Genomic DNA, 54,603 nt, shown 5'->3' with positions numbered 1-54,603 from the left:
CCCTGATCAGCGTCGTCGGCACCCTCATCAGCGACAACCTCACCGACAACATGGGCGTACCGCTGGAGGCCAGCACCACGGTGTTCGCGATCGTCCTGGCGGTCGTGTTCGTCGCCTGGTACCGCAGCGAGCACACCCTGTCCATCCACAGCGTCGACACCACCCGCCGGGAGTCCTTCTACTGGCTCGCGGTCCTGTTCACGTTCGCCCTCGGCACCGCCGCCGGCGACCTGGTCTCCGAGCGCATGAACCTCGGATACTGGCTCGCCGCCGTCCTCTTCGCGCTGGCCATCGCCGCAGTCGCCGTCGCCCACTTCGCACTCGGCCTCGACGCGGTGTGGAGCTTCTGGATCGCCTACATCCTCACCCGCCCGCTGGGCGCCTCGGTCGGCGACTACCTCTCCCAGCCCACCGGCGACGGCGGCCTCGGCCTGGGCACCGTCGTCACCAGCGCACTGTTCCTCACGGTCATCCTCGGCCTGGTGGTGTACCTGGCGGTCACCCGCAGGGACGTCATTGAGCCGGAGCCGCAGCACGCGCCAGCAGCGTGACCGCACGCCCACCTGCGGGCAGCACGGTAGCCCGCAGGCAGGCCGGCCAAGGAACCGTGCGCCGGGTGCGTGTCCGGCGTGGTAAGACACCCCACTCCACAGCGGAGCGGGCCAGGCGCCGCGCCAGCGGCAGCCCAGGCCCGCTCCGCCGTGTCCGTCGTCCGTGACGGCACGGCGGCCGGGCGGGAAGAGCTGTCCGACAACCGCGAATCGGCACTCCGGTCCGTCGTCGGTGACCTCGAAGCGTACGCCGTTGGCTGCCGGGCGAGCACGGACGGTGACGTTCGGCCGGGGCTGCCGCAGGGCACCGACGACCAGCGGGCTGACGACGCGTTCGATGAGGGCTCTTGGCATTACTCACAAGTCGGCTCCCCGGTCAGTTGCCGCTGCTGCCACAGCGCCGCGGATGCCCGGCAGCGCGTCCACCGAGGCGCTCGGGCCGGTTCGGCGGTGAGGTCGTGCTGCGGAAGCGTTCCTTGAAGGCGGCCCTGCACTGGGTGCGCTGGCCGGTCGTGACCCGTACGGGTCACAGCGCGCGTCCACCGCCAGCCAGGTCGGGGCACAGGTACAGGCGAGATCACCATGTCCCGGGCGAGCGGCTCCACGGGAGAGTCCGGTGCAGAACGGACGCAGTCAGCTGCGAGGCCCGAAACCGGTCAGTGGCTCTCCTCTCCCTGGGCAACCTCGACCTGGTGATGGAAGGCGAGCACACCGGTTGCCCCGGCGCAGACCGACAGGACCGCGCAGGCGGCGAGGAGAAGCGCAGTACAGCGCGTGGCGCGCGAGCCCCCCTCGGAGGGCGTGAGGAGGGCGGCGACGCGTTGGGGAACGGGACCGGTCGTCGCCGCGGGTGCGAAGTCGGGGCGGGTGGATCGGGAGGCTTGGCCGGCGAGGGCGGCCCGGGCGATGGCTGTGGCGATCAGGCGCCGATCGCCGAGGACGGTGGCGGCGGCCTCGTCGGCCGCCCGCTCGGCGGCGAGCCGGATGGTGGCCCGGATGGTGCGCAGGGCGGGGTGGCAGTGGGCGGCGAGTTCGGCGGCGGCCAGGAAGTAGTGGTGACCGGCCCGGTTGTGGGCGCGTTCGTGGGCGAAGAGGGCTTCGCGTTCGCCGGGGCCGAGGCTGCGCAGCATCGCGCTCGTGACGACGATGCGGTGGGGCCGTCCTGGCAGGGCGTACGCGTCGGGGTGGGGCGAGTCGATGACACAGAGGTCGCCGGCGGCGGTGCGGCGGTCGGCCTGCGTGCGGGCGGTACGAAACAGGCGGGCCTGGCGGAGGGCCGAGCGCGCGAGAGTCCAAGCACTGAGGGTGAGCACTCCGACGGCCGCCATGGCCGCGGGGACGACGAGGAAGTCCGACGGCGTGCGCAGGGGGTGGACGAGTTCGCCGAGTGCCGCGAAGGCGGGCAGTTTGAGCAGTCCGATCAGGACCAGGGCACCGAGAGCGGCCACGCAGGCGCCCGCCAGGGCCAGCGCAGAGGCCGTGAGGACCCACAGTGCGGTGACGGGAGTCAGACGATCGAGGGTGCGGCGGGCCAACGCCGGCGCGAGGAAGGGCAGGAGCAGCGGTACCAGCAGCAGAGCGGTCATCGCTCCTCACCCTCCAGCAGCTGGCGCAGAAGCTGCTCGTCGTCGGGGCTGAGCTGGGCGACGAAGCGCGCCAGGACCGTCTCCCGGTCGGTGTCCCGGTCGAGTTCGGTGTGCATGCGCCGGGCGGTCAGGCCGGGAGCGTCCTGCACGGGGAAGTAGGCGTAGCCGCGCCCCTGGCGTTCACGGCCGACGACGCCTTTCTCATGCAGACGGGTCAGGATCGTCGTCACGGTCGTCCGGGCCAGTTGGGAGCCGAGTTCGGTCTGCACCCGGCCTGCGGTGAGCGGAGCCCCGGCGGCCCACAGGGCAGCCATGACGGCGGCTTCGAGCTCGCCCGCCGGCCGCCTCTCGTCTTTCGCGTCGGTCATGGAACGTTCCTCACCCCACTATCGTCTACAGTCCAGTAGACCGTCTACAACATTGTAGTCGCTTGTCGGGTGCCGGACCGCTGCATCCGATGGTCCGGACGAAGGGATTCTCGACGATGACCACACCCGTGCACCTATCGTCGCAGCTCGCTGTCAACGTGCTGGATGCCCAGTCACTGCTGTCCGCTTTCGGCGTGCTCGGCGTGGGCGTGGTGCTGTTCGCCGAGACGGGCCTGCTGATCGGTTTCTTCCTCCCGGGCGACTCGCTACTGTTCACGGCCGGCCTGCTGTGCACCGGCACCGCCGACCACGGCCTGAAGCTGTCACTCGCCCCACTGCTGGTCGCCGCCGCGGTGGGGGCCCTGGCGGGCTCGCAGTGCGGATACCTCCTCGGCCGGAAAGCGGGCGGCGCCCTGCTCGCCCGCAGCAGATCGGCCCGCCTGCACGAGGGCGCGCGACGGGCGGAGGAACTGCTGGAGCGCTACGGGTATGCGAAGGCGATCGTGCTGGCCCGCTTCGTTCCGGTGGTGCGGACAGTGCTGAACCCGATGGCGGGTGCGCTGGACGTACCGGTGCGGACGTTCACCGTCTGGCAGGTGTCGGGCGGGCTGGTGTGGAGCCTGGGGCTCACTCTGGCGGGTTACGCGCTGGGCTCCTCCGTACCGAACGTGGACCGCTATCTGCTGCCGACGGTCGCCGTGATCGTGGCCCTGTCCCTCATTCCGCTCGCCTCCGAGGTGTACCGCTCGCGCCGGGACGCGAAGGCGAAGGAGGCACGCGGATGATCCTCGCCTTCGACGGCTCGTCGATCGACGGCGCCGCCTACACCGAGGTGGTGGACCTTGCCCGGCACTCCCCTGCGTGGCTGGACGACACGGTGTCGGTCTGGTCGACGTACGGGCTTGGGCTGTTCGCCGTGCTCATGGTCATCGGCTGGTGGGGTGCCCGGCGGGTGGGCGTCACGGCCTCGGTGACAGCGCTCACAGTGCCGTTCGTCGTGGTCGTGGCCTACGGGGTGAATACGGGGCTGAAGCTGCTGGTGCGCGAGGACCGGCCCTGCCAGAGCCTGCACGTGACCCCGCTGGAGGCGTGTCCGGCGCCCGGCGACTGGTCCTTCCCCAGCAACCACGCGGCCATCGCCGCCGCGGCGGCCGTCGCCCTGCTGTTCGTCTCGCGCCGGCTCGGCGCGGTCGCCGTGATAGCCGCCTGCGCGATGGCGGCCTCGCGGGTCTGGGTCGGCGCGCACTACCCCCACGACGCGGCGGCGGGGGTCGCGGTGGGCACCCTGGTGGCGCTGCTCGCGATGACCGCGCTGCGGCGGAATCCGCAGGCCCTCGCCCAACGCATCATGGCCTCCCGGTTGCGTCCGCTGCTGGTGGCCACATGAAGCGCGGCGATCTGGCCGAGCTGGCCGGCAGCACCGGGCTCGGCGCGTGGACGGCGTTCGGCGTGCTGACGATGGTCGTCGTCGGCCGCGACGGCTCGCCTCAGTTCGGGGACAGCGACCTTCTCTCCTGGTCCGTCGGCCACCAGCCGGACATGGCCGTGGCGTTCGCCCGCGGGGTGACCGCCACCGGGACGGGTGTCGTCCCGTATCTGCTGGCCGTGCTGGCCGGAATCATCGCGGGGCGCACCCTGCGGCAGCGGATGACGGCCGTCGCGCTCTGTCTGGCCTGCCTCGGCGCGGGTCAGGCGCTGCGGTACGCGGTGATGACGCTCGTCGCCCGGCCCCGCCCGCCCCACGCGGACTGGGCAGCGCACGCCTCGGGGTGGGCGTTCCCGTCCGGTCACACCACCACCGCGGCCCTCACCGCGGGACTGCTCGTCATCGCCGTCCGCGTGCGCGGCTCGCGCGGCACGACCCTGCTCACCCTGGCCATCGGCGGTTGGGGCGCGCTGGTCGGGCTGACCCGCGTCTACCTCGGAGTGCACTGGTTCACCGATGTCGTCGGCGGCTGGCTGTTCGCCCTCGGCTGGCTGGGCGCGTGCCTGTGCGCAGTGGCCTGGTGGCTGCCCGAGCGATTGATACCCGGCACGACGGACACGGCACCAGAACCGAGGGAGGACCATGCGCCACAAGATCCTGGTCGTCGAGGACGATCACGCCCTGCGTGACGTGCTGGTGCGCGGACTGCGCGACGAGGACTTCGACACGGTGCCCGCGCCCGACGGCGCCACCGCCCTGCGCCTGGCCACCGGCGACATCGCCGCCGCCGTACTCGACGTCGGACTGCCCGACGCCGACGGGCGGGACGTCTGCCAGGCCATGCGCGCCAACGGATTCCTCTCCCCCATCATCTTCCTGACGGCCCATCACCGACTTACCGACCGCCTGTCCGGGTTCTCCGCGGGGGGCGACGACTATCTGCCCAAGCCGTTCCACCTCACCGAACTCGCCGCCCGCCTACGGGCAGCGGTCAAACGGACCGCACCACGACCCGCGACCACAGCGGGGGAGGTGGTACTCGACGCCGTCCGGCACGAGGTCAGTGTCCGCGGCACCCGGATCGCGCTGACACCGACCGAGTTCCGTCTCCTCGCCGCGCTCATGGCGGCATCCGGCGGCATCGTGCGCCGCCGCGAGCTGGTCCGGGCGGGCTGGCCCGAGGGCGCCCAGGTCAGCGACAACACCCTCGACCAGTACCTGACCCGGCTGCGCCGCAAGCTGCGCGACGCGGGCAGCGACCGCACGATCGGCACGGCCCGTGGGATCGGCCACCACCTGTCATGACCCTTCTCCGCTACCGGCCACGACCTGTCATGACCGCTCTCCTGTACCGGCTGACGCCGCGCACGCTGCGCGGCCGGCTGTCCCTGGTGGCCCTCACCACGGCCACGCTGCTGATGGTCATCCTCACCGTCGCCTTCAACGCCGTGGCCCAGCAGCGCCTTCAACACCAGGCGGACGACCAGCTGCACAGCCGTGCCGCCGCCGTCGCGACGACCGTCGACACGAGCGGCACGGCGGTACGCGTTCTGGAGACACCCCACGACAACCTCCTCGACGCGAACGTATGGATCTACGCCGGCCGACGTCTGCTGGAAGCGCCGCCGGCCGCCGGCCCGGTGACACGCGTCGCTGACGGACTGGCCCGGCGCGGTGGGCGGCATTGTGTCACCGCCACCGCCCCTGGCCACCCCCTACGGCTGTGCTCCCAACCCGTGCCCGGCGTATCCGGAAACACCAGCGAAGCCACAGTGGTGACCGCGCTGGACCTCTCCCCCTACCGGAGTTCGGCCGACACCCTGCTCCTGGGATCGCTAGCCCTGGACGCCGTCATGCTCGCCTGTACCTACGCCCTGACGCGGCTGGCGGTGGGCCGCGCGCTGCGCCCTGTGCGCACGATGACCGACCAGGCCACCCAGTGGAGCGCCGTCGCCTCCGAAGAACGCTTCGGCGGCACGCGGCGCCCGGCCGAACTCGCCCGCCTCGGTACGTCACTGGACGCGCTGCTGGACCGCATCCGCACCGTCCTGCGCCACGAGCGGCAGCTCACCGGGGAACTGTCGCACGAGCTCCGTACGCCCCTGAGCCGGATCATCGCCGAACTCGACTGGTGGCACACCCGCCCCCGCACGGCCGACCAGACCCGGGCCACCCACAAGGTCATCGCGGAAGCCGCCGAGTCCATGCGCAGCATCTGTGACACCCTCCTGGACGACGCCCGCAATGGCGCACTCACCGCTCCGGGCACCGCCGAGGTCCTGCCCACGTTGCACCACCTCACCGAAGTCCTGTACCTGCCAAGCCACTTGACGGTCACCATCGGCGGCCCCGGCCTGTACGCCGGAGTCCCACCCGCCCTCCTCGAACGCATCGTCAGCCCGCTCCTCACCAACGCCTGCCGCTACGCCAAATCGAGCGTCACCGTCCGCGCGTACAGCGCAGCCGACGGCGTACGCGTCGATGTCCTCGACGATGGGCCCGGCGTACCGCCCCGGTTCGCCGGACAGCTCTTCGAGCCCGGACAACGTGCGGATCCCGGCGACGGACACAGCGGAGCCGGCCTGGGACTTCCCCTGGCACGACGCCTGGCCCGCTCCGCCGGCGGCGAGGTGACATACGACCCAGGGCACGCACCGGGCGCACGCTTCGTCGTCAGCCTCCCTGCCGGGTGACGGCGGCCGCCCGGTTCGAAAGCCATGCCCGGTCCGTGCGGCATCGCGGCATGAGGTCGTGCTGGATGTCCTTGCGCGAGACGGCCAGATAACCGACGAAACCGAGGATCGCCACCGTCCAGGACAACGTGACCGGCCCCAGACCCAGGTTCAGTCCACCTCGGCCGTGGCTGACGGCCATCCAGTCGGCCACGGAGGCGCCGAGCGGACGGGTGATGACGTACGCCGCCCAGAACGCGGCCACCGCGTTCAAGCTGCCCCAGCGGTGAGCGACGGCCGGAACGGCGATCGCCGCGGCGTACAGGGCCGCGGAGCCCAGGTAGCCGAGGCCGATCGTGGCAGTGAGATCGCCCGCGGCGGTGCCCAGCGCGAACGTGGCGAGCACGGCGGCCCAGTAGAAGCTCTCGCGGCGCCGGGTGTGGATGCTGTGGATGGACAGGGTGCGCTCGCTGCGGTACCAGAGGGCGAAGACGGCGGCCAGCGCGGCCATGAAGAACGGGGTCGAGAGCGTATAAGGCACACCGAGGCCGACGTGCAGGACGTCGGCGGCCATCGTGCCGAACACGCTGACCATGACGATCGCCGTCCAGTAGATCCAGGCCACGTACCGCCGGACGGCGAACTGCACCGCCAGAGCAGCCACCAGGGCGATACCCCCGAGACCGACAGCAGGAATCGGGCCGAGCACATGCGCCAGAAAATCGGAGGCCGTCTCGCCCATGCCGGTCGTCAGCACCTTGATGATCCAGAAGTAGACGGTCACCTCCGGCACCTTGCTCGCCGCGTGTCGTACGTGGCCCGGGGGCCGGTTGTGCGTGAGGTGATCTGTCGTCATGGCAGGCACGATGGCATGGTGCCCGGCCGTTGCCCCAGACCCCTTTGCCGGAGTTTTGGCGCTTCTGGTGCTTGAGTTGCCCAAGGCTCGTCCGAACCTGAACACAACCTGAACACGGTGGCCGATGCGCTGGTAAGCGGTGTGCGGCGGGTGGTACCGGTGGTCTCCAGCGGGCCGTTCACTCGGCTGAGCCGTTCGGCCGACTACGGCAGGCAACGGAACCGGGCTATTACGCCTCTTATGGCAAGGAACGCGTGCAACTGTCGCGCCGGGCCTTGGGGCCGTACCCGTACCCCGGGCTTCCGCCGCAACCACCGCAGGGGCGGGGGCGCCAACAGTGCCGGAGGACCGACTCCGGCATGCGCATCTCACTGAAGGCAGCAAGGATGAGCGATTACCGTAGCCGGCCTCCTTCGCGGGAGCCCTGGGGTCATTCCGAGCCCTCTCCAGGGCAGGAGGAGAGGGCGCCTGCGAGCGAGCAGCCCCGGATGACCCGAGCGGAGATGCGCCGGGCCGCCCAGACGGCGAACCGGCGCTCGTCGCGCGGGAAGTCGGCAGGGCGCGGCCCGGGCGTGCGTCCGGCCGCCCCCTCCCGGCGCGGGGCGCCCGGGAAGCGGCGGCTGATCGACTTTCCGCGGGCGGGCAGGCGCGGTGTGCGGCGCTGGCTGCCGTCCTGGAAGCAACTGTTGACCGTCTTCGTGCTGTCCTTCGGCGGCATGGCCGCCGCGATCGGCTTCGCCTACGCGTCGGTGTCGATCCCGAGCGTCAACCCGAGCGCCCAGCTGCAGAACAACGTGTACTACTGGTCGGACGGTTCGCAGATGGCCAGCGTGGGCCAGGTGAACCGGCAGAACGTGAGCCTGTCGCAGATTCCGTCCGATGTGCAGTGGGACTTCCTCGCGGCGGAGAACGCGTCCTTCTACACCGACCCGGGCGTCGACCCGCAGGGCATTCTCCGGGCGCTTTACCACATGGCTGACGGCGGCCAGGTGCAGTCCGGGTCGACCATCACGCAGCAGTTCGTGAAGAACGCCTACCTCAGCCAGGACCAGACCCTGTCACGCAAGTTCAAGGAGATCATGATCTCTTTGAAGATCGGCAACAGTCTCAGCAAGCAGCAGATCCTGCAGGGCTATCTGAACAGCAACTACTACGGCCGCGGCGCTTACGGCATCGAGGCCGCCTCCCAGGCGTACTACCACCTTCCCGTGGAGAAGCTGAACGTCAGCCAGGGAGCGTTCCTGGCCGCCACGGTGAACGAGCCGAGCGTGATGATGAACGCCGACGACCCGCAGGCCCGCTCCCAGGCCACCGCCCGCTGGAAGTACGTATTGGCGCGGATGGCCACTATCGGCAAGTTGAGCGCCACGCAGGAACAGACCTATCTGCGTAAGGGCTTCCCGGTGCCGAAACCGATGACCGCCTCCGGCTCGACGAGCGGCCAGCTCGGCTACCTGGTCCAAACCGCCCAGCAGTACGTCGAGCAGCACTCGTCCATCACCGAACAGCAGCTCAATCAGGGCGGCTACCAGATCTACACCACGTTCGACAAGAACCAGGTCGCCGAACTGAGCTCCTCCGTGGCCAAGATGCGCAAGCAGCACCTGGACCCCAAGAACCGGCCGGCGGACCGCAACGTACAGGTCGGGGCCTCCTCCGTCGACCCGGCCACCGGGGCGATCGTCGCCCTGTACGGCGGTGACGGCTGGAACAAGGGCCACTACACCGACAATGCCGACAGCTCGGGCGTGCCGGTCGGTTCCACCTTCAAGCCCTTCGACCTCGCCGCCGCCCTGGACCACGGCGCGGTCCTCTCCCCCGGGCAGCCGCCGTCGCCGATCACGCCGGAGAGCATGTTCGACGGCGACGACGGCATCGAGATCAAGAACCAGCAGGGGCAGTACCTGCCGGACGGCAGCGACCCCACCGGGCTGCTCCATCAGCAGAACGACGTCCCCACCAAGTGGGGTTACATCACCCTGCGCAAGGCCATGGAGCAGTCGGTCAACACGCCCTTCGTCCAGCTGGGCGAGTACGTCGGGTACGACAACGTGGAGAACGAGGCGCTGGCGGCCGGCCTGCTGCGCGGCAGCCTCCAGTACGACACCGCCGGCTTCTACATCGGCACCTCCACGCCGTCGGCCATCCGCATGGCCGACGCCTACGGCACCTTCGCCGACAGCGGAGTTCACCACGAGCCCTACTCGGTCACCAAGGTGCTCGACGGTGGCCGGCGGCTGCCGGGGTTCACCCCGCCCGCCGGCACGCAATCCATGCCCGCCTCGACCGCCGACACCATCACGAACGTGCTGCAGGACGTGGTCCAGCACGGCACCGGAACCAACGCCCTGGCCCTCGGACGCCCCGCCGCCGGCAAGACCGGCACAACGGACGACTACAAGTCCGCCTGGTTCATCGGCTACACCCCGCAGCTGTCCACGGCGGTCACGATGTTCAAGGAGGGCTCCGGCAACTCGGGCCTGAAGTCCATGTCGGGGGTCGGCGGCTACAGCAAGGTCTTCGGAGCGGACATGCCCACCCAAGTGTGGCTCGGCTACATGTCCGCCGCGCTCCAGGGCCAGCCAGTGAAGCCCTTCCCGCCTGCACCTTCCCTCGGCAAGGGTGCCGACGAGAACGGTGCGCCGTCCCCCACCCCCTCGACATCTCCTACCGAGAGTCCCTCAAGCGCTCCTTCACCCAGCACACCCGCACCGTCCCCATCCCTCACGCCGTGCAGCGACATCCCTGGCGGGTGCACCTCCCCCACCGCCGCCACACCTTCCCCCTCGGCGACCAGCCCCGGTCCGCCAGGCGGCCTCTTCGGCCCAGGAGGCGGCGAACAAGGCAGCGGTGGCGCCCCATCACCACACCCATGACCCTGGGGGATCGAACGCCTACACCTTCGACGACGACAGCAACCGCACCGCCCTCGCCACCTCCACCAGCGACATCGGCGCGGCCTGTACCAGCACCGGAGCCACCAGCACCGCCTCCTCCTACGACAGCGCGGCCCGGCTGGTCACCTCCGGTACGGTCTACGACGCGTTCGGCCGGACCACCACCCAGGCGTCCGGCGCGACCATCGGCTACTACGCCAACGACCTGGTCCGCCAGCAGACCTCCGCCGACGGCATGAGCCGCCAGACATGGGCGCTCGACGCGGCCGGCCGCCTGGCGGCCCGGACCACCGAGTCCAACAGCGGTGGCACCTGGACCGAAACCGGCTCCAAGGTCGACCACTACGGCAACGACAGCGACAGCCCCCTCTGGACGGCCGAGGACGGCAGCGGCACCATCACCCGCTACGTGCAGGGCATCGACGGCAAACTCACCGCCGTGAGCGGCGCCACGAGCGGCACCGCTGTGGAGATGACGAACATCCACGGTGACGTCACCGTCCAACTGCCCCTCGGCGGGACGGCTCCGACCGCATCGGCATACGACGAGTACGGCACCCCCGAGGACAGCACGGTCGTCGCCAGGAACAGCTGGCTGGGCGGTCAACAGCGTTCCTCGGACACTGCCACCGGCGCCGTCCTGATGGGGGTGCGCCTCTACGACTCGACCAGCGGCCGCTTCCTGCAGACGGACCCCGTCCCGGGCGGCAACGCCAACGCCTACGACTACTGCGCCGGCGATCCTGTCAACTGCGCGGACCTGAGCGGTGCCGTCCGCGTGGGCAGCCACTCCGACAGCTGGTGGTCACCCGTATGGTGGGTGACCCTCCACCTCAACAAGAGTGAGACGGCAACGGTCGCATGGTGGTCCGGCTCCATCTTCACCGTGCTCTGGTGGGCCCGGGAGTGGGTGAAGAACATCTACGTCAGGGCGGTGTGGATCGCCGTCGAGGCGTACTCGATGTACGTGTTCCTGGTGGCCGGATACGCGGTGTACAAGGGCAAGTGCATTGCCGTCGAGTTCTACGGTCGCAAGCATATGTTCAGCTATAGGATCAAGTGGGCCGGGCCACCCGTTGCCTGGGTGGAGAGGTGCAGACGATGAGACGCCGTGTCCTGAGCCGAACAGTGCTCGGGTTGGAAGCGGCCATGGGCGTCGCGGCGGGTGGTATGGGCATACTGCTCATCACCGGCAGCCAGTACAAGCCGGCCACCCTCTTCCTGGCGGCGTTCCTGAGTGTCGCGATCACCACCGGTAGGGACATCGTGCGCTATCGGAAGGCGAACGGGGCCTCCGCTCCGGACGCTTCCGAGCGATGACCCAAGTCCTCCTGTAAATGACGTGGGCTCCTGTTCGAGCAGGGGCCCACGTCCCCTTTTCAGTCCTCGAACGCGACAACGCGCGTGACGCGTGGCGGACCCTGGACCAGGCGGAGAACTCCGCCCGGGACGGCATCCAGGTTCCGCGGGACTCGGCTGGCGGGAACGGTCACCGCAGTTGAGTGGCATGGGCGCGCCGCGGGGGCGGCGGGCGAGGGGCGTTGCGTGCCGACGCGGAGCGACCGTGGGCACCGTCAGGCGGGTTCGATGCGGTAGTCGAAATGCGGCTGGTCGTGAGTCACCGTGGTCTTCCCGGCCGGTGTCATGTTCGCGTGAAAACTGAACGGGTAACTCGCGATCGGCGCACCCACCTTGGGTGGGAAGATCACCTGGTAGGTGATGTTGTAGTCGAGCAGTTGCGAGGTGGGCGTCTGGCGGATCGGAGTCATCGCTCCCTCGTCCTTCCAGTACGCGCCGAGAGCGTTTTGGCCGAAAGCCGTCGTGTTCGTGACAGCGGTGACGGCACTGTCGTTGGTGAGATTGCCTTCAGCGTCGACGCACTTCTTGGCGTTGATGGTGATCGTTGCGGTGGGCTGGCCAAGCCAGTGGACAACGTTGTAGCGGAATTGGTCAGTCGTGCATGTGTCTGCGGCGCTGGCTGGGGTGGCTGTTGCTGCAAGGGCGCCGGCGGTGGCCGCGACAGTCAGGGCAGTCGTTACCTTTCGGCGTATGGCGTGGACCATGTTCCTCACCTGTGCGTTGGAAGGGACAGCGACATCGAATCCACGATCGGGGCGGCCCGCCCGCATGACAGACATGACTGCGTATGGGCCTCTCAGGTGCATTGCCTCGGCGAGGCGTTCGTGGCCGCGTGGTACGACCCCGCGTCACCAACATCGCCGAGTGGTACAGCCCTCCGCCGCGCGTCAGCCTGGCATGGGAAAGGGCTGAGTGCGCGCTTTCGTTTGCCCATACCTGACCCCCGATCTGCCGATCAATGTGCATACATCCCTCGACGCTAGGCAGTTGTCAGCGACCTGTGGTGGTCCCGGCGTATGTGGCTCGAACCGATGATGTGAGGTATCAGTTACCGCCGCGGTGCAACCGGACGATGAGATTCAATGCGGTGCGTGCGGGGATCGAGGCGTCACCCAAGCGGTCTGGGAACACCGCAGGCACTGCCGGCCGAAGCGGGCCGCGCCTTTGGTGACCCGTCATGACGGCCTCGACTACGTACCCCCGCCGCGTACGAACGCGACTGGTCGCGACAACAGGAAGCCACCCCTAGTCCGCCTGAAAACAAGCGGCCAGCAGCACCCGCTCGCCTCCAGGTCTGGTGACATCGTGGCGTCGCATCTCCATCTCGCCGTAGTAGGAGTCGGCCGCATCCGGTTCGTTCTTGCCGTCCTCCAGTGACTTGCGCACCTGCTCCTCAGCCAGCGTGCTCCGCGCGCTCCACCATGCGGGAAGCGGCCCGTGCCAGCGGGCGCCGGTGAGGGTGGTGGCGAAGGTGCACCATCCGTCCACCCGCAGCTGGTCGAGGTGGACAGCTCCGGCGAACCGACACTCGGTGAGGTCGATGTCGTGCAACACCAGGTGCGCGGCATCCAGCTCGTCTACCGACGTCAGGCGCACCCGGGGTTCGCGTTCGGACAGCGGCACCGCAGACGACGAACTGCGCATCGCCGACAAACAGGTCCCCGACGGACGATTGTCCAGCTGGATCACGGCCGACCTGCGCGAAGGCGACACGCTCGAAGTCTCCGGCCCGGGCGGGCGGGTTCACCACCGAGCACAACCCGCTGGCCGCCCGGCATCTGACGGCACGTGAATCGTTGCGGAGGCTCGCTGGTGCCTCGGCGCTCCCGCCGCGATGGCCGCCGACCGCCTGTTTCGCCGTGTCATCCCGGGTGGCCGCCGGAGCCGACGGTCCTGCGCCACCGAACCTGTGAACGTCATGGTCGGGGCCGAAAAGCAGCTGCGCGAGACACCCGCCCTACCGCACGGGCACCACGGCGACCGGGCAGCTCGCGTGATGCAGCACGGCGTGTACCACCGTGCCCAGGCGCAGTCCGAGCCTGCCTGCGGGCGGATGCCGCGGCAGCACCAGCAGGCCGGCCCCGGCGGACGCCTCCACCAGCACGGCCGCGGGTGAACCGACGGCCAGCTCGGTGTCCACGTGCACCTGCGGATACTCCGCGACGGGCCGGGCCGCGTGGTTCAGCACCCGCGCGTGGACCTGCCGTTCCGCGTCCACGTCCTCCACCTGCGGCACCATCAGGCCCGCGTGCGTGAGAGGTGTCCACGCGTGGACCACACGCACGGGGGCCCGCAGCAGGTCCGCCTCGGCGAGGGCGAAGCGCACGGCCTCCTCGTCCCGCTCATCGCGTACGCCGACCACGATGCCGTCGGCCGCCTTCCTCTCGGTGTTCCCGCGGGCGACGACGACCGGGCAGGCGGCGTGGGCGGCAACCTTCAGGCTCACCGACCCCAGCAGCAGCCCGGCGAATCCGCCTCGCCCACGCGTGCCGACCACCAGCATGTCGGCGTCCTCTGCCGCGGTCAGAAGGGCCTCGGCCGGATGGTCCCGGGCGAGGACGGTCTCGATACGCAGACCCGGATGGGCGGACGCGAGCCGGGCCCGGGCATCGTCCAGCACACCGGCGGCCGCGTCCAGCACCTGTTGATCGGCGCCCTGGGAGACGAGTTCGAGTTCGGCTTCGGTGATGCCATGAACGGCGTGGACGACCCTCAGCATGCCGCCGCGCAACTCGGCTTCACCGGCCGCCCAGTCCGCGGCGAGCCAGCTGTTCGCAGTGTCGTCGAGGCCGACGAGCACCCTGCCGCTTCCACCGTCATGGTTCACCGTGCCTCCAAATGACCTCGCGTGGTCGTCCGTCGGTCAGTCAGGACGCACGGGATTGCCCTGTCGATCCCGAAGGACGGCTCGTGCGTCCACCGGCGGTTGGCGCCCAGCGGCGGCGCGCGGTAGCCCAGGCCGACATGGTCCGCCTCCCTCAGGACGTTCGCTTTCGGACCGATGGCCCTGTCGACAGCGTCCCTTGGCCCTGTCGACAGCGTCCCTCGGGTACCCGACGAGTCCCCTTGTACGCCGTCGTCTGATCGCCGCCCAAAGTACGAACGACCCGGCTCCTCGGCTCTCACAGGGACCTGAGGCGATCGTCGATCCACCCTTGGGTCACCTCGGCCGCCTGGTTCAAGGCGTCCGGCTCGTCGAACTGATGTGACGCGGCCCGCACTTCGCGCAGGGAGGATGGGGCCGCCAGCCGCCGGGCCGCGTCCTGGGCCGTCCTCAGCTCCTGCGGGGACTGGCTGCCAGTGATGAACAGAACTGGTACGCGTACCCGCTCCAGGGCGTCGCCGGCCAGTTCCGGCTGCCCCGCCCAGGAGACGACCGTCAGCACCCGGTCGGGCAGCTCAGCCGCCGTCCTGAGCGCCACGGCCGCTTCGGCGCCCGCAGCGAACAGGATCACCGGCAGTGCCCGCGTGTCGGGCTGTATCTTCAGCCAGTCCACCGCGGCGGTGAGGCGGCGACCCAGCATTTCCATGTCGACCGGCTGGTCCTGCGCCGCATCGACACGCGGGCCCTCCATCTCGCTGAACAGGTCCAGCGACAGCGTGCCTATTCCGGCCTGATGCAGTTCGGCGCAGACGGCGTGGATACGTGGATGGCTGCGGGGCGTGTGCAGGCCATGCGCGAACAGCACCACCGCCCGTGCCGACTGGGGGACGACGAAGTCGCCGGGCAGCGTGCGGCGATCGGCGGGCACCGACACGACATCGGAGATCACGGACATCACCTGCTTCTTCGGCTGGTCGGACTCCGGGGCTGATTGCTTCCCCGGTCTCGTGCCCGTGTACCCAGCGCGGCAGGGGGAACCTGTGCCATCGCCGCTTGGCAATCACTGTCCATCACCGACCATCAAGGAGGCGACGGCGGTCGAGCCGCCGCTCCCCGTTCCTCCCGAACCGCCGCCCGGTCCCCCCGGCCCGCCCGGACCCGGCCGTCCCGATCCGGCTCCGGGGCGGCCCCCGCCACGGCCGGTTCCCGAACCCCCGCCGGGCCCATCGCCCAAACCCTTTCCGTTCCCCCAGCCGCCGGAACCCGGCCCCGCTCCCGAACCGTCACCCGCGGCCCGGACGCCGACCGTGCCGCCGACGCGGGGCGGTAGTCCCAGGTCGCGACGTCGGTCGGCTCTGCTGCCACCGTTCCCGCACGACCGTTCCTAGAGGACAGTCAGGTCCGCCACGTCCTGGTAACGGAGCACGACGCCCACCCCGTCGGCCAGAGGCGTGTCGTCATCGGGAGGCAGCACGACCAGGTCGGCTCCCGTGCGCAGGGCGGCGTGCAGCAGTGCCGTGTCGGCCGGCTCCTCGCGGATGTCGCTCGCTCCGAACGCCTCCAGCTCCGCTGCCGCCAGGCCGATCTGGCTCGGCTGCGTGGCGGTCCAGAGCCTCTCGGGGAGTGCGGTGGGCGGGCTGAGGAGCACGGCTTGGGCCTGGCCGCGCTGCAGGGCGGTGACGACGGCTCCGGCACCCTCCGACCTGGCACGATGCCGGGCGCGCTGAGTGTGGAAGACGTCCAGGTGACGCTGGTCCGCTTTGCTCAGACGCCCGTGCAGCACGTCGGCCACGTGCTGTTCGATCAGAGCCCGGCCGTCGTCAGCCCCGATCTCTGTGCCCTGGTCGTCCTCGACGACCGTGAGGCTGTTCTGGAGGTGGATGGGCAGGCGGTTGACGAGGACGCCCGACAGCCATGTGTCACCGGTGTCCCGGCGCAGCACGAGGGTTTCGGCGTGATGCCGGTCGGCCACATCCGCTAGTTCACCGGCGAGGCGGCGGGCGGCGTGCTGCCAGTCCTCCAGCGGCACCAGGTGAGTGGTGCGCGGTCCCGGGGTGGCCCTGCTCATCGGCCACCGGCCGGCTTCGTAGGCGATCAGGACCTGGTCTGCCGGGCTTTGCCCGTTCTCGTCGCCGGTGTCCGGGAGCGGGTGGACGCGGGTGAGGGCGACAGCCAGGTATGCGATGTCCGGGGCGTGCTGGAGGGCGAGGGGCATGGCGTCGGGCAGGCCGCCGAACCGGGCGGTGTCCCGTACGGGCGGTTCGGGCAGTTCTTCGGCCAGGGCGATGTGCCCGCGGGTGGCGAAGAGGGCCTGTCCGTGCGGGCCGGGAAGATCGCGGTCGGCTCCGACCACGGCCTCCAGCGCGGAGACGGTGGCAGGGTCGGCCCCCTGGGCGCGCAGGGCGTCTCGTTGGTGCCGCCAGCGCAGACTGATCGCCTTGTCGGGGTCGTCGTCGATGTCCCTTGAGGTGTCGAGGTAGGCGCTGGCCCAGGGACCGGGCTCCTTGGTCAGCGGATGCAGGAACGACAACTTCATCGTCACACCACCTGGTGTTTGCCGGCGACGACAGCACAACGGCCGGCGACGCGGCCCGGCAGCGGCAGCACCTCGCGCAGTGCCCCACCGCGATGCGCACCGGTAGCCCTGGCCGCCCGGTTGAACCGACCCAGCGTCGACAAGCGAAGGCACCCACGTACGCCATCGGGCTTCCCTCCCGCCTGCCGCCGCTTCACGCGCGCTCGCGAGTACCCGCCCCACACGGCACGAACCGCCGTACGGACGGGACCAAAAGCTCACTCACGCACCAGGGCGCGGAGCAAGGAGGTGGTGGCCGCGGCATGGCGTGGTCGCGCAACAGCGGCCCCGCCGCACGATGACGCACCGGCTCTCCGGGGCACCGGGGGGAGGACACATGGTTCCCCGGCAAAGTGCAGACGTCACCCAACGGCCCCCGGCGCAGAAGCGGCCTCGAAGCGGCCCTGTTTCCACGGCTGCGCAACACCGCTCCCCTCGTGTGCTGGTTCGGCTCGAAGACCTGGCCCGCCAGGTCGAGGCCGAGACCGCCGCCCTGAGAGACGCTGTGGCGCGCTCGACCCGCCCGGACATGATCGACTGGATGCAGGCCGCGTTGGCCCCAAAGGACACGCAAGCGACGGCCTATCGGCAGGCCGAGCGGCTCGACCGGTTCCTCACCGGCGACGCGGCATCAACGGACACATGAGGGTTCGGCACCCATCACACGCCCCCTCGCTCCCGCGCTGCGGGCCGGCCGGTTCGGAAGCTCACCGCTCCCCCGCCGCTGCTTGCCCCGCGTGCAGGTGCTCCGGGCCACCTCCTCCAGCGCCCTTCCTGGAACAGATGAGTTGCGCCCGGTACGACGTCCAACACATGCGGCGCCCGCAGCCGTTGCGCCGCCTCCCCGTTGAGCCACAGCAGCACCTCCCGGTCGTTGCCGCCGATCAGCAGCATGGAAGTCCCTGGACGTCGGCTGTGTTCGGTACATCGGCGGCAGGAACCGAATCAGTCGCGGGCGAGGGCAGCGATCGTTCCTCCGGCGAGTACGGTGCGGCGGCGGCGCCCATATCGGGCGCCCCAGCCTGCGCGCGATCGACGCCGGAGCAAAGCCGCCCGGCGGAGAATGGGGCGTAGAAGGCCGTACGTACTCCCTGTCTTTCCGCCATGAGCGGGACGAGGCGTCACCCGAGGACAGCACATCGGCCTCATGACAACGGGTACTCGCCGGTCACCGGCGTACGAGGGGCGGCGAGTGACCATGGCGAGCGACGTCATCGAACGCGGCGACATCTACTTCGCATACCGGCCCCGAGTGGAACAGGAGCGAGTGCACGGCATAGGAGAGGTCCAGCGCCTGTTCGTGATCCTCCAGCCTTCCCGCGACAAGCGAAGTCGCCGTCTCGTCATCGGGCGCAAGCACCTGCCGCAGCCGGAGGAGCACGAACGGTTCTGGGGGTTCGTCGATGAGGTGGCGGACCGGCCGGAGACCGTCGCAGAGGACCTGGGGCGACGTAGGTACGACACGCAGACGCGCGGCGAGCGGACGCAGCCCGAGGCCAGGCCGGCGGGCGAAGGCCGTTATGCGCTCGTCCGGCACGGGGACCACACGCACCTCACCTACGAGCTCGAACTGCCCGAACAGCCCGGCGATGTCCAGGAGGCACTGGCCATCGAGCCCGAGGCGAGCTACATCATCGCCGTGAAGAATCCTGAGGCCGGCGCACCGGCCGGAGCCGGTCTGCCCCCGGCGCAGCGGGCCGATCTGCCGAAACGGGAGCGGGAGCGCTTCGAAGGGCGGCGGTTCACCGACGCCGATCCGGGCCTGCTCGACCAGGAGGGCATCGAGTTCGTGCTGATCGGCGCCGCCCACGACGTCGAGGAGGAACTGGACGTCCAACTCGACGCGGAGGCCGAGGACGCCGAGTCCGCGGAGATCTTCCGCCGCCTGCGCATGCCGCGTGAGAAGCACCCGACGGAACCGCTGACGAAAGGCGAGTGGCGTTGAGCCACCCTCCGCTTCGGCAGGGCATGCCTTCGCCTCTGCGTGCCACGAAGCCATCGCCGCCCGGCCAGCCGCGCTCAACGGTCCGGCTGCTCCAGGACCGGCATTCCCGCAGAACTTCCGTCCGATTCCTCGGGCACAGGCAGTGGCTGCCGCCAACGCGTGGATGTGTCGGCGTTCGGTGCACTCCGGCCGAGCTTCCGTGCCGTGGCCCTGCCCTCCCGATCGCCCCGCGCGGAGACAGCGAGAAGACGGAAGGGGGCGGACGGCCACAATTCGACGCACACCACGGGTCTGCCCGGCCGCACTGCGACGAAGTCCTTCCCGGCCTGATGGCCGCGTGTACCGAGGCACACGCGCCCGGGAATGCAGACGCCCCGCTCCTGGATGCCACGCAGGGCCCGCCACCAGTCCGGTTCGACGATCACCCGGCGCACCGCCGCCAGCGGCACGCGTACGTCACCGTGGCGCACGGCCGCCTTCTCCCACCATGCCAGCCGTACGACCAGGTCATCATCCTTGACGAGCATGCGCGCCATCGCTGTGCGCCTCCCCCAACAGGACTGGGGACTACGAGCAGGTCGAACAGATCGAGTGGCCTCACCGGGAAGTACGCAAACACCATGCCGCGTAGCTTCGCCGAGGCAGGGCAGGACTTCCGTCGGCCGGGAGGAACGCCTCGATCATCGCCTCCCGGACACTCGCTCTGATGGACACGGGAGGAACCGGGTCCGTCCGCATGCTGACGGCCGCAGGCAGGCCACGGGCGCCGCCCGGCGCTGGAGTGGACACTGTCCCGCCTGGTCGTCGAGCCGGTCACCGAGCCGATCGCCGCCACGCCGCTGCAACGCCACCGGCGGCCAAGCCCCCGATCACAAGACGCCCCGAGGGAGGATTGACGGTAGGATGAGTGGCATGAGTGAGCCTACCGGCAAGTACTCGATCACTATGCCACGCGACATCGCGGAAGCCGCCAAGGCCCGCAGCGGTCCCTCCGGCCTGTCCGCCTACGTGGCTGCCGCCGTGGCCCGGCAGATCGAACGCGACAACCTCAACGAACTCATCCAGGTCGCCGAGGCGGAGCACGGTCCCGTCGCCGACGATGAGATCCAGGCGCTGCGCGACCAGCTCCACCAGGCCCGCCGCGAGCAGACCGACCAGACGCAGGGCGGGACGAACGCCGCGTGACTCGGTCCCCCGCCATTCCCGGCGGCACCCTGGTCCTGGACAGCGAAGGGCTGGCCAAGGCCGTGCTGCACGACCGCACGGTCACCGGCTGGCTAGCCCTCGCCCGCGCCGACGATCTCCGGGTGATCACCTCCGCGGCCACCCTCGTAGAGGTGGTCCACCCCCGGATCAACCGCCCGGCGCTGGAGTGGACCCTGTCCCGCCTGGTCGTCGAGCCGGTCACCGAGCCGATCGCCCGCCACGCCGCCGCCCTCCTGGCCGACGCCGGCCTGCACGGCCACAAGTACGCCATCGACGCCATGCTCGGCGCCACCGCCCTCGCCGCCACCGGCCCCGTCACGATCCTCACCTCCGATCCCGAGGACCTCACCGCGTTGTGCAGCAGACGAGCCACCGTGATCAAGATCTGACCCAGCCCTCGTCGCTAGGGCAGTACCTTCGGCCCGCCGCTACTCATCCAGATCGGGTGGCCCGGGTCGGCGCCCGCGCACAGCCAGGTGGACAGCGCCGAGTGCCGCAGGTCGTACGGGCGCTTCGCGAGCGGGGTGCTGGTGAGAGCAGGCGGCAGCGCGAGGTCGCGGGTCTCGTGCCAGACCCGGTGGTAGATGGTGTGGGCGAGGACTCCGCCGCGTTCGCTGAAGAACAGCCGGCCGTCGTCGGCCGTGCCGAAGGCGGCGACGTGCTCGCGCCACAGGGCCACCAGATGCGGATCACCAAGTACGCGAGCGACCTGCGCGGACTCGGCCTCGTCCGACACGGCCGTCACCGCCGGGACGGAGCGCCGCGGAGCCGTACGCTCCCCGGCAGCAACCTCCCGGCGACGATCGCGAACATTCAACTCATCGCTCAGCATGTACCGAGCCGCCATACCGCTCACGCGTTTACAACTTGCCCGTCCTCAAATCCGCACTGCTCTTGAGGACCGCAGACTCCATGCTCCAGTTCTCCGGCTGGACCCTCTCCCAGAGACTCCCCTTGCCGAGTTCCCTTCCGACCTGGTCTTCTCGCCGGAACCACTCCTCAGCACTTCTGATCCTGTTGGGGTGAATTTCGTCGAGCAGAGCGTAATCCCTGGTGATGATTCCGTGCTTCCACATATTCCAGAAGCCCGTGAAATTGTCGCGGAAGCTCATGGTGCTTTTGTCGTTGGGGTCGGCGTTGTATCCGGCAGGGTGATCAGCGATCCCCTTCAGGTCCGGACTGTTCCAGTAGGTTTCCAGATCAGTGTCGATGTACTGCGCCGGATGCCCGGTGACCTTCTCGAATGCCGCAGCCATATCAGCATAGGTCATGTGCTCGATGGCGACTTCGAGGTCCATGCCATTGGCCCGCTCTGGATGGTCGAAGAGCCAGCGAACGTAGAATCCGCAATCTTCGAGAGCCACGTGCGGAACGGCTCCCTCGCCGAGCGGGACTCGCCAGGTGACGACGCCGTCCTCGATGGCGGGTTGCATGGGCGTGAGCGGTGAGATCACCATCTCGATGTAGGGACCTGATGTGAAGACCGCCGCCCCCATCCGGTCCCTGTTCTTTTCGTTTTGGAACAGGACCCATTCGGCCATGCGGCCTTTGCCGTCATAGTGGCCGGTGCGGAACCTGGAGTCGTAGCCTGACTTCTTGAGGGCGTAGTCGAGGTTTCCGTAGACGAAGAACTTGATTCCTTCTTCGATCGCTATCTCGTAGGTGCGGATGGCCCAGTAGGTCTCGGTTTTCTCGCCTGTGTTGAACCCGTCGATGTTGATGAATGCCCCGTCGCAGCCGCGAAATCCTTCGCGCAGTACCTCCTCGTCGGCGAATGACCCTTCGAGGATGGAGACGTTGCCGAGCGCGAGGAGGGCCTGGGCTCGGGGGGAGGTGGAATCGCGGGTGAGGACTCGGACGGAGTACTTCTTGTCGGCGACAAGAGAGCGGACGATGGGCATCCCCTGAGCCCCTGTGCCGCCGATGATGAAGATGGTGGAGGTGGCGTGAGAAGACATGGCTTTTGCTCCAGAGGTTGAGTACGCACGCGATCAGTACGCGATGGACGCGGCGTTTTCGAGACTGATCTCTACATCAGTTTGGCGATCAATCACCCGCCTAGGAAACCGATCGGTTTCAGACAGAGTACACCGATCGGTTTCCAAAGGGCAAGCGCCCGCCCGGGTATCCGGGTCTTCGGAGTTGAGCGGTGCTGAGGTGTCCGCAGGCACGGCGGGCGATTACGCAGCGTGTGCACAGTCGTTGGTTGTCGGCGTTGCGGAAGCCGAAGGCGGAGGTGGCCGACTTCGCGGCTGGCGCCGACAACAGCCACGGCGAGGACCATCGCGACGCACCGGATGTTCTTTCTCCAGGTGAGCGGGGTGGCCGCGAACCAGGCCAGCACGCCGACGGCGGTACGGCCCTTGACCTGGCCCAGCAAACCTCCGGTTCCGAGCGCGTCGACAAAGCGATGTGCCACCGGTCGCGCACCAGCTGCCACGTGCCGGTGTCGGGGTCCTGTTCCCAGCGCGGACGGCCCCGGCTGGTCTCGTCGATGCCCAGCACCTCAACCTCAGGCAGTGGCGCCTCGACGACCTCACGAGCCTGGGCACTGAGATCCCGCCGACGCTGCGAAGTTCCCGCACCACACGGCCCACAAATCACGGGCGGACGCGTCGACCCCGACGGCGGCCGAACGCCGGCCCGCTGATCGCGGATCGACCTGCGGTCAGCGAGTGACGGCAGCCGGGGATCGGTTCCTGCTTGAGCTTGCGCCCAGAAATCGATCGGTTTACTGTGATGGAAACCGATCGGTTTCTCGTTGGCGGGTGTCGACACACCCAAGTTCGACCCTCGTGACGTCGCCTCCCTCGCCCTCGACGGCGTCGAGACGGGAGCGTACGAGGTGCTCGCCGACGACGTCTCGCGACAGGTCAAGGCGGGCCTGCCCTGGGACCTGGCCGGACTGTACGCCCAGTTGTCGAAGTAGGTCGCGGACCAGAGCGAGGGCCGCCGGCCGCGCGCCACAGGCGTCAGCACCCTCCCTGCCGGGCCGCACAAGGTCACCTATTCGCAGTTCACACCCAAGGAGCCGGCGAGATGCCCAACCAAGAGTCACGTCCCACGATTCACATTCCGGGGACCACCAGCCACACCATCGCCCCGCGCGGAGGACGCCACAGCCGCGAGGGAACGCTGCGCTACCTCAAGGCGGGCACCGGTGCTCCCCTGGTCCTGCTGCACACCGTGCGAACGCAGGCCGAGCACTTCCGCTTCCTCATCCCCCTGGTCTCGGACCAGTACACCGTGTACGCCCTCGATCTACCGGGGATGGGCTACTCCGAGATCGTGCCCGGTGCCTCGTACGACGAGCCGGCGATGCGCGCGGGCGTGGAGCGGCTCCTGACCGAACTCGACCTCCATGACGTGACGTTGGTCGGGGAGTCGTTGGGTGCGGTGCTCGCCCTGACCGCCGCGGCCGATCTGCCGGAGCGGGTACGGCGCGTCGTTGCGGTGAATGCGTACGACTACCGCGACGGAATCGCCCGGTCCAGTGTCCTCGCTAGTGTGGTGATAGGCGGGATCATCACTCCGGGGGTGGGCCGGGTGATCGCCCAGCAGGAGCCCAAGCCCGTTCTTCGCAGGATTCTGCAGGGCGGCGTGGGTGACAAGACCGCTTTCCGGGAGGACTACCTGGACGAGCTCCTCCAGGTAGGCAGGCGTCCCGGCTACCCCACCGTTGCCCGCGCCTTGTACCGGAGCATGCCCAGCCTTATCGCGGCCCGCTCGCGCTACCCCGAGGTCAAGGCCCCCGTCCACCTCGTCTACGGGGAGAACGACTGGTCCCGGCCGTCGGACCGGGAAGCCAACAGGAAGCTGCTGCCTGCCGCCGATTTCACGCAGCTGCCGGGAACGGACCACTTCATCTCACTCGAGAGGCCGGAGGTAGTGGCCGACCTGCTGAACGCGGTGGCGTGACCCGCCGCAGGGCAGCATCAAATACCAGCTTCCGCAGCTCAGCGGGCACATTGGGCGCATCTCGCCAAGTGTCTGAGATCGCGAGAAGCGCCTCCCACGCGAGCTCGGCAGCGACGCCGGGCTGACCAGTGTCGATTTCGGCGAACAGCCGCTTGCAGAGGACGTTGGTGACGTCATACAGGGCGCCCGAGGCACGGGCCACATCGGCCACACTCGAGTCCGCAGCATGAGGCGGTTCACCGGGAAGCCGAATGGCAACCGAACCCGCGGAGTAACTCCGCCCATGAACGAAGTCACGCAGAGCGCAGAGTTGATCTCGGGTCGGCAGGGACGGCTGGACAATGCGCTCGGTCACCAGCCGACTCTATCGGTGCCGCCCCCGCCTGCCGCCCCGACGCTGGTTCCAACTCCCGTGGCCAGGTTCCAACTCCCGTGGCCAGGTTCCAACTACCGTGTCCCGGCTCAGCGGCCAACCGTGGCGTTCAACCACAGTCCGTGACAACACGCCTGCCTATGTGACAACTACCGTGCTTGAGCTCAAAATCCGCGGAGTGCTCCTGCCGAGGAAGTCCCGCCCAGTTCAGCAGCCCTTCGATGCGCTGGTTATTGATGGACTGCCGGTCGTACAGGCACTTCGCGTACCGGCTCAGCAGGACCTCGACGCTGTTCCCTGCCCGCTGGGCGACCTCGGCCGGGCTTCAGGCTGGTCGGCGAATGGCCTGCACGGCTGTGTCGTAGAGGTCGAACAGGTCGACCCGCCCGCCGAGGCGCGCCCACTCCTGGTTCGCTGCCTGTAGGCAGGTGATCGCCGCGGCTGCGATCGCGCGCGCCTGGAGGGCGCGGTGGTCGGAGTCGGGCAGTCGCGGCTCGATCAGTGGTGTGAGCAGGTCTTGCCAGCGAGCCTGCTTCTCGGCGTGGCCGGCGCGCAGCGACTCGTTGTCGAACAGGAGGGTGACCAGCTCGAGGCGGTGCTCGGGGGTGGTCTCGATCTCCTCGATCACCTGGAACGCCGCGCGCAGCGACGCCCAGCAGTCCTCGTCGGCCGGGCGCTGCGCGAAGCGCTCCGCGATCAGTTCGCCCTGTTCGGACAGGCCGCCGAGCGCGAGGTCTTCCTTGCTGGGGAAGTAGTTGAACAGGGTCCGCCGGGAGACACCCGCTGCGGCGGCGACCTCCCCCAGTGTCGTGTTGTCGTACCCCTGGGCGGCGAACAGCTCGACGGCGGTCCGGGCGAGCAGGGATCGGACCACGGAGCGGGTCTGCTCACGAATGGATGTCTGTTTCCGGGCCATGCATCGATGGTACAAGCATTCACTCGATATGGAAATTTGCACTGAGTGCAAGGGCGTGCGTAAGGTGTATGGCGTGACAGGGATCGACTATCGCCACCAGACCGTCATCGTCACCGGAGCCAGCTCCGGCCTCGGCGCGGAGTTCGCACACCAGCTGGCCCGCCGCGGCGCGAACCTGGTGCTCGTCGCCCGCCGGGCGGACCGGCTTCAGAGCCTGGCCGCCGCCTCGCCCTCGCCGGCAAGTTCCTGCCACGGCGCCTGGTCGTCCGCGCGATGGGCTGGATGGCACGACGCGCCATGCACGCGTAGCTCCACTCATCGCCAGACCGCCACGGGCGTGGGGACCATCGGTGCAGCCGCGGCCCTCAGCACTTGATCCGGGGGCGCCGATGGCGGGCGCGGACCCGGATGACACGGAGTTCCTCCGAGAGAAGAGAACGGCATGACCGATCGCCTCCCCGCAGCGGACCTGCGGAACATCGGCGCCGCCCTGAGCGCCGAACGCACCGAGATGCTCGACTTCACCAGCAGCCTCAGCGATGTGGAATGGGCGGCACCCAGCGCCGCGGCGGGATGGCGCATCGCCGACGTCGTCGCCCACATCGGCGCGACAGCAAGGAACTGCTACACACCCCCCGGTCTGGACACGCTCCGCGCCACCAGCCTCGAACAACTCAACGAAGGCCCCGTCGACCGACGACGCGGCTGGAGCCGGGCACAGGTCATGGCCGAGTACATCCGCGCCACCCGCCGAGCCACCACGCTCCTCGACCTCATCCGACGCACCCCCGCCACTCGGCTACGCATACCGCTCGTCGAACTCGGACGCTATCCCCTGGGCCTGCTGATCGGCGGCGCCCTCGTCTTCGACCACCACACGCACCTGCGCCATGACATGGCCCCAGCACTCGGCCGGCCCACGCCGGCCACCGACGCCGACCGGATGCGAGCGGTCTTGACGTGGATGCTCGCCGTACTCAGCAATCAGGTCGGACAGGCGCCGGTCGCCGGGCTCGACGCCCGTGTCGCTTTGACGCTCACCGGCCCCGGCGGCGGAACATGGTGGATCGACGAGGCAGGCGTGCTGGCCCCGTCCAACGGCCCAGTCGCCGCGCACGTCACCGCCCCCGCGCTGACCTTCCCCGACTGGGGCACCCAGCGGTCATCATGGCGCGACCACGACGTGACCGTCACCGGCGACACCGAACTCGCCGCCCATCTCCTCGACGCCGTCAACGTCATCTGACCGCCTCGTCCGGGAATGAGCAGGACCGCCTGTGGCAGGTGAGCGGGCTGGGCACGCTGTGGTGGCTGCACGCCGTCGTCCCCCGAAATGCCGTCAACGGGCCGGGAGTTCGGTACGTCGTCTGGGGTCAGGGGTGTGCCCTGGGCCAACGCCGTTTCGTCCTGCGCCGCCACACCTGAAGCAGGCAGGGCGCGAGCCGGCCTCCGCGCGAGGCGAGCGGGTTGCTGCGTCCACGTTCAGGAACAGCATGGTCAGCAGGTCTTGAGGCAGGCGGTGACACCGCGGATGGCCTTGTCCTCGCAGGGTCTGTCACGAAGACCCCTTGTGATCGCTCGCTGGTCCTCATCTCACCGCCCGGTTCGCCACTGCTTGCTCCGGGGGCTCTGTCGACCGTCGCTCCACGGCTCTGCCCGAACATGCGTTCACGACTTGGTGTCCGGCTCGTTCCGGCGCGTCGAGAACTCCTTGTGGCCGTTGGGGCATGCGGGGATCTTGTCGCCCTGCTTCACATGGACTTTCTCGTCACACTTGGCGCAGTAGAAGTCGCCTGTCTTCTGGGCCTTCTCGCCGGCTTTCGCGGTCACGGTTCCTCGCCTCCCGAGGTCTCGTCGTCCGCCGCCCACGCTCCGGCGGTCGTCTCGGTTGTGGTGCCGTCCCTGTTGCCGAGTCCGGGGCGCCCGGATCGGTCACAGGAGCAGCGCATGTGTGTCAGGTGATGCCGCCGCCGCTGCCCGCGAAGAGGATCCGGGCGAGTTCGTCGTCCAGCGACCGGCGGACCTTGTCGGTCAGACGCCCCTTGGGTGGCCTCGCCGACGAGCTCCATGACGGTGCGGGCCTCGTGGGTGGCCTTGGCCTTGTCCGCGCCCGCCCGCTGGGCGACGCGGTGAGGAACGTGTCGTCGTGTCGTCGTATCGTCGTGCAGGCGTCGCTGCCCGGACTACCACGTATTCCACGATTCATGTCTGTTTCGCCCGCTATGTGCTGTGCCCGGGAGATCGGCGGTCCGCTGCGGTGGGCGTGGGTCACATGCCGGTGGGCCACGTCTCTTCTTCCTCGCCCGCGCCGGGGCGGTCGGGGTGCAGCGGGATGAGTGCCGTCGTGTGGTCGAGGTGGCAGAAGACGTCGTAACGGTCGGCCAGGCGGGTGGGGACGTAGTTGCTGTGGTCTCCGGCAGCGGTGATCGAGGGGAAAAACCCGCCGGGCGGCTGAGCGATTTGCTGGCCGAGGTCGCCAAGCCCGCGGGCGGGACGCCTGAGCAGGCGCTCTTCCTGGCGCAGACCGTGGTCTCGCGTGTCACGGCCGATGACATCAGCTTGATGGCTGACCTGCGCAGCTGCCTGCCCGACGAATTCGGCACGCTGTTCACCGAACCCGACCCGCTTCCCGAGCGGTCGAGCCGCGCCACGGACGCCCCGAGGCCGCTCAGCGACGCGGAGGTCCCCGCCGCACTACGGCAGCGCCCCGGCTGGACCGGCGACACCCACGAGCTGTCCCGTACGGTGGCGCTTCCCGTCGACCGCGTTCAACTGCTGCTGACCCAGGTGGAGCGGGCCGCCGACGAACTCGGCCACCGGCCCCTGACCCAGCAGACGGGCGACGGGGTGCGTTTCACCGTCCAGACCCGCTCGGTGCAAGCCGTGACCCCGCTCGACCTCGACCTCGCCGACCGGATCGACGATGCTGTCATGGCGGTCGGAGGCGGATCCGCCACCTGATGGCCGGTCCCGGGCTGATGGCGGGTCCCCGGTCCCGGCCCGCTCAGCCATCGGGCACCGGGCACCGGGCATCCCGCATCGGGCTGCGCGGCGGCGGCCCCCAGCGTTGTCCAGCATTCCGAGAGCGCCGAGGAACTCAGCCCTTTTGGCCGGCCAGCTCGCGCACCTTCTGGTAGCCGTCCGCCTCGTGTCGGATCCTCACCAGTGAGTCGATGAGCCGTACGAATTGCCGGTCGTCATCCACGAGGGAACGCAGGGAGTCCGCATCCTTGCCCAAGGCGAGCCGGTCGGCTGCGTCGAGCGCCTTCTTGTCCGCGAACGGGCTCAGCTCCTGCCACAGCAGCTGGGCCTCCCGGAAGAAGGCATCCACCACGTCGTCATCCACGCTGGCGAAGTGCCGGAGCAGTTCCCGTTCCCGCTGCGGGTCGTTTTCCGCGTCCTGGCGCAGTTCGCCGAGGTCGCCTCCATGATCTTCTTGCAGGTGCAGTGCCGCATCGGTCATAGCCGTGGAGATGCGCTTTCGGTCGCCTTCGGGGTACCCGGCGTCGGCCAGCATCTCCGCGATCTTCGTGGTCCCGGCCGCCCGTACCTTTCCCGCGGTCGACCAGTTGCGACCGCGCAGGGTCATGAACGTGCGTACGGCTGTTTCGGGGGCCACTCTCGCGTCCATCAGCAGCGCCAGCTGCAGCAACTGGAACATCGCGTGCGGCTGGTTCTTGAGGTGGATCTCTGCCTCTTCAGCGAGGCTGTGTCGGCCGTACCGGTCCAGCAGGGCCGCCACCAGTTCCTTCTTCTGCGGCTGAGCCATGGTTACATCCTCACCGAGGCCCCGTGCGTCGCGCGCTGCCGGTTCACCGCGAGCCGGCACATGGCAGTCCCGGCAATCCCGGCCGGTGGCGACCGTCCTCTCCGGCGCGGGTACCCGAACGCATCGAATGCACTCAGCCGGCGTAGATACACCGTCACGCTGGTGGGCTTCGCCGTCTACCCCGGCGCCGGGCTTCCCCGGTTGGATGCTCGTGCAGAACCACCACATCGGCATCCGCCCCACCCCACCCCACCCAGGGAACGCGACGAACCGACGGCCGCGAGCCCGGCGGCGCTCGTCCGTCGGGTGAGGTTCAGCCTTTGCCGTGTTCCGACGTGGCTGCGTGGCCGATCCGCAGGAGCTGGGACAGCAGGTCGGCACGGTGCAGCAGCGGTTCGACCACGTCGTTCAGGACGTATGCGCGCTGCCCGGCGGGCTGCATGCTCCCGATGGCGGCCTCCCTGTGCCTGCGCGAGCGCGCCCGGAAGCCGTCCCGCTCGTGATGACGTCTGGCCATCCGACGCGCCTCCTCGCAGTTCGGACAAGCGCGGCTCTCGCCGATCGAGGCGCGCTGTGTGACGCCGGGTGCACGCGCGAGGGGTGGTTGCCGTGCTTTTCCGGGACGTCTGGTTCCGCAGGGAAGACCGCTGATCCTTCCCGACGGTTGTGCTGTCACGCCGGGCAGGGCTCGGTTCACGGGAGAATGCCTGCGGTGGCTGCGGTCACGGGTCTGTGCTCGGTGGCTCCACGTCGGACGGACGGCGCATGGGTTGCGCATGTTTCCGTGCGATGGCCTGGCGCCGGGGCGGGACCCGTACGACGCTGGGTGCCGGGGACGTTTCAGCAGATGAGGAGCCGACCGTGCGCGCACGTGACCTGGCGGTGGAATACGAGTCGGTGAGCGTCGACAGCGACGCCCTGGACGCGGCCCGGCTGATGGCCGAGCACAAACTGCCCGGGCTGCTCGTGCTCGACGAACTCGGGGAGCCGAAGGCCATCCTTCCGGCCTCTCAGATGATCAAGGTGCTGGTGCCGACGTATGTGATCGAGGACCCCACGCTCGCCGCGGTGGTCGACGAGCGGCACGCCGACCGGCTGTGCGAGGCCCTGGCCGGCCGCCGTGTCGGTGACTGCCTCTCGCGTACGGCGGCCCCGCCGCCGATCGCCGATCCGGACGACACCGCGCTGGAGGTCGCCGCGTTGATGGCACAGGTGCGCAGCCCGCTGGTGGCGGTGGCCGAGAAGGACAAGGCCGGCATGCGTCTGCTCGGCGTCATCACCGCCTCCCACCTGCTGCATGAACTGCTGAGCAAGACCGGCAGCTTGAGCGCGCCCGGCGCCTGATCCGACGCGCGGACCCGCCATGGCGCCGCTCGCGGTCATCGGTCGAGCACCGGACCCGCCGTGTCCAGCGCGGCACCGAGGTGGTCGGCCAGGCTGACGGCGACCAGACAGGTCCGCGGGGGGGCGGTGAGGGCGGCACTACGGCGCCGGGCTCGGAAAGCAGCACGAACCGACCGAGGTAGCGGCCGCCCACGGATGCGCGCAGACGGATGCGCGCAGTTCGATCCCCTGAGGCGGCAGCCCGCAGCGGCGACCTCCAGGGCCTTCTCCTCCCCGGGCCGGCCGTCCTTGTCAAGGGCCCAGTGGGTCTGCCCGACGGTCAGCGAGCCGTCCTGGTCCAGGCGGGGGTGCCGGCCGAGCAGGCTCCCGTGCTACGCGTTCTCGATGCCGAAGATGCGGTCCTTGGCCTCGCCCGGAAGGCCGGGCCGCCGTCAACCACACCACGTACCTCGACCCGGTCGGCGAGCGCCCCGGCCGAGACGACGACAGGCTCCCCTTCAGGGCCGTACGCCTCAGCTGAGCTCGGCGAAGGCCTCCACCGCGTGGGTCTTGCCGGTGACCACGATGACGTCGCCCTTCTGGACGACCGTTTCGGCGGTGGCGTACGTGAAGTCCTCGCCCGGGCGTTTGATGCCGACGACCGTGATGCCGTACTTGCTGCGGACCCGGCTCTGGGCGAGCGGGACGCCGGTGGCGATGTCCGGGGCGACGGTCTTCGCCAGGGCGTAGTCGTCGTCGAACTGGATGAAGTCGAGCATGCGGCCGGTGACGAGGTGGGCGACGCGTTCGCCCATCTCGTGCTCGGGCAGGACGACGTGGTGGACGCCGAGGCGTTCGAGGATCTGGCCGTGCTGGCGGCTGATGGCCTTGGCCCAGATGTTGGGCACCTCGGCCTCCAGCAGGTTGGAGCTGACCAGGATGCTGGCCTCCACGGAGTCGCCGATGGCGACGACGGCGCTGGTGAACTCGTGGACGCCGAGCTGGTGCAGCACCTCGGGGTCGGTGCAGTCCCCGACCGCCGCGTGAGTGAGGGCGTCGCTGTACTTCTGCACCACGCGGGCGTCCGTGTCGATGCCGAGGACGTCCCAGCCGCGGTGCATCAGTTCGTTGGCGAGCGAGCTGCCGAAGCGGCCGAGGCCGATGACCGCGACCCGCTGGTCGCCGACGGAGGGGGCGTGCCGGTCGGCCAGGCGCTTGCGGCGGCGCCGGCGCAGGGAGTGCAGGTAGTCAACCAATGACGGGTCGCTCCTCGGGCAGTTCGTAGCGGCGTTTGCGCTCGCGCAGGGCGAGCGCCGAGACGAGGGTGATCGGGCCCAGGCGGCCGATGAACATCAGCAGGACGAGGATCACCTGTCCGGCGTCGGGGAAGTCGGCGGTGATGCCGGTGGACAGGCCGACGGTGGCGAAGGCGGAGACGACCTCGAAGAGGACGCCGTCGAAGGCCAGCGTGGTCATGCTCAGCAGGGCGAGCGTGGCGGTCATGACCAGTCCGACGCCGAGCAGCGCCACGGTCAGGGCCTGGCGCAGGACGTGCGGGGCGAGCCTGCGGCCGAGAACAGCGGAAGTGGGTTCGCCGCGTACCTCGGCGATGATCGCGACGGCCAGCACCGCGAACGTGGTGACCTTGATGCCGCCCGCGGTGCCCGCGCTGCCGCCTCCGATGAACATGAGCATGCAGGTCATCAGGAGCGTGGAGGACTGCATCGCCCCGATGTCGAGGGCGTTGAAGCCCGCGGTCCGGGTCATCGTGGAGTGGAAGAACCCGTTCAGGAGCTTCTCGGGCCAGTCGTGGAGACCCAGGGTGCGGGAGTTGGTCCACTCCAGCAGGCAGGTCAGCAGGGTGCCGACGGCGAGCAGGCAGACGGTGGTGATCAGGGTCAGCCTGGTGTGCAGGGTCCAGTTGCGGCGGCCGGTGGTGCGGCGGCGGTGCCGGTGGCGGAGCAGTTCCAGGAGCACGGGGAAGCCGATACCGCCGAGGATCACGGCCACGGCGACCGGCAGAGTGACCCAGGGGTCCTGGGCGTAACGGGTGAGGTTGTCGGCGTGCAGCCCGAAGCCGGCGTTGTTGAAGGCCGACACGGCGTGGAAGTAGCCGAGGTACGCGGCCTCGCCGACGGAATTGCCGTAGCCGGAGCGGAGGCGCAGGGCGAGGATGGCGGCGACCGCGAGCTCCACGATCAGGGTGGTGCCGGCCACGCCGAACAGCACCCGGCGCACGTCGCCGATGCCGAGGCTCTTGGTCTCCGCCTGCGCGGTGAGCTGCAGCCGCAGGCGCAGCTTGCCGGAGACCAGCAGGGCGAGCAGGGAGGCCATCGTCATGATGCCGAAGCCGCCCACCTGGATCAGCGCGAGGATCGCACCCTCGCCGAAACCGCTCCAGTACGTGCCGGTGTCCACGACCGCCAGGCCCGTCACACAGACGGCCGAGGTGGAGGTGAACAGCGCGGGCACCAGCCCGGTGGCCGTACCCCCTTCGGCGGAGATCGGCAGCGCGAGCAGTGCGGTCCCGAGGGCGACGACGACGGCGAAGGCCACCACGACGGTGCGGGCGGGGTGCGCGGTGAACAGCGAGTGGCGCGCCCGGGCGGTAGGTACGGCCACCGGCTGCCCTTCCTGGATACGTCGATTCCGTCAAGGGTTGGTATGAACTTCGCCAGGAGCTCGTCAAACCTGAGCGGCCGTCACCCTACCCCGCTAGGACGCGCATCAGGTGTTGTCGCGGCGCCCGAAGCGGAGTGTGCCGGAATCCGGCAATGTCCCGGCTCCCAGAGTGCGCGTCAGGAGCCCGTCAATGCCGTGTAAAGAACGTGTAGGGTTCCTCGCGGTGTGCCGGGAAGCCTGGTCGGCGGTCTTGAGAGAACTCTCTTCGCCGATCGGGGGTCCAGCCAGGTCATGGTGCTCGTCGTGGTCTTCGAAGTGGCACTGCTCATCGCGGTGCTGTTGTCGGGCCTCGCGGCCCGGACCGTCCTGTCGACATCTCTCCTCGTCCTGGTCGGTGGCGCGCTCGTCAGCGACGGGTTCCTCAGGCTGATCCACATCACGCCGGACAAGCGAGATCGTGTCCGTGACGGCCGATCTGTCCCTGTTCGCGGTGCTGTTCACGACGGCACGCACGTCTCCTCCTTCCCGAAGCTGCGGAGGAATGGCGCAACCCGGCCGGCTCCACCGACGTGCCGATCGCCCGCCTCTTCCGCGTCGACGGCCTCGCCGGCGTACCCGACGACGACACGACACCTCGTACCGCGAAGGAGGCCGGCCGTGTCGGCGCGTGAAATCGCCGTCGGCGACCAGGCAAGGTTGGCGGGTGCCGTGAGGCCGCCCGCCTGATGGAACGACACATCGGAGGATCGTGAACGGCTGGCAGAGCTGGGCGGCGATCATCGTCTTCGTCGCGACGTACGGCCTGATCATCAGCGAGAAGATCCACCGTGTGGGCGCGGCCCTCGGCGGCGCGGCGCTGATGCTGGCGATCGGCGCGACCGACGACAGGTCCGCCTTTTTCTCGGAACACAGCGGCGTCGACTGGAACGTCATCTTCCTGCTCATGGGCATGATGATGATCGTCGGCGTGCTCAAGAAGACCGGCATGTTCGAGTACCTGGCCATCTGGGCCGTGAAGCGGGCGCGGGCCAGGCCCTTCCGGGTGATGGTGATGCTGATCGTCATCACCGCCGTGGCCTCCGCCCTCCTCGACAACGTCACCACGGTCCTGCTCATCGCTCCGGTGACGCTGCTGGTGTGCGAGCGTCTCGCACTGCCGGCGGCCCCGTTCCTGATCGCCGAGGTGATGGCGTCGAACATCGGCGGCACCGCGACCCTCGTGGGCGACCCGCCCAACATCATCATCGCCAGCCGCGCCGGCCTGACCTTCAACGACTTCCTCGTCCACCTGGCCCCGCTGTCCGCCTTCCTGACCGTGGTGCTCGTCGCGATGTGCCGCTTCCTGTTCCGCAAGTCCTTCGTCTACGACGAGACACGCGCCGAGGAGGTCATGGCGCTGGAGGAGCGCGAGGCCATCCGCGACCCCCGGCTGCTCGTCCAGGGCCTGGTGGTGCTCGTCCTGGTCGTCGCCGGATTCGTGCTCCATCCGTTCCTGCACTACGAGCCCAGCGTCGTCGCCCTGCTCGGCGCGGGCCTGCTCATCGCGGTCTCCAGCGCGGAGGCCGGCGAGGTCCTCGGCGAGGTCGAGTGGCCCACCCTCGCCTTCTTCGCCGGGCTGTTCATCATGATCGGCGGTCTGATCGAGACCGGCGTCATCGGCGAGATCTCCCGGTCCCTCGCCGACGCCATCGGCGACAACGAACTCGGCGGCTCGATGCTGATGCTGAGTGCCTCGGCCGTGCTGTCCGGCATCGTGGACAACATCCCCTACGTCGCCACGATGGCGCCGATCACCGGAGACCTCGTGCAGGCGATGGGCGGTGGCGACGACCACGTCATGTGGTGGGCCCTGGCCGCCGGCGCGGACCTCGGCGGCAACGCCACCGCGATCGGCGCCAGCGCCAACGTGGTCGTCCTCGGCATCGCCGAACGCAACCGCCAGCCCATCACCTTCTGGCAGTTCACCAAGTACGGCCTGGTCGTCACCGCCGTCACCGTGACGCTCGCGGCGCTGTACGTGTGGCTGCGCTATTTCGCCCTGGTGTGAGGGGCGGAAGCCTGTGCAGCAGGACAGGCCCGCCGACGCTCGGCGGGCCTGCGTGGACTGACGGCTCGTCAGCCCGTGATCTCCACTTTCCCGTTGGACTGCGTCGGCTGCTCCGCGGAACCGGTGGAACCGACAGCCGTGCCGACCCGGTTCGTCACGCCCTTCAGCAGTTCCGCCAGGTCGACGCCCGTCGTGGAGCCGAGCAGTTCCAGCCCCTGGGCCACGTTGTCGGCGACCGCCCGCGGAATGCGGCCGGCACCGTCGGTGGAGATGACCGTCATCTTCTGCACGGCGCTGAGCGGCTCGGACGCCTTGGCGACGACCTGCGGCAGCACCTCGACGAGCATCTGCACGATGGCCGCGTCGCCGTACTGCGCGAAGGCGTCCGCCTTCTTCCGCATCGCCTCCGCTTCGGCCGCGCCCTTGGCGCCGATCGCCGCCGCGTCGGCCTCACCTTCCAGCCGTACCGCCTCCGCGATCGCCGCACGCCGGGCCCGCTCGGCCTCACCCTGCTTCAGGCCCTCGATGGCCTGGGCCTCGGCCAGCGCGCTGCGGCGCTGCTTCTCGCCCTCACCGGTCAGCCGGGCCCGCTCGGCCTCCGCCTGCGCGGCGGCGATCCCGGCCGACTTCTCCGCTTCGGCCTGCTTGACCCGGGCCACCCGCCTCGCCTCGGCCTCCTGCTCGGCGGCGTACCGCTGGGCGTCGGCCGGCTTGCGGACCTCGGTGTCGAGCTGGCGGTCCTTCAGCGCGGCCTGGCGCTCGGCGACCTTCTCCTGCTCGGAAAGAACCTGCTGCTGACGGGCGGCCTCGGCGAGCGGCCCGGCCGCGTTCGCCTGGGCCGCCGCCGCGTCCGTCTCGGCCTTGATCTCGGCCTGCTTCAGGTAGAACGTCCGCTGGGCGACGGCGATCTCCTCCTCCGCCTTCAGCCGGGCCTGTTCGGCGGCCCGCCGGGCCACGGCCTCGGCGATGTCGGCCTCCTGCCTGGCGCGGGCGGCCTCCGGGCGGCCGAGGTCCTCCAGGTAGGAGCCCTCGGTGGTGATGTCCTGGATCTGGAAGGCGTCCAGCACCAGGCCCTGCCCGGACAGGCTGGCCTCGGCCTCCTCGGCGACCTGCCCGGCGAAAGCGGCCCGGTCGCGGATGATGTCCTCCACCGACATCCGGCCGACGATGGCGCGCAGCGCACCCGACAGCACCTCCTGGGTGAAGCCGACGATGCCGTCCTGCTGCATCAGGAACCGCTGGGCGGCGGCACGGATCGAGTCCTCGGTGCCGCCGACCTTGACGATGGCGACACCCTCCAGGTGGGCCTTCACACCGCGAAGGGTGACCGCGCCGCGGACCGCCACGGGGATGTGCCGCGAGGACAGGTCGAGGGTGAACTTCTGCTGCACGAACGGCACGACGAAGACGCCGCCGCCGACCACGACCTTCTGACCGCTGTTGTCGGTGAAGACCCGGCCGGTCTCCGGGTCGGTGGCCTTCTCGCCGCGCCGCCCGGTGACGATGAACGCTTCGCTCGGACCCGCCACCTTGTAGCGGGTGATGACGACGAGTGCCAGCAGCACGAGGAGTACGACGACCCCCACCACCGCGACGACGACTGGACTCATGGCAATGCCCCCGAATCAACCTAGGACGAGAGGAGAAAAGAGAAGAGATGAGGTGGCTCAGTGATCCACCGGGCGAACCACGACCGATGTCGCGGACGGCGCCGCCTCCACCCACACCTCGGCGCCCCGGGCCACCGGCACGGCACTACGGGCCGCGAACTTCACCGGCTGACCTGCCAGTTGGAGCAGCACCTCGCCGAAGCCGTCGGCCGGGATGGCGGTCACCACGTTGCCCGAGGTGCCGACGAGGTCGTCGCCGCGTGGGGTGACGGCCGTCTGATCTCGCATCAGGGCGCGGCTGAAGCGGTACGTCAGCCAGGCCGTGCCCAGTCCGCAGACGGCTCCCGCCGTGGTGGCGGCCGCGGGGCCGGCGTCCGCCGCCCCGGTGGCGATGGCCCCGCCGAAGCCGGTCATCGCCGTGAACCCGGCGACGACCGGCAGCGACAGCCACCCGTCGAGGATGCCGCCCAGCGCGCCGTCGAGCGCGCCGTCCAGCATCCCGTCGAAGACCAGCGACAGAGCGAGCAGCACGACCCCCGTGATGCCGATTCCGAGAAACCAGGCCATACGTGCCGTCCCCCTCTCACCCGTCGCCGGCCTCCGGCTTGACGGGATCCTCCCACGCGGGGGCGGCAGGCTTCATTGCCGTATTCCGGCAATTTTTACGCGAATTTGATGCCGCATTGCGGCGGCGGCTCTACACCGCGGAGATGGGCAGCACGGCGCGCCCCTGACCGGGTACGGCGAGCGCCAAGGAGGGTTACGAGCGGGAGCACGGCACGACGGCGGGCAAGTCCTTGGAGGGTGTCGAAACCGAGGAGGGCGCCCGGCGGGAGCAGGACGGCGACGGGGAAACCGACCATCGCTAGTGCCCCGGCAGGCAACGTTCGCCCCCTACTGCAAGCGGGGCGGGAACGAGAAACGCCTCCGCGCTTCCGTCCCGGCGGGACAGGAGGGGTCGCCGGGCGTGGAAGACCTGCTCATGCGCCGGCCCGTACGGTCCCGCGGTGCGGCCCGCGAAGGACCGGCCCTCGACGGCCGCGTCCCGCACCCGCGCGGGACACGGCGCTCGCCGCCTTGCTTGCCCCGATGAACCGACTCCGGCCTCTCCTCGTGGCTGATCGAATCGCCGTCAGATGCGTCAGATGAAGTGCGGCCGCGAGGGTACTCACTCTTGGGGTGACCGCGCCGCCGGTGCGATGTGGGTTGCCCCGGGAGGGAGGCAGACGTGCGCCAGCGTCTGAGGACGGCCCGTTGTCTGTGCGACTTCGACTCCTCGGTGGCGGAGGTGCGGGCGGTGAGCCGGTTCCTTCGCGGGAAGGATTTCAGGGGGCTCGGCGTCGGTCCCGGATCCGAGTTCCTGGCCGACCTGGTCTCGCATCTGCCCTCCCCGGCGCGACGGCGGCTGTTCGTACGCGCCGCCCATCTGGAAGGTGCACCGCTCCACCAGGTACGCCGGGTGGGCGGGGAGGACCTGGCGGCCTGGACCGCCGACCAGTACGGCCCCGGCCCGTACCCCGCGGCCTTCATCGGATCCGGCAGCGGGGCCGCCGTCCATCTCGCCGCAGCCCTGCGCGCTCCCGTCCTGCCCCAGACGTACCTGGTGCCTGTGCGGGCCCGGCTCGATCCCGACCAGCCGCGCGCGGCCCTGAGCGCGGGCCTGGAGTTCGGCCGGCAGATGGTGAAGGCCAACCCCGACCTCGCCCTGTGCCACATGCACGACCCGAGCCAGGACCGGGCGATGCTGGTGCGCTTCATGTACTTCCGGTTCAAGCGGCTCCGGCTCGGTGCGACGCTGGAACGGTTCCTGGAGCAGCGGCTGGCCCCGGGCGCGACCATCTTCATCGTGGACTGCACCCTCACCTGGCCCGTGTCGGTACTGGGCGACCGGCACCGCTTCCAGTTCGGCGCCCTCGGCGGCATGCCGGCCGACGAGTACGCGGGCGGCAGCGAGCGCATCGCCCAGCATCTCGCCGAGCAGAAAGCGCGGGTCCGCCAATGGGACGCCCCGCCACCGGACGAACGGTATCCGGAGGCCGAGTGGGGGTACGACGACAGCCTCACCCCCGACATCACTGCACTGGCGGCACGCTGCGGCTACCAGGTACGCCGCATCACCATCGGCGAGCCGGAGCACCTCAGCCCGCTCGTCGCCGACCTGTACCGCTGGTGGTACCGCCGACGGGGCCTGCCGGCCGACCGGCTGCTCGTCGAGACCTACAACCAGTGGGAGCCGCACTGGGCGCTGCGACTGGGCGCCGTCCCCTTTTGGCTGCAGTTCACCGCCGAGTCCTCCTACCGCCTGCTCGACCAGTACCTGCGGCATGAGGAGCAGCCGTACCGGCGCATCCACGTGAACCTGTTCTCCAACGCACTGCGATCGGTCGGCCAGGTCCCGGCCGGGCAGTGGAGCGAGCTCGCCCGCCGGTACGCCGGCACGGAGGGAGGGCTGCTCGGTGTGGACGAGCGGGCCTATCCCGAGGACATCGGCAGCACGCTGCGCTACCAGCCGGCCCTGGCGGCCCTTCCCGAGCGGCATCCGCTGCCGCCCCCGCTCGGTCTGGAGGAGCTGGACGAGTTCCTCGCCGGGGAACGGCACACCGCCGCCCGCGGACTGGCCCGATTCGAGGCCCTCGGTGCGGCCGAGGGATGACCGGCTCCGCCGGCCGGCAGACCGGAACAGACGGGGTGGCGGAGGTGCGCAGGCCATGGATTCCCCTCGTGAACATCGCCCGCCGTTCCCCGAACGGACGGTCACGACGTACCACGACGGTGTGCTCGGACGGATGCGGAGCCGCGCCGTCGGCGACGTACACCCGGGCACGCCGGAGGTGGTGCTCGTGCAGGGCATGGGGGTGGCCGACTATCTGCTGCCGGGCCTCGCGGCGTTCGGCCGGTGGACACGGGCGCACCTGGTGGAGCTGCCCGGTTTTGCGGGGAGCGGCGATCCCCCGCACGAGCTCGACGTGCCGGAGTTCGGCCGCTGCGTCGTCGACTGGCTCGCCGCGCGCGCCCTGGGACCGGTGATCCTCGCCGGGCACTCCAGCGGAACCCAGGTCGCCGCCCACGCCGCGCTGGGCCATCCCGGCGTCGCGGGTGTGGTGCTGGCCAGTCCCACCGTCGACCCGATGGCCCGCGGTTACGTACGCCTGTTCGTCCACTGGCGGCTGGACGGACGGCGGGAACCGCCGGGACTGTCCGAATCGCACCGCCCCGAGTGGAAACGTGCGGGTCTTCGCCGGCTGCTGCACACGGCGCGGGTGCACCTGGACGACGCCCTGGAGGACTCGGTCGCCCGGCTGCGGGTGCCCCTGCTGATCATCCGGGGCAGGGACGACCGGATCGGCACCGCCCGCTGGGGCCGCCACCTGGCCGGGCTGGTTCCGGACGGGGAGTACGTCGAGGTCGCGGGGGCGCACACGTTCCCCTGGCTGGACCCCGAGGCGTGGTCGCAGCCGGTACGCGGCTTCGCGCGCCGCGTCGTCCCGGACGGAGCTGAGCGGCAGGACCGACCGCGGAGTTGAGCTTCGCCCTCGCGCATCCGGTATCGCGGAAGGTCGGCTCGGGGCGGCTCAGGTCGGCTCAGGTCGGCTCAGGTCGGCTCAGGAGGCCCTTCCAGGAGTGCCCGGGTGATACGGGCCAGTTCCACCGGAGCCGAGTAGTTCAGGGTGTGTCCCCCTCCGGGTACCTCGGCGAGCCTGCCCCGGGGCAGCAGTGCGACGACCTTCTCGGCCCACTCGGGCGGCACGATGGGGTCACGGGTGCCGCGTACGACCACCGCCGGGGTGCACAGGTGGCGCAGTTTGCGTTCGACCGGGTCATGCAGCTTGTGGCGGAACGTCCGCCAGGCCCGGGGCAGCCCGCAGTCCGCGTAGCTGAGCGCCAGTGCCCCACCCAGACCCGGCCGCTCCCAGCGCGCGTCCCTCATCAGACGGCCGGCCTGCCGCCAGACCGATCGCGCGTGAGGGTCGAAGGTGGGCCCGTTCAGCACCACCGGCCCGATCAGTTCGGGGGCGTGGGCCGCCAGGTCCACGACCACCTGGCAACCGGTGGAGTTCGCGACCAGCGGCACCGGTCCGCGGCCGGTGGCCCGCAGCCAGTCGGCCAGCGCCAGCGACAACTGGTGCACGTCCAGCGCCGCGGGCGGGCCCGGCGTACGCCCGAAGCCGGGCAGGTCCACCGCCACCGTCCTGGTGTCCGGCGCGAGCGCGCGGGCGAACGGCAGCCAGTACCGGTAGGAGCAGCCCAGACCGTGCACGCACACCACTTCCTGGGCGCCGGCGGGTCCGAGGACCGCCGCGTGGACCCGGGTACCGGCCGCCGCCGTGAACTCGTGCGCGTGCCAGTCCCTCACCGGGCGGCCTCACCGTGCGGCGACTCGTCGGCCCGCGCCCACGGCCGCGCCCACAACGGTCGCCGCCAGCGCCACGCGGCGCACCGTCGTCCGTCGCCGCCCGTGCCAGCCGCCGTCGACCGAGCCGTCCCCGGGCGCCGGTACGTGCAGGTTCCCGTGGGTCGCCGGGGCCGGCTCCTCGCGGGAGAGGTGCGCCCGGTCCACCTGGCGCGCCGCCGCCCGCTCCAGCAGTCCGGGAGCCATCCTCGACTGCAGCGCGATGGCGCGCCCCATCGGGCCGACCACGACCTCGCGCCGTGGCACGCGGACCACGTCCACGATGGCGTGGGCGACACGCTCGGCGCTGTAGACGGGAGGCATGGCCACGACCTTCCGGCCCGTGTAGTTGGCCGCGTGCTGGAAGAGCGGGGTGTCGATGCTGGCCGGCAGCACCGTGCATACGTGGATCTTCCCGGCGCCCTCGAGCCTCAGCTCCTGCCGCAGGCTCGCCCCGAGGGCCCGGACGGCGTGCTTCGACATCACGTACGCGTGGGTGTACGGCTGACTGACCACCCCCACGACGGACGATACGTCGACCAGAGTGCCGCTGCCCTGCTCCCGCATGGTGCGCAGGGCCGCCCGGGCTCCGTACACGTAACCCATGACGTTGACGTCGATGACCTTGCGGAAGTCCTCCAGCGGCACCTCCGAGAACGGACCGAACACGGTGACGGCCGCCGCGTTGACCCATACGTCGATCCGCCCGAACCGCTCCACGGCCCGCCGCGCGAGATCCTCCACCGCCGCGACGTCCGTGACGTCGGTCGGAACGACGAGCGTCCGAGCGCCCCGATGCCGCTCGCACTCCCGCGCGGCCGCCGCCAACGCCTCCTCTCCCCGCGCGGCCAGCACCACAGCACAGCCCTTGCGGACGAACGCCTCCGCGGTGGCCCGTCCGATACCGCTCGACGCCCCCGTGACCACCACTACCGAATCGCGCACTCGCATCCCGCCGCCTCCTCGTGCCTGACCGTGGCCGGGGCCCGAGCCGGAACCCGCAGCTCAGCCGGGTACCCGACGCCGGGCGGCACAACCACCGCGGCTGCACGTGGGCGCAAGGTACGCGCCCGTTCCGGATCCACCGCCCCGGCACCCCCGCCGGGTACCGCGCCGGCAACATCTCCGCCCGGCATATGGATCACAGCGTGATCGCGGAGCGGACCGCCGGTGAGACTCACCCCTGACATCCATACCCCCAGGGGGTATAATCGTAGTCACGCCTGTGAGCCCGGGGACGGGCAGCTGCCTAGGGGAATGGGGATGAAGATCATGGACCACAGCGCTCACCACACTGGCACCGCGCACGACCAGGCCGCCCACGAGGGCCACCACGGTCATGCCGACCACGCGATGTCCCACGGCGGGCACGGGAAAGCGTCCTGGGCCATGGCGGCGAAGGCGACGCTGCACTGCCTGACGGGGTGCGCCATCGGCGAGATCCTCGGCATGGTCATCGGCACCGCCCTGATGTGGGGCAATGTGCCGACCATGGTCCTCGCGATCACGCTCGCGTTCGTATTCGGCTACTCGTTCACGCTGTTCGCCGTGCGGCGGGCCGGCCTGGACTTCAGAACCGCGATCAAGGTGGCCCTCGCCGCCGACACCGTATCGATCGCCGTGATGGAGCTGGTCGACAACGCCATCATCGCCCTCACCCCGGGCGCGATGGACGCCCACCTTTCCGACGGGCTGTTCTGGTCGGCCCTCCTGGGCGGGTTCGCGGTCGCCTTCCTGATCACCACGCCCGTGAACAAGTGGATGATCGGCCGCGGCAAGGGCCACGCCGTCGTCCACGCCTACCACTGACAACCCGCCGCCCGACCAGCACCGGAACTCGCCGCACTGTGGCAGAGCAACCTGCACCAGAGGCACACCGTTCAACTGCGCTTCGCCGAGGCCCTGGTCCGGCGACATCCCCGCCCAGGTCGCCGAACTGAAGCGGCAGCCCGGCCGTGAGCTGCAGATCCATGGCAGCGGCCGGCTGGCCCAGTCCCTGCTGGCCGCCGGGCCCCCCTGCTGCCGCCCTGGCTACACAGCGACCTCGTCCAGGAGCTCGGGGCCGTTGTTCTGGACACTGTTGACGGCGGTCGAGACGGGCCGGGCCCGCAGGTGGCCGTTCGCGGGCTGGGTCAGCAGTGCGCGCAGTTCGTCCGGGTCCTGGTGGTGGGGGTCGAGCCAGGCACCGTAGTGATCGGGGTTGAGGGCGAGTGGCATGCGGGGGTGGACGCGGCCGGCCGCGTCGGTGGCCTCGGTGGTGAGGACGGTGCAGGTCATCAGCCAGGCGGCGGGGTCGTCGTCGCGCTTCACCGCCGGGTCGCGCCAGTATGCGTACAGCCCGGCGAGCGCCATCACCTGCTCGTCGGCGGAATGGATGAAGTAGGGCTGCTTGCGGGTCTTGCCCGTGCCCTTGTCCTTCAGCTGCTGCCACTCGTAGAAGCCGTCGGCCGGCAGCAGGCAGCGGTGCTTGACGAACGCGCGGCGGAAGGCCGGCTTGTCGTGCACGGTCTCGACGCGCGCATTGATCATCCGGGAGCCGATCTTCGTGTCCTTCGCCCAGGACGGCACCAGGCCCCAGCGCAGCGGTCGCAACTCCCTCTGTACCGACGCGGCCTCCTGCTTGTCGCGCGGGGTGCGCTCGAGGACGGCCCACACGTCGTCGGTCGGGGCGACGTTCCAGTTCGGCTCCAGCGCCTCCTCCGGGCGCCATTCGGTGACCCGGAACTGCTGGACCAGATCCTCCGGGCTGCGGGTGGAGACGTACCGACCGCACATACCGCCACTGTGCCACCGGAGGCGCCGTTTCGGCGTTCCTCCTGTGGTCGTCCGCGCCCTTCGCTCGCCTGGCCGTCACCACACCGGGCGACGAAAGCGGCGTATTGACATCAATCAGACGCGGTTATATGTAGGTCAAGTGTATGTGGGTCAAGGAGGAGTCTCTCCAGGTTTGTGCAGGTCAAGCAGCCAGGGGAGGTGAGGACGATGCCTGGAGGGCAACAGCGGCGCGATCACTACGCGGTTCTCGGCGTCCCGCCCTCCGCGTCCGACGCGCAGATCACCACGGCATACCGCAGGCTGGTCCGTTCGCTGCACCCGGACACCCGCCCCACGGATCCGGCGGCAGCCGACCAACTCTCCGACGTCCTCGCCGCCTACGACACGCTGCATGACGCCGGACGGCGCGCGGCGTACGACGCCACGCGCGGCCGACCGACCGGCAGCGCCGCTCCCGGCAGGTCGGTACGGGTCCGCGTCGTCCGCGGGACTGCCGACCCACTGAGAGACCTGAGGGAAGTGAAAGACCTGAGGAGGGACCTGAGGGACCTGAGAGCCGGCTTCATCGGGCTGCCGCTCGCGTCGGCCGACTTCGGTTTCCTCACGCGGATCCTGCGGCAGTGGATGCGGGAGACGGATTCGTGGTTCTGACGCTGTTCGCGCCGGGCGGCGGCCACCCGGTGTCGTAGCGCCTCCACGTCACTCGAGGAGGGCGTCGTGGAGTGGTTCACGGATGCCCATTACTGGCTGGGCAGGCTGCTGTTCCAGCGTGGCCTGGCCGTGCTCTACCTCGTGGCGTTCCTGAGCGTGGCCGGCCAGTTCCGCGGGTTGATCGGCGAGCGCGGCCTGCTTCCGGTGCCGCGGTTCCTGGCGTCGGTCCGTTTCCGGCAGGCCCCGAGCCTCTTCCATCTCCACTACTCGGACCGTTTCTTCGCCGCCGTGACCTGGACGGGGGTGGCGCTGTCCGCGGCCCTGGCGGCGGGAGCGGGCGATCAGGTGCCGCTGTGGGCGTCGATGCTGATGTGGGCGGTGCTGTGGGCGCTGTACCTGTCGATCGTGAACGTCGGGCAGACCTGGTTCGGCTTCATGTGGGAGTACCTGCTGCTGGAGGCCGGCTTCCTCGCGATCTTCCTGGGCAACGACACCACGGCCCCGCCGGTCCTTGTGCTGTTGCTGCTGCGCTGGCTGCTGTTCCGGCTGGAGTTCGGCGCCGGGCTGATCAAGCTGCGTACCGACCGCTGCTGGCGCGACCTGACCTGCCTGTACTACCACCACGAGACCCAGCCCATGCCGGGCCCGCTCAGCTGGTTCTTCCACCATCTGCCCAGGCCGGCGCACCGGGTGGAGGTCGCGGCCAATCATTTCGCCCAGCTCGTCGTGCCGTTCGCGCTGTTCGCTCCGCAGCCGGTGGCGAGCGCGGCCGCCGCCTTCGTGATCGTCACCCAGCTGTGGCTGGTGGCGTCCGGGAACTTCGCGTGGCTGAACTGGCTGACGATCGTGCTGGCGCTGCCCGTCATCGGCGGCTCGGCCACCACCGACGCCCTGGGCCTGCCCGCGCCGCCGTCCTTCGCCGCCGCGCCGGCGTGGTACGAGGGCGTGGTGCTGGCGGTCACGGCGGGCGTGGCGGTGCTCAGCTACTGGCCGGTCCGCAACCTGCTCTCCCGCCACCAGCTGATGAACGCCTCCTTCACCCCGCTGCACCTGGTCAACACCTACGGCGCCTTCGGCACGGTCAGCCGGGTCCGCCACGAGCTGGTCATCGAGGGCACCGACGAACCGGAGGTCACCGACGCCACGGTGTGGAAGGAGTACGGCTTCAAGGGCAAGCCGGGCGACGTGCGCCGCCTGCCGCCGCAGGTGGCCCCGTACCACCTGCGGCTGGACTGGCTGATGTGGTTCGCCGCCCTCTCCCCCGCGTACGCCGCGCCCTGGCTCCCGGCCTTCCTCGTCGCCCTCCTCGACGGCAACCCCGCCGTCCTACGACTGCTGCGCCGCAACCCCTTCCCCGACGCGCCGCCCACCTTCGTCCGGGCCCGCCTCTACCGCTACCGGTTCAGCACCCGGCACCAACTGCGCTCGACGGGCGCCTGGTGGGACCGGACGCTCGTGGGCGACTACCTTCCGCCCCTCACGAAAGCGCCGGCTACCGCCGCACGGAACAGCAGGTAGAGAACAACAGGTAGCGAACGATAGGCGTAAAGCGGAAATTTCTTGACAATCCAGGGCGTTAGTTCTAATTCACTACTTAGGACGCAGATGGAGGAGAGGACCATGGCACGTGCAGTGGGAATCGACCTCGGCACGACGAACTCGGTGGTCTGCGTGCTGGAGGGTGGGGAGCCCACGGTCGTCACCAACACGGAGGGCTCGCGGACGACCCCGTCGGTGGTCGCCTTCGCCAAGAGCGGCGAAGTGCTGGTCGGTGAGGTGGCCAAGCGCCAGGCCGTCACCAACGTGGAGCGCACCGTGCGCTCGGTCAAGCGCCACATGGGCGAGGCGCAGTGGCACTTCCCGGAGACGGGAACCATCGACGGCAAGCGGTACGCCGCCCAGGAGATCTCCGCACGGGTGCTGCAGAAGCTGAAGCGGGACGCGGAGGCGTACCTGGGTGAGGACGTCCACGAGGCGGTCATCACCGTACCGGCGTACTTCAACGACTCCCAGCGCACCGCGACCAAGGAGGCCGGGGAGATCGCCGGTCTGAAGGTGCTGCGCATCATCAACGAGCCGACGGCCGCGGCTCTGGCCTACGGGCTGGACAAGGAGAGTGACCAGACCGTCCTCGTCTTCGACCTGGGCGGCGGCACCTTCGACGTGTCGCTCCTTGAGATCGGGGAGGGCGTGGTCGAGGTCAAAGCCACCAACGGCGACACGCACCTGGGTGGCGACGACTGGGACCAGCGGATCGTCGACCACCTCGCCAAGCAGTTCAAGAACAACTACGGCGTGGACCTGACCAAGGACAAGATGGCGGTGCAGCGGCTGCGGGAGGCCGCGGAACGGGCGAAGATCGAGCTGTCGTCGTCCACCGAGACCACGGTGAACCTGCCCTACATCACCGCGTCCGCCGAGGGTCCGCTGCACCTGGACGAGAAGCTCACCCGGGCCCAGTTCCAGCAGCTGACCGCGGACCTGCTGGAGCGCTGCAAGGGCCCCTTCCACCAGGCCGTCAAGGACGCCAGGATCAAGCTGGCCGACGTCAACCACGTGATCCTGGTGGGCGGTTCGACCCGTATGCCCGCCGTCACCGAGCTGGTGAGGGAGCTGACCGGCAAGGACCCGCACAAGGGCGTCAACCCGGACGAGGTCGTGGCCGTGGGCGCCGCCCTGCAGGCCGGTGTGCTCAAGGGCGAGGTCAAGGACGTCCTGCTGCTCGACGTCACCCCGCTGTCCCTCGGTATCGAGACCAAGGGCGGCATCATGACCAAGCTGATCGAGCGCAATACGACGATCCCGACCAGGCGTTCGGAGATCTTCACGACGGCCGAGGACAACCAGCCGTCGGTGCAGATCCAGGTCTACCAGGGCGAGCGCGTGATCGCGGCGTACAACAAGAGGCTGGGGATGTTCGAGCTGACCGGTCTGCCCCCGGCGCCGCGCGGCGTCCCGCAGATCGAGGTCTCCTTCGACATCGACGCCAACGGCATCATGCACGTCACCGCGAAGGACCTCGGCACGGGCCGGGAGCAGCGGATGACGGTCACCGGCGGTTCCGCCCTGCCGAAGCAGGACATCGACCGCATGATGCGCGAGGCCGAGCAGCACGCCGAGGAGGACCGGCGCCGGCGGGAGGCCGCCGAGACCCGCAACCAGGCCGAGCAGGTCGCCTACCAGACCGAACGGCTGCTCGCCGACAACGCCGACAAGATCCCCACGGACGTGAAGGGCGAGGTCGAGACCGCGCTGTCGGAGCTCAAGGAGACCCTCAAGGCCCAGCCGGCCGACAGCGACAACACGGCTGCCCTGCGCCAGGCGACGGAGAAGGTGATGGCGGCGGCGCAGAAGGTCGGCACCGCCATGTACGCCCAGGCACAGGGCGGGCAGGCCGCCGCCGGCGCCGGTGCGGGCGGCACCGCGGCGGGTGACACCGGCCAGGAGGAGGACGTCGTCGACGCGGAGATCGTCGATGACGACAAGCGGCAGGAGGGTGCCGGATGAGCCGACCCGGCGAGACGCACCGACCTGGCGAACACCCGCTGACGATCGTCCGGAGCGAGGACCGGCGGAAGACGGAGGGAGCCCTGGAGCCGCGGCGGCGCGGCGACGTCGAGTCCGCCCGGCAGGCCGCCGCGGCCCCCTCCGAGTCCGATCTGCTGCGGAACCTGTTGCGGGAGCGGACGGCGGACCTGCAGCGGCTGAAGTCCGAGTACGACAACTACCGCAAGCGGGTCCGCCGCGACCGCCGCTCCGTCGGCGAGATCGCGGTGGCCAACGTGCTCGCCGGTCTTCTCCCCGTGCTCGACGCCCTGGACGAGGCCCGCAAGCACGGCGAGGTCACCGGCGGTTTCCAGCGGGTCGCCGACGTACTGGAGACCGAACTCGCGGCGCTGGGCCTGGAAGCCGTCGGCGCTCCGGGAGACCCTTTCGACCCGGCCCTGCACGAGGCCGTCTGCTGCACCCGCGCCGACCACGTCGACCGGCCCACCTGCACCACGATCCTCCGCCCCGGCTACCGAGTCGGCGACCAGCTGCTACGGCCCGCGCAGGCAGAGGTCACCGAACCGCCGGCCGACTAGCGTCCTTCCGGTTCATGCGAATGTGACGCGGCTCCTATGCGCGCTTTGCCCTGTGTGCAGAGGATGTGACTTTCAGCCTGTCGCCCGGACGAGCCGTCGACGGCGGGCTCGCGGGAAGGAAGTCCGCCCATGTCCGAGCATGTACACGTCCGCATCAACAAGGGTCTGGGAGTCACCGAGAGCGGTGAGCTCGTCGAGGAGTCCTCCTGCCGCTGCGGGGCCACCTGGACGAAGACCTACCAGGTCCGGGACGAGGATTCCGAGTAGCCGGTCGGTCCTGGGCAGTCGACATGCGTGAAGTACGGAGCGTTCGTAAGCTGAGCTGTTCAGTCATATGGATGCGCTGTCTGTCGCTCGGCAGCCCCGGGCGACGCGGAGCGCGTGAGGTGTCCGACGATGGCCTGGATCTCTGCTCTCCTCTCCGTCGACCGGAGCGGCCGTGCTACGCGGGCAGCGGCCGGTCTGCGGACTCTGCTGGGCCGGCCGATGCCGCGGCGCGAGCCCGCCGCGGTGCGGGACGGTGAGCGCGGGCGAGTCGTGGTAGAGCCGCGAGCGCCGTGGTTCGTCGAGGGCCGGGCGGCCGACCTCGGTCCGGTGACGGTGGCCTATGAGCGGCAGGGGACCGGCGAGCCGGTGGTCCTGCTGCACGGGCTGGGCTGTCACCGGCAGGCGTGGGACGCGGTGGTGCCGCTGCTGACCGGGCAACGGGAGGTCATCGCGATGGACCTGCCCGGCTTCGGCCAGTCTCCCGACCTCGACCCCGGCGTCCCCCGCGACCTCGAGACGGCCGTGTCCTGGCTGGGCTCGGTGTTCACCGCGCTGGGCGCGGAACGGCCGCACGTGGTGGGCCACTCCCTGGGCGGGCTGATCGCGCTGCGGCTGGGCCAGGCCGGGATCGCGGGCAGCGTGACCGCGCTGGCTCCGGCGGGCTTCTGGACGCCCGCCGAGCGACGGTACACCTACGCTCTGCTGACCGCCGCCCACCAGGGCGTGCGCCTGCTGCCGGACAAGGCCCTGGAGGTCCTGGTCGGCACCGCGCCCGCCCGCGCCGTCCTGACCGGCACCCTGTACGGGCAGGCCGGCCTCTGCCCGCCGCACACGGTGGCCGCCGCCCTGCGCACGCTGCGGGACTCGACCGCCTTCCGGGCCACCTTGCGGGCCGGCCGCGCACCGAACCTGTTCACCGGCGACATCCCCGACGCGCCGGTCACCATCGCCTGGGGCACTCACGATCGCCTCCTGCCGCCGAGGCAGGCGACCCGGGCCCGAGCCATGATCCCGGGCGCCCGCCTGGTCCCCCTGCCCAACTGCGGCCACGTCCCCATGCTGGACGCACCCGAGCTGCTCGCCCACGTCATCCTGCGGGCCACCGCACCAGCAGCCGTGTGAGGGACATCGTCACGGGTACTTAAAACATGCCAAAACTGCATAAACATTACGGAGGTGGTCTGGATGACTCTGCCCGTGCGACGCGGCACTTCGGGCAGGCTCTCCGAGCGGCGCTTCCCCGGCTGGCGGGACCCGCTGGCCGAGTTCGACGATCTGTTCGGCCGGATGGGGAGCCTGCTGGAATCGACAGTGGGCGGAGCCCTGACCGAAGGAGCGGCCTGGGCGCCTCTCGCCGACTTCGCCGAGACCGACGACGCCTACCAGATCGATGTCGACGTGCCCGGCGTCAAGCGCGACGACATCAGCATCGAGGTGACGGACCGGGAGATGGTCATCAGCGGGGAGTTCAAGGAACGTGAGCGCGGCGGCGTCCTGCGCCGCGGCACCCGCCGGACCGGCCGCTTCGAGTACCGCACCATGCTCCCCGGGGAGATCAACGCCGAAGGCATCAACGCGACGCTGAGCGACGGCGTACTGACGGTGACCGTCCCCAAGGCGGAAGCCGCCAGGCCACGCCGCATCGAGATCACAGCCGGGGAGTGACAACGGGGAATGACAACGGGGAGTGACGAAGACCGGCTGCCACTGTGTGGCAGCCGGTCCAGTGCGTCGGGGGTGTGTTCGGGGGAGAGGGGATACCCCACCGTCAGAGGGTGAGGCGCGCCTCGGCGGCGGTGATGACCGCGCTGCGCCGGCGGTGGCCGCGCTCGTACTCCAGCACCTCCCCGGCCAGGGCGGGGTCGACGCCTTGAAGCCGGGCCCTGATCTGCTCGGCGGCCATGTCGTCATAGCCCGGCCAGGGTTCGCCGACGCGCAGCCGCTCGATGGCGTTGAGGACCTCGGGCCGGTTGGCATGCGCTCGCTCGTAGCCCTCGACGACCGTCAGATCCGCCTGGGACAGCATGCGCAGCTGCCCGGTGAGGTCGCTGACCTCGAGCTGCTCATAGCCGGAGACCGGCAGGTCCTCGGCCCGGGTGACCGCGCCCCGGACCTCCTGCGCCACGCGTGTGGCCGCGTCGGCCGGCCCGCCTTCCATGGATGCGCGCCAGGCGTCGGCGGCTTCCGCCGCGACGGCGGCGGCGTGCTCGGCGAGGCTGTCCTGAAGCCGTCGCAGCAGGTCCTCGTCCTGGCGCAGCAGCTCCTCGAACAGGTCGGCGGCAGCCTGGTCGTGGGCCTCTACGGCGATGCTCTGACCGGCCCTGCACGCTGCCACCGCCCGCGCGGTGATCCCGTACTCGTCCTCCGCGTTCCTCAGCAGGCGGCGCTCGTCGGTCGACTGCCGGCCGCGGATGGCCTCCGTGGCGATCAGCGCGCCTATCTCCAGGGGCAGCCGGGTCAGCCGGACCGCGTCCCGGGCGAGGGTCCCCACCGACTGGATCGTGTCCTGCAGCGGGCGACTGGGACGCAGGGCGCGGATACGGCGGTCGATACGGGTGATGTGGTCCTGCGTGGCCGACATGTGGTCCTCCAGTGCCGACCGGTGCGGGCCGGCGGGGGTGACGTTCACATCGGACCGGAAACGGTCGATGACCGCTGTGTGGGCCTCACGGGCGTCTTCGAGCGCCGGAATGAGCGCATTCGTCGTCACTGCCATCAACGGACTCCCTCGCTTGTCGGCGGGCCGTCGGGGACCGGATTCCTCATACGGCCGCGGCCCGAGCCATCCTCGATCAGCGGCCCGAAGATCGCCCCACGAGCGAGGCGCGCCGACCGGCCGACATCCGCACCGCCGCCCGGCCGAACCGCCCCTGCGAGCGTGGCATCCCGTTCCGCCAATCGGGTGAATCGCGCGGGGTCACGGTGTCGTCTGTGCCGGGCGAGGTGCGCACGGGCGGATAGCGTGCCACCGCCGCAGGCGCCGCCGTGATCGAAGGAGAAGCATCTGTGAGGGAGTCCCCGCTCGACCGGACCGCCGGTCTGCCTCATGGCGCCGCGCCGGCGTACCCACCCGCCCGGCCGGTGGAAGGACCGCCGGACAACCTGGACCTGGGAGCCGGTGAGGCGACCGCGGAACAGATGGTCGGCATGATCTGGACCTCCGCGCTCCTGGCCCGGCATCGTTCACGTGGTTGACGGCGCCCACGGCACCCGTCGAGCGTCGCCGGACCATCTCATGGCTTCCACACCTCCGGCCCTCCCCCGTGCCACTCGATGAGCCCGGATTCGGCGACGTCCACCTCGTCCCAGTTCGGCAGGCCGGCGTTCCGTAGGAGCGTGGTCAGGTCGTGCAGGCTGTGCGCGGTGCCGAGGATCTCTCCGTCGACCTCCACCTGGCGGCCTCCGGTCTCGGACGGCCGGAAAACGATCACTCGGCGCTCAGACATGACACCAGCCTGACCCGCCCCCGACAGCGTCTGCATCCTGGGCGCGGCCACCCGTAGGCAAGACGCCCCTGATGGCGACCGCCGTATGCGCGATGAAGGCATCGGCGCGATGCTGGAAACGGACGGGCGCAAGCGAAACACCGAGCCGCACGGACGAGACACGAGCAGCTCGGATCGTCAGCGGAAGGAACAGCGGAAGGAAAAACGGAGGGAATCACGATGGACCACGACACCTTCATCGGACAGGTACAGGCCCGGGCTCATCTGGACAGCCGCGGTGCCGCCGAAGCCGCCACCCGCGCCACCCTGGAAACGCTGGCCGAGCGCATCCCCGCCTCCCTGGCCGACAACCTCGCGGCCCAGCTGCCGCGAGAGGTCGGCGAGCATCTGCGCCGCGTCGCCACCGCCCCCGACCAGCCCGACACCGGTGTGCGGATGGAGTACCGGGAGTTCCTCGACCGCGTCGCCCAGCGCGCGGGCGCCGACACGGCCAAGGCCACCCACGAGGCTCGTAGTGTCGTGGAGGTCGTCGGCGAGGCCACCGAGGGCAGCCTCATGAGCAAGGTCCGCCAGTCGCTGGACGACGAACTCGCCCGGATTCTCTTCGCCGGAAGCACCGGCAGCGTCAGCTGAGGGAGAGGAGCCGACGATGGAGGAGCACTTCGTCTGGGTGACCACGCGCCGCCTTCGGCCGGGCACCCTGGAGGACTTCGAGAGGTCATGGCAGCCGACCTCCCACCCGAACGGTATGCGCCGCGCCTTCGCGTACTGGTCCGAGGACGGACAGGAGATCACCGGGGTGTCGTTCTGGGACTCCAAGGAGGCATGCGACGCCTGGCGGGCCTCGGAGCCGGAGGCGCAGCGGCGCGCGAGCATGGCCCCGTACGTCGCCGAGGAGCGGGAAGGCTTCTACCGCGGCCGTGAACTCGCCATCCCTCAGCGGTAGCCGCGGCGATCTCCCTTGGAGCCTGTGTCACAGGCTCTTCACTCGCCCGGCGACGCGGGCCCGCCAGATGGTGGGTGTCTCACTTGTTGGGTTCGGCGGCGCTGATGTCTCCGAGCGCCGACTGCGGGTCGCGTTCGACGGCGAGGTCGCCCAGTGAGATGACGCCCACCGGCCGGTCCTCCTCCTCCACGACGGGCAGCCGGCGGATCGCCCGTTCCCGCATCAGCTGGATCGCGCGGTCCACGTCGTCGTCCGGCGAGACGGTGATCGTCTCCGCGCTGCAGACCTCCCGCACCGGCTTGCTGTTGATGTCGGCTCCCTCGGCGAGAGCCCGCACCACCAGGTCCCTGTCGGTGACCACACCGCGCAGGTGGTCTTCTTCGATGACCAGTACGTCGCCGATGTCCTCGTCCCGCATCCGGCGCGCGACCTCGACCAGCGGCGTCTGCGGCGATACCGCCACAGGGTCCCTCGTCATGACTTCTCGAACCTGCTGCGCCATCGGATCCTCCTTCACCGGACCATGTGGAATCCCGAATCCCCCCAGCGGTTTCGCTCCCGCACCGAGTACCACACAGGACGGTGGATTTATCGTGTTTAGTGCACAGCTTCCTCCGTGCTGCTCCTGCCGTCCGCGGGAGGGCGACATGAAAGTCGAACTGGTCCAGCAGGCCGCCAACGCGCTGTTCGACGTTCCGGACAGCGTGCACGAGGAGATCATCACGCTCATCGAGGCAGTGGCCGAGGACCCGGTGATTCAGGTCCCGGATCTGGCCGCCGCGTTCGGTGAATGGTGCTGGCTCGTCTACACCATCCATGGTGACGTGGTCGAGGTGCTGGACGTCGGCTGCGCCCGGTGACGTCGGACGGGCATGGGGCCGACACAGACGGATACTCGTTCACTCGTTGAGGCACCGCGCGAGTGAGTGACTGACGTCTGCGATCGGAAGCGGTTGAGCATGGCGGTCGTACCCAAACCCGGCATTCGAACGGCGGCGGCAGACAAGGATGCCCGTACGGAGGCAGCCGCGGAACCTCTCGTGTCGCCGGTCAGATCGCACACCGAGTGGGACCCGCTGGAGGAGGTCATCGTCGGGCGTCTCGACGGCGCGACGATCCCCGGCCACCATCCGGTCGTCACCTGCAACATCCCGCCCTGGGCGGCGCGCGCGCAGGGGCTCGCCGCCGGATTCAGGTATC

General features: G+C 69.9%; 56 protein-coding genes and 7 pseudogenes (1 of these 63 only partly in view). 37 read left to right on the top strand and 26 right to left on the bottom strand.

The features are described from left to right. On the top strand, positions 1 to 551 hold the 3' portion of the coding sequence (locus CLM62_RS03035; protein ID WP_095748312.1) for a hypothetical protein. The gene continues 304 nt to the left of window position 1, outside the view; 551 of the gene's 855 nt are visible here — the last part of the coding sequence; its start codon lies beyond the left edge, outside the window; the stop codon is at positions 549 to 551. Positions 552 to 1,207: 656 nt separating this feature from the next. On the opposite strand, the gene CLM62_RS03030 is transcribed toward CLM62_RS03035, so the two are convergent. Then, entirely contained in the window at positions 1,208 to 2,137 is a 930-nt protein-coding gene (locus CLM62_RS03030; RefSeq protein ID WP_095748311.1) for a M48 family metalloprotease, read from the bottom strand. Further along, positions 2,134 to 2,505 (bottom strand): BlaI/MecI/CopY family transcriptional regulator, encoded by a 372-nt coding sequence (locus CLM62_RS03025; RefSeq protein WP_095748310.1) that lies wholly within the window; start codon positions 2,503 to 2,505, stop codon positions 2,134 to 2,136. Before CLM62_RS03025 ends, CLM62_RS03030 begins: the two co-directional genes overlap by 4 nt. 116 nt (positions 2,506 to 2,621) lie before the next feature. On the opposite strand from CLM62_RS03025, the gene CLM62_RS03020 reads away from it, so the two are divergent. From CLM62_RS03020 to CLM62_RS03000, 5 genes are read left to right on the top strand one after another with little or no spacing between them, the layout of a single operon-like run. Next, on the top strand, positions 2,622 to 3,290 hold the full coding sequence (locus CLM62_RS03020) for a DedA family protein (RefSeq protein ID WP_095748330.1): 669 nt from the start codon (positions 2,622 to 2,624) through the stop codon (positions 3,288 to 3,290). Continuing rightward, entirely contained in the window at positions 3,287 to 3,892 is a 606-nt protein-coding gene (locus tag CLM62_RS03015; RefSeq protein WP_095748309.1) for a phosphatase PAP2 family protein, read from the top strand. The genes CLM62_RS03020 and CLM62_RS03015 overlap by 4 nt, the downstream gene beginning before the upstream one ends. Continuing rightward, a complete protein-coding gene (locus CLM62_RS03010) occupies positions 3,889 to 4,620 on the top strand; it encodes a phosphatase PAP2 family protein (RefSeq protein WP_095748308.1) in 732 nt (243 codons plus the stop codon). Before CLM62_RS03015 ends, CLM62_RS03010 begins: the two co-directional genes overlap by 4 nt. Then, positions 4,574 to 5,236, top strand: a complete 663-nt coding sequence (locus CLM62_RS03005; RefSeq protein ID WP_095748307.1) for a response regulator transcription factor — start codon at positions 4,574 to 4,576, stop codon at positions 5,234 to 5,236. The genes CLM62_RS03010 and CLM62_RS03005 overlap by 47 nt, the downstream gene beginning before the upstream one ends. A gap of 29 nt (positions 5,237 to 5,265) precedes the next feature. Further along, entirely contained in the window at positions 5,266 to 6,624 is a 1,359-nt protein-coding gene (locus CLM62_RS03000) for a HAMP domain-containing sensor histidine kinase (protein ID WP_179381908.1), read from the top strand. Here the strand turns inward: CLM62_RS03000 and CLM62_RS02995 are convergent. Further along, positions 6,605 to 7,459 carry a hypothetical protein gene (locus tag CLM62_RS02995; RefSeq protein ID WP_257003635.1) on the bottom strand — a complete coding sequence of 285 codons (855 nt, stop codon included), beginning with the start codon at positions 7,457 to 7,459 and terminating at the stop codon, positions 6,605 to 6,607. The genes CLM62_RS03000 and CLM62_RS02995 overlap by 20 nt on opposite strands. A 488-nt stretch (positions 7,460 to 7,947) precedes the next feature. Between CLM62_RS02995 and CLM62_RS02990 the strand changes: the two genes are divergently transcribed. The 3 genes from CLM62_RS02990 to CLM62_RS49195 are packed head-to-tail and all read left to right on the top strand — an operon-like array spanning position 7,948 to position 11,676. Further along, a complete protein-coding gene (locus tag CLM62_RS02990) occupies positions 7,948 to 10,335 on the top strand; it encodes a transglycosylase domain-containing protein (protein WP_179381907.1) in 2,388 nt (795 codons plus the stop codon). Beyond that, positions 10,310 to 11,461 carry an RHS repeat-associated core domain-containing protein gene (locus CLM62_RS02985; RefSeq protein WP_179381904.1) on the top strand — a complete coding sequence of 384 codons (1,152 nt, stop codon included), beginning with the start codon at positions 10,310 to 10,312 and terminating at the stop codon, positions 11,459 to 11,461. The genes CLM62_RS02990 and CLM62_RS02985 overlap by 26 nt, the downstream gene beginning before the upstream one ends. Then, the gene (locus CLM62_RS49195) at positions 11,458 to 11,676 is read left to right on the top strand and encodes a hypothetical protein (RefSeq protein ID WP_143658909.1); all 219 of its coding nucleotides are present in this window, start codon (positions 11,458 to 11,460) and stop codon (positions 11,674 to 11,676) included. Before CLM62_RS02985 ends, CLM62_RS49195 begins: the two co-directional genes overlap by 4 nt. Positions 11,677 to 11,930: 254 nt before the next feature. On the opposite strand, the gene CLM62_RS02980 is transcribed toward CLM62_RS49195, so the two are convergent. From CLM62_RS02980 to CLM62_RS02960, 5 genes are all read right to left on the bottom strand, one after another. Beyond that, positions 11,931 to 12,419 carry a hypothetical protein gene (locus CLM62_RS02980; protein WP_095748304.1) on the bottom strand — a complete coding sequence of 163 codons (489 nt, stop codon included), beginning with the start codon at positions 12,417 to 12,419 and terminating at the stop codon, positions 11,931 to 11,933. A gap of 541 nt (positions 12,420 to 12,960) precedes the next feature. Continuing rightward, positions 12,961 to 13,404, bottom strand: coding sequence for a hypothetical protein (locus tag CLM62_RS02975; RefSeq protein WP_218835546.1), 444 nt, complete (start codon positions 13,402 to 13,404; stop codon positions 12,961 to 12,963). A gap of 268 nt (positions 13,405 to 13,672) precedes the next feature. Continuing rightward, positions 13,673 to 14,542, bottom strand: coding sequence for a universal stress protein (locus tag CLM62_RS02970; protein ID WP_257003634.1), 870 nt, complete (start codon positions 14,540 to 14,542; stop codon positions 13,673 to 13,675). A gap of 295 nt (positions 14,543 to 14,837) precedes the next feature. Then, a complete protein-coding gene (locus CLM62_RS02965) occupies positions 14,838 to 15,494 on the bottom strand; it encodes a dienelactone hydrolase family protein (protein WP_257003633.1) in 657 nt (218 codons plus the stop codon). 429 nt (positions 15,495 to 15,923) lie between these two features. Then, positions 15,924 to 17,075 carry a hypothetical protein gene (locus CLM62_RS02960; protein ID WP_095748301.1) on the bottom strand — a complete coding sequence of 384 codons (1,152 nt, stop codon included), beginning with the start codon at positions 17,073 to 17,075 and terminating at the stop codon, positions 15,924 to 15,926. A gap of 478 nt (positions 17,076 to 17,553) precedes the next feature. Here CLM62_RS02960 and CLM62_RS02955 point away from each other — a divergent pair, with 478 nt between their 5' ends. Continuing rightward, complete coding sequence (locus CLM62_RS02955) at positions 17,554 to 17,760, top strand: hypothetical protein (RefSeq protein WP_095748300.1); 207 nt, start codon at positions 17,554 to 17,556, stop codon at positions 17,758 to 17,760. Between the two features lie 501 nt (positions 17,761 to 18,261). After that, positions 18,262 to 19,059, top strand: a complete 798-nt coding sequence (locus CLM62_RS02945) for a hypothetical protein (protein ID WP_218835545.1) — start codon at positions 18,262 to 18,264, stop codon at positions 19,057 to 19,059. 74 nt (positions 19,060 to 19,133) lie between these two features. Here the strand turns inward: CLM62_RS02945 and CLM62_RS02940 are convergent, their stop codons facing one another. Further along, a complete protein-coding gene (locus CLM62_RS02940) occupies positions 19,134 to 19,595 on the bottom strand; it encodes a hypothetical protein (protein WP_095748299.1) in 462 nt (153 codons plus the stop codon). A gap of 376 nt (positions 19,596 to 19,971) precedes the next feature. On the opposite strand from CLM62_RS02940, the gene CLM62_RS02935 reads away from it, so the two are divergent. Together CLM62_RS02935 and CLM62_RS02930 are read left to right on the top strand one after the other, a co-directional pair. After that, positions 19,972 to 20,244 carry a CopG family transcriptional regulator gene (locus CLM62_RS02935; RefSeq protein ID WP_095748298.1) on the top strand — a complete coding sequence of 91 codons (273 nt, stop codon included), beginning with the start codon at positions 19,972 to 19,974 and terminating at the stop codon, positions 20,242 to 20,244. Then, positions 20,241 to 20,654 carry a PIN domain-containing protein gene (locus CLM62_RS02930; protein WP_095748297.1) on the top strand — a complete coding sequence of 138 codons (414 nt, stop codon included), beginning with the start codon at positions 20,241 to 20,243 and terminating at the stop codon, positions 20,652 to 20,654. The genes CLM62_RS02935 and CLM62_RS02930 overlap by 4 nt, the downstream gene beginning before the upstream one ends. A 62-nt stretch (positions 20,655 to 20,716) precedes the next feature. Here CLM62_RS02930 and CLM62_RS02925 read toward each other — a convergent pair. Then, positions 20,717 to 20,953: pseudogene (locus CLM62_RS02925) on the bottom strand (site-specific integrase); the annotation flags it as partial. A 172-nt stretch (positions 20,954 to 21,125) separates the two neighbouring features. Next, complete coding sequence (locus CLM62_RS02920) at positions 21,126 to 22,223, bottom strand: NmrA family NAD(P)-binding protein (protein ID WP_095748296.1); 1,098 nt, start codon at positions 22,221 to 22,223, stop codon at positions 21,126 to 21,128. An 806-nt stretch (positions 22,224 to 23,029) separates the two neighbouring features. Between CLM62_RS02920 and CLM62_RS02915 the strand changes: the two are divergent. After that, positions 23,030 to 23,194, top strand: a pseudogene (locus CLM62_RS02915) (short-chain dehydrogenase); the annotation flags it as partial. 110 nt (positions 23,195 to 23,304) lie between these two features. Next, on the top strand, positions 23,305 to 24,183 hold the full coding sequence (locus CLM62_RS02910; RefSeq protein ID WP_095748295.1) for an alpha/beta fold hydrolase: 879 nt from the start codon (positions 23,305 to 23,307) through the stop codon (positions 24,181 to 24,183). A gap of 482 nt (positions 24,184 to 24,665) precedes the next feature. Here CLM62_RS02910 and CLM62_RS52885 read toward each other — a convergent pair. Then, positions 24,666 to 24,878: pseudogene (locus CLM62_RS52885) on the bottom strand (hypothetical protein); the annotation flags it as partial. A gap of 3 nt (positions 24,879 to 24,881) precedes the next feature. Continuing rightward, positions 24,882 to 25,472, bottom strand: a complete 591-nt coding sequence (locus CLM62_RS02905; RefSeq protein ID WP_095748294.1) for a TetR family transcriptional regulator — start codon at positions 25,470 to 25,472, stop codon at positions 24,882 to 24,884. Positions 25,473 to 25,500: 28 nt separating this feature from the next. Between CLM62_RS02905 and CLM62_RS50955 the strand changes: the two are divergent. After that, positions 25,501 to 25,695: pseudogene (locus tag CLM62_RS50955) on the top strand (SDR family NAD(P)-dependent oxidoreductase); the annotation flags it as partial. A 219-nt stretch (positions 25,696 to 25,914) separates the two neighbouring features. Further along, complete coding sequence (locus CLM62_RS02895; protein ID WP_095748292.1) at positions 25,915 to 26,718, top strand: maleylpyruvate isomerase N-terminal domain-containing protein; 804 nt, start codon at positions 25,915 to 25,917, stop codon at positions 26,716 to 26,718. A 422-nt stretch (positions 26,719 to 27,140) separates the two neighbouring features. Here the strand turns inward: CLM62_RS02895 and CLM62_RS02890 are convergent, their stop codons facing one another. Then, complete coding sequence (locus CLM62_RS02890) at positions 27,141 to 27,302, bottom strand: alpha helical protein (protein WP_095748291.1); 162 nt, start codon at positions 27,300 to 27,302, stop codon at positions 27,141 to 27,143. A gap of 516 nt (positions 27,303 to 27,818) precedes the next feature. On the opposite strand from CLM62_RS02890, the gene CLM62_RS02885 reads away from it, so the two are divergent. Continuing rightward, complete coding sequence (locus tag CLM62_RS02885) at positions 27,819 to 28,433, top strand: 4a-hydroxytetrahydrobiopterin dehydratase (RefSeq protein ID WP_143658905.1); 615 nt, start codon at positions 27,819 to 27,821, stop codon at positions 28,431 to 28,433. A gap of 136 nt (positions 28,434 to 28,569) precedes the next feature. Here the strand turns inward: CLM62_RS02885 and CLM62_RS02880 are convergent, their stop codons facing one another. Together CLM62_RS02880 and CLM62_RS02875 are read right to left on the bottom strand one after the other, a co-directional pair. Then, entirely contained in the window at positions 28,570 to 29,241 is a 672-nt protein-coding gene (locus CLM62_RS02880; RefSeq protein ID WP_095748289.1) for a hypothetical protein, read from the bottom strand. Positions 29,242 to 29,554: 313 nt separating this feature from the next. Further along, on the bottom strand, positions 29,555 to 29,758 hold the full coding sequence (locus CLM62_RS02875; RefSeq protein ID WP_095748288.1) for a hypothetical protein: 204 nt from the start codon (positions 29,756 to 29,758) through the stop codon (positions 29,555 to 29,557). A gap of 344 nt (positions 29,759 to 30,102) precedes the next feature. Here CLM62_RS02875 and CLM62_RS02870 point away from each other — a divergent pair, with 344 nt between their 5' ends. Continuing rightward, a complete protein-coding gene (locus tag CLM62_RS02870) occupies positions 30,103 to 30,585 on the top strand; it encodes a CBS domain-containing protein (protein ID WP_095748287.1) in 483 nt (160 codons plus the stop codon). Positions 30,586 to 31,097: 512 nt separating this feature from the next. On the opposite strand, the gene CLM62_RS02860 is transcribed toward CLM62_RS02870, so the two are convergent. Both CLM62_RS02860 and CLM62_RS02855 read right to left on the bottom strand, forming a co-directional pair. After that, entirely contained in the window at positions 31,098 to 31,820 is a 723-nt protein-coding gene (locus CLM62_RS02860) for a TrkA family potassium uptake protein (protein ID WP_095748286.1), read from the bottom strand. After that, entirely contained in the window at positions 31,813 to 33,186 is a 1,374-nt protein-coding gene (locus CLM62_RS02855; protein ID WP_257003632.1) for a potassium transporter TrkG, read from the bottom strand. Before CLM62_RS02855 ends, CLM62_RS02860 begins: the two co-directional genes overlap by 8 nt. Before the next feature lie 291 nt (positions 33,187 to 33,477). On the opposite strand from CLM62_RS02855, the pseudogene CLM62_RS52880 reads away from it, so the two are divergent. Together CLM62_RS52880 and CLM62_RS02845 are read left to right on the top strand one after the other, a co-directional pair. Then, positions 33,478 to 33,743, top strand: a pseudogene (locus CLM62_RS52880) (sodium:proton antiporter); the annotation flags it as partial. Positions 33,744 to 33,934: 191 nt separating this feature from the next. Beyond that, positions 33,935 to 35,233, top strand: a complete 1,299-nt coding sequence (locus CLM62_RS02845; RefSeq protein ID WP_095748285.1) for an SLC13 family permease — start codon at positions 33,935 to 33,937, stop codon at positions 35,231 to 35,233. 68 nt (positions 35,234 to 35,301) lie between these two features. Here CLM62_RS02845 and CLM62_RS02840 read toward each other — a convergent pair whose 3' ends face one another. Both CLM62_RS02840 and CLM62_RS02835 read right to left on the bottom strand, forming a co-directional pair. Then, on the bottom strand, positions 35,302 to 36,843 hold the full coding sequence (locus tag CLM62_RS02840) for a flotillin family protein (protein WP_095748284.1): 1,542 nt from the start codon (positions 36,841 to 36,843) through the stop codon (positions 35,302 to 35,304). Between the two features lie 57 nt (positions 36,844 to 36,900). Then, a complete protein-coding gene (locus tag CLM62_RS02835) occupies positions 36,901 to 37,410 on the bottom strand; it encodes a hypothetical protein (RefSeq protein WP_095748283.1) in 510 nt (169 codons plus the stop codon). A gap of 661 nt (positions 37,411 to 38,071) precedes the next feature. Between CLM62_RS02835 and CLM62_RS02830 the strand changes: the two genes are divergently transcribed. Both CLM62_RS02830 and CLM62_RS02825 read left to right on the top strand, forming a co-directional pair. Continuing rightward, a complete protein-coding gene (locus CLM62_RS02830; RefSeq protein WP_095748282.1) occupies positions 38,072 to 39,496 on the top strand; it encodes a hypothetical protein in 1,425 nt (474 codons plus the stop codon). Positions 39,497 to 39,551: 55 nt separating this feature from the next. Beyond that, the gene (locus CLM62_RS02825; RefSeq protein ID WP_095748281.1) at positions 39,552 to 40,367 is read left to right on the top strand and encodes an alpha/beta fold hydrolase; all 816 of its coding nucleotides are present in this window, start codon (positions 39,552 to 39,554) and stop codon (positions 40,365 to 40,367) included. A 68-nt stretch (positions 40,368 to 40,435) separates the two neighbouring features. On the opposite strand, the gene CLM62_RS02820 is transcribed toward CLM62_RS02825, so the two are convergent. Next, entirely contained in the window at positions 40,436 to 41,197 is a 762-nt protein-coding gene (locus CLM62_RS02820; RefSeq protein WP_095748280.1) for an alpha/beta fold hydrolase, read from the bottom strand. Between the two features lie 9 nt (positions 41,198 to 41,206). Further along, the gene (locus CLM62_RS02815; RefSeq protein WP_095748279.1) at positions 41,207 to 42,184 is read right to left on the bottom strand and encodes an SDR family oxidoreductase; all 978 of its coding nucleotides are present in this window, start codon (positions 42,182 to 42,184) and stop codon (positions 41,207 to 41,209) included. A gap of 321 nt (positions 42,185 to 42,505) precedes the next feature. On the opposite strand from CLM62_RS02815, the gene CLM62_RS02810 reads away from it, so the two are divergent. Beyond that, positions 42,506 to 43,042: a DUF4396 domain-containing protein gene (locus CLM62_RS02810; protein WP_095748325.1), complete on the top strand. Its 537-nt coding sequence runs from the start codon at positions 42,506 to 42,508 to the stop codon at positions 43,040 to 43,042. A gap of 97 nt (positions 43,043 to 43,139) precedes the next feature. Next, positions 43,140 to 43,244 (top strand): annotated as a pseudogene (locus CLM62_RS50950) (dihydrofolate reductase); the annotation flags it as partial. A gap of 20 nt (positions 43,245 to 43,264) precedes the next feature. Here the strand turns inward: CLM62_RS50950 and CLM62_RS02800 are convergent. Further along, positions 43,265 to 44,008, bottom strand: coding sequence for an SOS response-associated peptidase (locus CLM62_RS02800; protein WP_095748278.1), 744 nt, complete (start codon positions 44,006 to 44,008; stop codon positions 43,265 to 43,267). Positions 44,009 to 44,215: 207 nt separating this feature from the next. On the opposite strand from CLM62_RS02800, the gene CLM62_RS02795 reads away from it, so the two are divergent. The 7 genes from CLM62_RS02795 (at position 44,216) to CLM62_RS02770 (ending at position 50,676) form a co-directional block, all read left to right on the top strand. Then, positions 44,216 to 44,659, top strand: a complete 444-nt coding sequence (locus CLM62_RS02795) for a J domain-containing protein (protein WP_095748324.1) — start codon at positions 44,216 to 44,218, stop codon at positions 44,657 to 44,659. A 66-nt stretch (positions 44,660 to 44,725) separates the two neighbouring features. Beyond that, a complete protein-coding gene (locus CLM62_RS02790) occupies positions 44,726 to 46,177 on the top strand; it encodes a lipase maturation factor family protein (protein ID WP_095748277.1) in 1,452 nt (483 codons plus the stop codon). A gap of 102 nt (positions 46,178 to 46,279) precedes the next feature. Beyond that, positions 46,280 to 48,166 carry a molecular chaperone DnaK gene (gene dnaK, locus CLM62_RS02785; protein WP_095748276.1) on the top strand — a complete coding sequence of 629 codons (1,887 nt, stop codon included), beginning with the start codon at positions 46,280 to 46,282 and terminating at the stop codon, positions 48,164 to 48,166. Further along, positions 48,163 to 48,744: a nucleotide exchange factor GrpE gene (grpE, locus tag CLM62_RS02780; protein WP_095748275.1), complete on the top strand. Its 582-nt coding sequence runs from the start codon at positions 48,163 to 48,165 to the stop codon at positions 48,742 to 48,744. Before dnaK ends, grpE begins: the two co-directional genes overlap by 4 nt. Before the next feature lie 129 nt (positions 48,745 to 48,873). Beyond that, on the top strand, positions 48,874 to 49,011 hold the full coding sequence (locus CLM62_RS49665) for a hypothetical protein (RefSeq protein ID WP_179381905.1): 138 nt from the start codon (positions 48,874 to 48,876) through the stop codon (positions 49,009 to 49,011). Positions 49,012 to 49,140: 129 nt separating this feature from the next. Next, complete coding sequence (locus CLM62_RS02775) at positions 49,141 to 50,133, top strand: alpha/beta fold hydrolase (RefSeq protein ID WP_257003631.1); 993 nt, start codon at positions 49,141 to 49,143, stop codon at positions 50,131 to 50,133. Between the two features lie 63 nt (positions 50,134 to 50,196). Beyond that, positions 50,197 to 50,676, top strand: coding sequence for an Hsp20/alpha crystallin family protein (locus tag CLM62_RS02770; RefSeq protein WP_095748274.1), 480 nt, complete (start codon positions 50,197 to 50,199; stop codon positions 50,674 to 50,676). 103 nt (positions 50,677 to 50,779) lie between these two features. Here the strand turns inward: CLM62_RS02770 and CLM62_RS02765 are convergent, their stop codons facing one another. After that, on the bottom strand, positions 50,780 to 51,727 hold the full coding sequence (locus CLM62_RS02765) for a hypothetical protein (protein ID WP_095748273.1): 948 nt from the start codon (positions 51,725 to 51,727) through the stop codon (positions 50,780 to 50,782). A 290-nt stretch (positions 51,728 to 52,017) separates the two neighbouring features. On the opposite strand from CLM62_RS02765, the gene CLM62_RS02760 reads away from it, so the two are divergent. After that, entirely contained in the window at positions 52,018 to 52,206 is a 189-nt protein-coding gene (locus CLM62_RS02760) for a hypothetical protein (RefSeq protein WP_095748272.1), read from the top strand. 38 nt (positions 52,207 to 52,244) lie between these two features. On the opposite strand, the gene CLM62_RS02755 is transcribed toward CLM62_RS02760, so the two are convergent. Continuing rightward, complete coding sequence (locus tag CLM62_RS02755) at positions 52,245 to 52,457, bottom strand: hypothetical protein (RefSeq protein ID WP_095748271.1); 213 nt, start codon at positions 52,455 to 52,457, stop codon at positions 52,245 to 52,247. 219 nt (positions 52,458 to 52,676) lie between these two features. Here CLM62_RS02755 and CLM62_RS02750 point away from each other — a divergent pair, with 219 nt between their 5' ends. Both CLM62_RS02750 and CLM62_RS02745 read left to right on the top strand, forming a co-directional pair. Beyond that, positions 52,677 to 53,090, top strand: coding sequence for a DUF2267 domain-containing protein (locus CLM62_RS02750; protein ID WP_095748270.1), 414 nt, complete (start codon positions 52,677 to 52,679; stop codon positions 53,088 to 53,090). 16 nt (positions 53,091 to 53,106) lie between these two features. Continuing rightward, a complete protein-coding gene (locus CLM62_RS02745) occupies positions 53,107 to 53,403 on the top strand; it encodes a hypothetical protein (protein WP_095748269.1) in 297 nt (98 codons plus the stop codon). Between the two features lie 79 nt (positions 53,404 to 53,482). Here the strand turns inward: CLM62_RS02745 and CLM62_RS02740 are convergent, their stop codons facing one another. Beyond that, the gene (locus tag CLM62_RS02740) at positions 53,483 to 53,905 is read right to left on the bottom strand and encodes a CBS domain-containing protein (RefSeq protein ID WP_095748268.1); all 423 of its coding nucleotides are present in this window, start codon (positions 53,903 to 53,905) and stop codon (positions 53,483 to 53,485) included. A gap of 145 nt (positions 53,906 to 54,050) precedes the next feature. On the opposite strand from CLM62_RS02740, the gene CLM62_RS02735 reads away from it, so the two are divergent. After that, positions 54,051 to 54,263 carry a hypothetical protein gene (locus CLM62_RS02735; protein ID WP_095748267.1) on the top strand — a complete coding sequence of 71 codons (213 nt, stop codon included), beginning with the start codon at positions 54,051 to 54,053 and terminating at the stop codon, positions 54,261 to 54,263. Between the two features lie 99 nt (positions 54,264 to 54,362). Next, a pseudogene (locus tag CLM62_RS50945) lies at positions 54,363 to 54,603 on the top strand (amidinotransferase); the annotation flags it as partial.

The organism is Streptomyces sp. SA15, from assembly GCF_002291145.1.
Taxonomy (GTDB): Bacteria; Actinomycetota; Actinomycetes; order Streptomycetales; family Streptomycetaceae; genus Streptomyces.
The sequence above is the reverse complement of the archived record's forward strand: the minus strand, read 5'-3'. Positions and strand labels throughout refer to the sequence as shown.

Bases quoted from the DNA above. Each gene is read 5' to 3' on its own strand.
- CLM62_RS03030 (WP_095748311.1), bottom strand. From the start codon at position 2,137: ATGACCGCTCTGCTGCTGGTACCGCTGCTCCTGCCCTTCCTCGCGCCG.
- CLM62_RS02905 (WP_095748294.1), bottom strand. From the start codon at position 25,472: ATGGCCCGGAAACAGACATCCATTCGTGAGCAGACCCGCTCCGTGGTC.
- CLM62_RS02945 (WP_218835545.1), top strand. From the start codon at position 18,262: ATGACAACGGGTACTCGCCGGTCACCGGCGTACGAGGGGCGGCGAGTG.
- CLM62_RS02775 (WP_257003631.1), top strand. From the start codon at position 49,141: ATGGCCTGGATCTCTGCTCTCCTCTCCGTCGACCGGAGCGGCCGTGCT.
- CLM62_RS49195 (WP_143658909.1), top strand. From the start codon at position 11,458: ATGAGACGCCGTGTCCTGAGCCGAACAGTGCTCGGGTTGGAAGCGGCC.
- CLM62_RS02800 (WP_095748278.1), bottom strand. From the start codon at position 44,008: ATGTGCGGTCGGTACGTCTCCACCCGCAGCCCGGAGGATCTGGTCCAG.
- CLM62_RS02750 (WP_095748270.1), top strand. From the start codon at position 52,677: ATGGACCACGACACCTTCATCGGACAGGTACAGGCCCGGGCTCATCTG.
- CLM62_RS02935 (WP_095748298.1), top strand. From the start codon at position 19,972: ATGAGTGAGCCTACCGGCAAGTACTCGATCACTATGCCACGCGACATC.
- CLM62_RS02740 (WP_095748268.1), bottom strand. From the start codon at position 53,905: ATGGCGCAGCAGGTTCGAGAAGTCATGACGAGGGACCCTGTGGCGGTA.
- CLM62_RS02875 (WP_095748288.1), bottom strand. From the start codon at position 29,758: ATGGCCAGACGTCATCACGAGCGGGACGGCTTCCGGGCGCGCTCGCGC.
- CLM62_RS02755 (WP_095748271.1), bottom strand. From the start codon at position 52,457: ATGTCTGAGCGCCGAGTGATCGTTTTCCGGCCGTCCGAGACCGGAGGC.
- CLM62_RS02995 (WP_257003635.1), bottom strand. From the start codon at position 7,459: ATGACGACAGATCACCTCACGCACAACCGGCCCCCGGGCCACGTACGA.
- CLM62_RS02960 (WP_095748301.1), bottom strand. From the start codon at position 17,075: ATGAAGTTGTCGTTCCTGCATCCGCTGACCAAGGAGCCCGGTCCCTGG.
- CLM62_RS02895 (WP_095748292.1), top strand. From the start codon at position 25,915: ATGACCGATCGCCTCCCCGCAGCGGACCTGCGGAACATCGGCGCCGCC.
- CLM62_RS02815 (WP_095748279.1), bottom strand. From the start codon at position 42,184: ATGCGAGTGCGCGATTCGGTAGTGGTGGTCACGGGGGCGTCGAGCGGT.
- CLM62_RS02910 (WP_095748295.1), top strand. From the start codon at position 23,305: ATGCCCAACCAAGAGTCACGTCCCACGATTCACATTCCGGGGACCACC.
- grpE (WP_095748275.1), top strand. From the start codon at position 48,163: ATGAGCCGACCCGGCGAGACGCACCGACCTGGCGAACACCCGCTGACG.
- CLM62_RS02880 (WP_095748289.1), bottom strand. From the start codon at position 29,241: ATGGCTCAGCCGCAGAAGAAGGAACTGGTGGCGGCCCTGCTGGACCGG.
- CLM62_RS03025 (WP_095748310.1), bottom strand. From the start codon at position 2,505: ATGACCGACGCGAAAGACGAGAGGCGGCCGGCGGGCGAGCTCGAAGCC.
- CLM62_RS02810 (WP_095748325.1), top strand. From the start codon at position 42,506: ATGGACCACAGCGCTCACCACACTGGCACCGCGCACGACCAGGCCGCC.
- CLM62_RS49665 (WP_179381905.1), top strand. From the start codon at position 48,874: ATGTCCGAGCATGTACACGTCCGCATCAACAAGGGTCTGGGAGTCACC.
- CLM62_RS02965 (WP_257003633.1), bottom strand. From the start codon at position 15,494: ATGTCCGTGATCTCCGATGTCGTGTCGGTGCCCGCCGATCGCCGCACG.
- CLM62_RS02765 (WP_095748273.1), bottom strand. From the start codon at position 51,727: ATGGCAGTGACGACGAATGCGCTCATTCCGGCGCTCGAAGACGCCCGT.
- CLM62_RS03005 (WP_095748307.1), top strand. From the start codon at position 4,574: ATGCGCCACAAGATCCTGGTCGTCGAGGACGATCACGCCCTGCGTGAC.
- CLM62_RS03000 (WP_179381908.1), top strand. From the start codon at position 5,266: ATGACCGCTCTCCTGTACCGGCTGACGCCGCGCACGCTGCGCGGCCGG.
- CLM62_RS02920 (WP_095748296.1), bottom strand. From the start codon at position 22,223: ATGTCTTCTCACGCCACCTCCACCATCTTCATCATCGGCGGCACAGGG.
- CLM62_RS02745 (WP_095748269.1), top strand. From the start codon at position 53,107: ATGGAGGAGCACTTCGTCTGGGTGACCACGCGCCGCCTTCGGCCGGGC.
- CLM62_RS03020 (WP_095748330.1), top strand. From the start codon at position 2,622: ATGACCACACCCGTGCACCTATCGTCGCAGCTCGCTGTCAACGTGCTG.
- CLM62_RS03010 (WP_095748308.1), top strand. From the start codon at position 3,889: ATGAAGCGCGGCGATCTGGCCGAGCTGGCCGGCAGCACCGGGCTCGGC.
- CLM62_RS02835 (WP_095748283.1), bottom strand. From the start codon at position 37,410: ATGGCCTGGTTTCTCGGAATCGGCATCACGGGGGTCGTGCTGCTCGCT.
- CLM62_RS02735 (WP_095748267.1), top strand. From the start codon at position 54,051: ATGAAAGTCGAACTGGTCCAGCAGGCCGCCAACGCGCTGTTCGACGTT.
- CLM62_RS02990 (WP_179381907.1), top strand. From the start codon at position 7,948: ATGACCCGAGCGGAGATGCGCCGGGCCGCCCAGACGGCGAACCGGCGC.
- CLM62_RS02840 (WP_095748284.1), bottom strand. From the start codon at position 36,843: ATGAGTCCAGTCGTCGTCGCGGTGGTGGGGGTCGTCGTACTCCTCGTG.
- CLM62_RS03015 (WP_095748309.1), top strand. From the start codon at position 3,287: ATGATCCTCGCCTTCGACGGCTCGTCGATCGACGGCGCCGCCTACACC.
- dnaK (WP_095748276.1), top strand. From the start codon at position 46,280: ATGGCACGTGCAGTGGGAATCGACCTCGGCACGACGAACTCGGTGGTC.
- CLM62_RS02940 (WP_095748299.1), bottom strand. From the start codon at position 19,595: ATGGCGCGCATGCTCGTCAAGGATGATGACCTGGTCGTACGGCTGGCA.
- CLM62_RS02980 (WP_095748304.1), bottom strand. From the start codon at position 12,419: ATGGTCCACGCCATACGCCGAAAGGTAACGACTGCCCTGACTGTCGCG.
- CLM62_RS02795 (WP_095748324.1), top strand. From the start codon at position 44,216: ATGCCTGGAGGGCAACAGCGGCGCGATCACTACGCGGTTCTCGGCGTC.
- CLM62_RS02825 (WP_095748281.1), top strand. From the start codon at position 39,552: ATGGATTCCCCTCGTGAACATCGCCCGCCGTTCCCCGAACGGACGGTC.
- CLM62_RS02770 (WP_095748274.1), top strand. From the start codon at position 50,197: ATGACTCTGCCCGTGCGACGCGGCACTTCGGGCAGGCTCTCCGAGCGG.